Here is a 55947-nt window from a genome sequence, read left to right as displayed (position 1 = left end):
CGGCGTCGATGGTGTTGTTCCAGATGTCGACCTCGCCGCTGTTCATGATCTTGGCGCCGAGGACATTTCTCGAGAGATGGTTGTCGGCGATGATCGCGTTCTCGCTCAGCTCGATCTGAACGCCGGTGGTCGTGTTGTCGGAGACCGTGTTGCCTGTCACACGGATGTCGCGTGAGTTGACGTCGAACCAGACACCCGAGCCGATGTTGTCGGAGACGATGTTGCCATCCACCCGGACCCCGTCCGCTTCTGTGATCTTCACGCCACCCGCGGCAGGCGCCGGCTTGAAGCGCTGCGCGTTGTTGCGCGCGATGACCGAATCCGTCAGGGAGACATCCGCTGCCTTGTTGACGCCGAGTCCCATCAGTCCGTTGCCCGTCACTGTCAGACGACGGAAGTTCTTGACGTCGTTCCATGCGTAGACACCGATGGTCGCGTTGTCGCGCACCACCATGTTCTCGAGCGAGATGTCATCGACCTCTGCGGTCACCGCGCCCATCATGGAGACCGTCGTCGCATAGCGCTCGACACCGAATCCCCGAAGCGTCGTGTGCTTGCCCTGCACCTTGAACGCCCGGGCCAGGGTGCTGGCCTCCACGCGCCTGCCGTTCGGGTCGGAGCCGATCACCAGGCGTCGGCCGCCTTCGTCGACGAAGAAGGTGCCTGCGGTGACCGCGCTCGCCGAGCCGACCTGTCTCAGAGCCTGATCGTCGATCCACACCTGATCGGGGTACCCGGCGAGCGGATTGGTGTCGTCGACGAACCGCGAGGTGTCGTCCCGGCCCGCTGTGAACGACACGGAGTGATCGAATCGGTGCGTCCACCCCGTCTTCACCCACGTGTTGCCCGACCTCGCCCAGCCGGTCACCGGCGAACTGCCGTCGAACCAGACCGCCTCCCCCGGGTAGGCCTGGATCGTGAGCGCCTTGTTGAATCCGACGTAGACGTACTCCCGGTAGGTGCCGCCGCGGAGCACGATGGTCGAACCCGAAGGTGCCCTCGAGACGGCGTACGCGGCACTCCCGTACGGATCGTTCGCCGTTCCCGAGCCTGTCTGGGTGCCTCTCGGCGCGACGAAGATCGCGCGGGCAGGGACGGGGTAGCTGGTGCTGCCGACCGGCGCGCTCCCCACCGAACCGTTCGCCACAGGGGGCGTGGGGGGCGGAGTCGGGGTGGGCGTGGGGGACGCGGCATCCGAGATGTCGACGTCATCGATGCGCACGGTGTTCGAGCGGGAGCTCGACGACAGATAGGTCGAGATGGCGGGGTAGCCCACCCGTGCGATGCGCTGCGCGCTGGCGTCGTCGAAGGACGCCTGCCACTCCGGCTTGGCCGCGCCATCCGTCCAGATCCTCGCGCGGATCTTCACGGGAGACGTCCCCGTCAGCGAGAACTCGGCGCGAACGTGCGCGCCGGCGGGGAGCTCCTTGATCGGTTTGAGAGAGCGGAGCACGACTTCCCGGCCACTCGAACCGTCGAAGCGGCTGATCCAGAGGTTCACCCCGCTTCTGCCGAAGCCCACGCGCGCCTGGTACGAATACTTGCCGTCGGAGCGGAGTGCCAGCGAGATCGTCGATCCATTGCCCGTGGTGGTCGCCTTCTCGGGCCAGACGGTCGCACTGAGGATCGAGTCCGTGGCTGCGAGAGAACGGATCGACTGAACCGTCGCCGTTCCGGGCGCTTGCAGGACCGCGGCGGCCCCGTCGCGCACGCTCGTGACACGCGAAGAGGAGGTCGTCCACGCGGCCCCGGAAGTCGAGGTCCCCCAGCCGGTCGCGACAGTGCGGTTGAAGGAGTCGGTGACGCGCGTGGCTGCCGCTGCGCCCGTCGCGGTGAAGACGGAGCCGGCTGCGACGAGGCTGAGCGCGACGGCAGCAGCGGTCATCCGCAATCGGGAACGAGTGAGGGCTGGGGGGAGTGACATCTCGGCGTTCGCCTTCGGGTAGGGGGGCGCGGACGGAGACTCATCAGAACATGGGGCGTGCCCGAGGCCGTTCGCCATGAGACACTTTTCATCTGCGCAGGGATGCGTGGGGTACGCGGTTGGGGCTGCGTCGGTGATGGGGGTCATCGTGTTCGAATCAGTGTGGCGGCGCGAGTCGACGCTTCCGCAGGGTCGTGTCGACTGGGTCGACGCCGGCAAGGGGCTGGCGATCGCCCTCGTCGTCCTTTTCCACTCCGCACGATGGCTCGCCGGTGTGGCGGGTGATGTGTCGGGATGGATCTGGCTCAACGATGTCCTCGCCACGATGCGGATGCCGCTGTTCTTCACGCTGGCCGGTCTCTTCGCCGCCAAGTGGGCCTCGGTGCCGCTCGCTCAGTTGTGGAACTCGAAGCTCCGGCTGTTCGTCTGGGTCTTCCTGCTCTGGGAGCTGCTGGGGCTCGGACCGTACCTCCTCGGACAAACAGTTCACGGAGTCGAGATCAACCTGCGTCGAGAGGTCTTCGACACCGTGATCTCGCCCCTCATCCCGCGATTCGAACTCTGGTTCATCTGGGCATTGGCTCTGTTCTTCCTCCTCAACAGGGCGCTGCGCCGGGTCCCTGCGGCCCTCACGATCCCGGTCGCGGCAGCGGCGTCCATCGTCGCGTTCACCGACGTCCTGCCCTTTCCGTCGCCCAGCTGGACCGGCGCCTGCAAGTACTACGTGTTCTTCCTGATGGGCATGGTGGGAAGGCGGGCCCTGTTCTCCTACGCCGCGCGAAGCGGTTGGCTTCTTCGCGGCCTGGTCTTCACCGGCTGGGCGGCGGCTGCATGGGCTGTGACCGTCTTCGACCTCGGGCGCATCCCGGGGGTGTATCCGGCGCTCGCCTGTCTGGGGGTGCTCGCGGGCATCGCCATCAGCCAGGTGTTGCAGCGTTCCGCGCTTGTCGTGCGGCTCGGATCGCGTACCTTGCCGGTCTACCTCGCGCACACGCCGATCGTCATCCTCCTGACTGCAGGCGTCGCGCTCGGGGAGAACAGTGAGATCGTGCGGGCTGCCGCACTGTTCTTGCCGCCGGTCACCGCATGCGTGGCGATTGCGCTGTCTCTCGGCCTCCACCGACTATCGACTCGCCCGCCCCTCAGGTTCCTCTTTGATCCCCCGCGAGGTCTCCTGGTGGCGCATCCTGCCGACCCGACGAGCGCTGCGCGATGACGGCTGCTACGGGCACGGCCAGCACGACCAACGCCAAGGGAAGGGTTTTCATCGCCGAGACAGCCGGGCTGAACGCGAGATCCCAGAGGAGCCGCGTGGCGAGGTAGATCGCCAGCGCTGTGCACGCACCCTCGCGGAGGGCGCGCTCCAGGCCGAGCCCTGCGATGGCCGCGATCACTGCGCACGCCATGAGTCCGGGTAGTCCGAACCACAGCCAGAAGTCGCCGAGCATCGAATGGACTTCGATTCCCCCGCCGAACATGAATCTGTCGACGTAATTGTTGTGCGGGTCGTACCCGATGGCAGCCATCGAGGACTTTGCCGCTGTGATGTCGGCGCGCGAGGCGACGATTCCTGATCCCAAGCCGAGCGGGTGGAGCCGAATGAGGGCCTCGGATGCCGCGATCTCGGGGCGGCCGCCCAGGAGAAGCGATCCCGACTCATCGATCTGTGCCTGTGTGCGATCCTTCGTCGCTTCTCCGAAGAACCCCTCGAGGATGGCGGCCTGCGCGAGGAAGAAGACGGCCACTCCGAAGAGGATGACGCCCACGATGTTGCCGGCACGCCGTCGTGTGGTCCCCGTCGCCCGGCCGATTCGCTGCCAGATCAAGACGACTGCGGCCAGCATGAGCATGGCCGTGTTGGATCGCGCGTCGTTCACCGCACCGATCGCTGCGAGCAGGATGACCACGACGAGTTGAGGCACGAATCGATCTCGGCGGGCAGCCAAGGCCAGGAGCAGGATCGTCAGGGGGATCGAGAAGGTGAACCTCCAGCTGACGTTGCCGCCGAGGTCGCCCGCGATTCCGAGGGCCATCCCGGCCCCGTACGTGATGGCCACGGTCGACAGTCCCACGATCGTCCGCGCCCACAGGAGAGCTCCGACCGCCCCGAGCAGGCCGAGCGCGACGGCGCTGCGTTCGATGACCGCCGAAGGGAGGGAGACGCGTTCTGCCGCCATCCACCAGGTGAGAAGCATTCCTGCCGCGGCGGCTACGACCAGAAGGGCCGCCAGGGCGACGAAGAGACGAGCGCGGCGCAGTAGGGGGAGCCACAGCGGTATCAGAAGGAGTCCGAGGGCGCCGCCGACCGGAACGTTGAAAGGAAGAGTGAGTCTCAGCCCGATGACGACGCACACGAGCATCGCCACGACGGATTCAGCCGTCCACTTCTTCTGGAGGAAGGTGGTGCTGCTCGGAAGGACCGCGCGGGTGTTCACGCCCGCGCCTTCGTTCTCCCGCCTAGACGCTCGCTCTTGCGCCATCGTGATGGTTGCGACGTCGCGTAGGCATTGTCGTGGTACGGGCTCGAATCGACACGCTTGACGGCGTTGAGAACGATGCCGAGGATCCGCGTGCGCGTGGATTCGAGCTCGTCCAGGGTGCGTCGGAGCGCCTGGCGCTTCGTGAAGCGGTGTCTGGCGACCACGAGGATGCCGTCGACGACGGGTGCGAGCCAGAGCGGGTCGCTCACGGCGAGGACGGGCGGGCTGTCGATCACGACCACGTCGAAGCGTGCACGTGCATCCTTGACCAGCTCTCGCAGGTGGTCGGACGTCAGAAGTTGGCCAGGATTCGGCGGGATGGTTCCGCTCGCGAGAACGCTGAGATTGCTCGTTCCCCAGTGCTGGATAGCGTCGCCGAAGCCGATGTCGCCCACCAGGATGGTCGTCACGCCGACGCCGCCCTCGAGCCCGGTCATCCTCGCGATCGAACCACGTCGGAGGTCGGCGTCGATGAGCAGAACGCGTTGGCCCTGTTCAGCAAGGATCAGAGCCGTCGAGAGGGCCACGGAGGACTTGCCCTCGTTGGAGGTCGCGGAGGTGACGAGGATGACGCTCGTGTCGCCGTCGACGTTGGCGAAGCGGAGTCCGGCGGCGACGCCGCGGATGGACTCGGCAGCCAGCCCTGTCTCTGCTCTGCGAACGGCATCGGGCAGCGTCGAGCCGCGTGCGACGCCGGTGACCTCGCCGAGCACCGGCGTCTCCGTTACCCCGGCGATGTCCTCGCGGGATTGAAGGCGGGTTGCGAGGAGCCGGCGGAGCCAGGCGTACACCATGCCGGCGACCAGGCCCGCGAGGGCGCCCACGATGATGAGCAGTCTCGTGTTGGGCGCGATGGGAACGCGTGACTCCGCGGCCGGGCTGATCGTCTCGATCCGGACGGCCGGGCCGGATGTGTTCGTCTGCGGGGACAGCCCCTCGACGGCGTCAGCGAGCTCGGTGGCGATCGCGTTCGCGATCCTCGCAGTCCCCGAGGGCGACCCTCCGGTCACCGTGATGTTCAGGACGGCGGAGTCGAGGGGTGTTTCGACGGTGACCTGTCCGGCGAGGGCGCGTGGTGATATCGAGAGCCCGAGTCGATCGATCACCGGTTCGAGCACGACCGGAGACGTCGCCACCAGCGCGTAGGTGTTGACGAGGCTCTGAACGTAGCTCGACCCTTGAACGAGCTCGGCTGTGCTGTCGCCGCGCGCCGGAAGGACCAGGACGGATGACTGTGCGCGGTACACGTCGGTCTGCGTCTGCGCATAGCCGTATCCGATCGCGGCGCCCAGGAAAGCGAGTACGAGGATGGCCAGCCACTGCTTGCGCAGGGCGAGGAAGTAGTCGTTGAGGCTCACCGTGCAGTCCTCGAAGCACCCGAGCGCACGTTCCCCGCGCGGACGACGTCATCCACCATGGCAGATCCCCCCAAGCATCCCGTCCGCCCCAACGGCCCCAGCGGACGCTTTTCTTTTCCGCATTCTACGGGGTCGCCCCCTCGTGCGATGTCGGAAGTGTGTGAATCGTGACGACGAGCGGTATCGTCTGACCTGGGGAATACGCAGACTTGGGGAGTCGCATGCGCACGAGTGGGTTTGGGGTCAGGCGTCTGGGGCGTCGGTTGTCCGAGGCCGTGGACGAGGTGTTCGCACGAGGCGTCGGCGCGGTGCGAAAAGGGCCACCCCGCAGCGTCGGTGTGGTGGGCATCTATCGGAACGCGGAGCCCATCCGCGCGGCCGTCACGGAGCTGAGGGCATCGCGCCACGAGGTGAAGATCCGCCTCGGGGCCATGGGGGACGTTCCGGCGGGGATGCAGGCCGATACCGGCGCCGACCACCTCGTCGCCGGCAAGTTCCAGAATCTCAACGTCTTGGTGCGGGATCTGCCCGAGGTGGATTGGCTCGTGATCATCGACGACGACGTCGTCCTTCCCCACGGGTTCCTGGATCTCGCGATCGAAGTGTGCGAGCGGCTCGACCTCGCCCTCGCGCAGCCGGCGCAGACGCGGTTCAGCAACGCGAACTGGGCGGTTGCGAAGCGTCGTCTGCTGAGTGTCGCTCGAACCACAAGGTTCGTCGAGATCGGTCCGGTCACGCTGGTGCGCGCGGATGCCGCACGGCTGCTGCTGCCGTTCCCGGCGGACCTTCGCTGGGGGTGGGGGCTGGACTTCCAGTGGGCCCGTCTCATGGAGGACGCCGGCCTGGCCATGGGAGTGATCGACGCAGCCGCCGTCGTGCACGCGAGTCGCAAGGTCGCGAGCACGTACTCCTGGGATGCTGCACAGGAGGAGGGGCGGGAGTTCCTTCGCGGCGTCGATCATCTGCCGAACGATGTGGCCAAGGGCCGGGGGCTTCGCACTTACCGCGTTCTGCCGCGCCGTCGATCGGCCGCGACGCTGATGGATGAGGCGGAACGCACCGCTCGTTCGACGTGACGGCGAACGGTCGCGCGGTAGGACTCGGGGGAGTGTCGTCGGAGGGCTTCGGCCCGGCTCCCCTCGACATCCGCTGTCACCGCCACCCACGACTCCGAGAGTGCCCGGAGCTGGGCTGAGATGGCCTCCGGCTCGTCGACGGGCACCATGCGCGCCGTGGCGTACCTGTCGGCGGCCTCGCGCAGACCACTGGTGTCGGCGACGATGACCGGGCGTAGGCCGAGGACGGCCTCAACGGCCGTGTTGCCGAACGGCTCGTCGATCCGCGAAGGCACGACGATGACATCCGACGCTGCGACATAGCTCCACACATCGGGCTGGAAGCCCGCGAAGCGGACCGACATCCTCCTCGGCGCGCGTGACGCTTGCTGCCTCAGCTCCGCTCCGAACCACTCGTATCCGGGGAAGGTGTCGCCCACGAGCGTGACATCGACCGGAAGGCCTTCTCGGGCGAGCAGAGACGCCGCGGAGAGGACCAGATCAGGCCCTTTCCGAGGAGACAAGCGCCCCATGTACAGAACGCGGAGGGCCCCGTCGGTGTCGGCCCGAGGCGGCTCGGGCCGATCCGGGCCGACGACGCCGTTGAGGACGAGCTGCGCGCGGGAGGCGAGCTTCGGCAGCGCTTGTCGTATCGTCTCCTGGCTGAAACGACTGTTCACCAGCACTTCTTGAGCCAGCATGTGGGGCATGTACAGCATCCGGTTCACCAGGACACTCCCCGAGGCCTCGGCTTCGTGGACATGGCTGACGACCGGCACTCGGCGCAACCACGCGACCAGCGGCCACAGCGGGATGGTGATGGTGCTGACGTACACCGCGTCGGGTTTCACGCGGTGGACGAGCCGCCACGCCGAACCGAAACCGCGCAGGGCCTCTCTGACCAACCGCAACCACCCCGACGGTCGCAGGAGCGCCTTGCGGAGCACGAGGCCAGGAGCGATGACGACCTCAGCGCCGAGAGTGCGCAGCTCGTGGATCAGGGGACCGGCCGTAGGCACGACCACGACGACTCGTGCGCCGCCCTCGCGAAGCCCTGCAACGGACTCACGCAGCATCCGGTCGGAGCCGAACAACTCCGCCCCGGGGTGCGCCACGAGGACCGTTTGCAGCGTGGTCACAGCACGCCGGCCATCGTGAGGATCGACGTCATCGCTGTCGTTGCGGCTCGGGCATTGGGGGTCGGGTCATGCGACACGCGTTCGCCGCGTCGGGCGCGCACGGTCTCTGCCAGATCCTCGTCGCTGACGCCTTCGACGCGCGGGGGGACGGGGCACGCCGCGAAAGCCTCGGCGGTCTTCGCCACGCCGGGGGTGAGCACGGGGGTGCCGAACGAGCCCGCGACGATCGCTGCATGCATGCTCGTCGTGAAGACCACTCCCGCCGCGGCGAACACCGAGACGATCTCGTCCGCGTCGAGGCCGATGAGGGCGCCGACACCGGTTCGCTCGGCTGCCGCGGCCAGAGCGCGGTCCTCGCCGGAATAGGCGCCCAGTGAGAGGACAGCGACGGGGAGGCCGGCCAGAGACCGCAGGGCGGCTTCGATCCGGGCCTCAGGCCAGCCGTGGAACGCCGCGGCATGGAAGACGACGAGTGGCTCGTCGATGCCGAGTCGCCGACGGATGACCTGTCGGCCTCGGTCGGCTGAACCTTGGGGATCGGACAGTGCCGGGTGGGCGAAGACCATGTCGGGCGCCAGGACGATGCGCGAAGCGTCGACGCCCGCCGCCTGGAACTGCTGTGCGGCGTGTGACGTCCGCACCCATACGCCGCGCAGTCGAGTCACGACCGCTCGTGCTCGGGCATCGTGCGCCATCCGACGGGCTCCCACGGAGACCAGGACCGTCGGCGCGCCGCGGACCCAGTCGTCCTCCGGGAGCCACACTCCGGGGCCGGCGAGGAAGTGCCTGCGAGCGAACCACGCCGCTCGCAGTCGGAGGAGGCGCCCATGCCGTTCCGCCTCCGGTATGGCCATGTGGTCGAGAGCGACGGTGGTCGTATCGAAGCGCACGAGGTCCCCGCCGCCGACCAGCACAGCAGTGGCATCCGACCGCCGTATCTCGTGCAGTGGGCGGATCGGCTCGCCGGCCAGGGTGGTTCCCGCAAGAGGAGCGAAATGCGTGATCTCGGAGAGGAGCCCGATGCGGCGGAGCAGGTCAGCGGTCACACCCGGGTAGAGCTGATCGCCCCAGTTGGACACGGAGTAGTCGCCGACTTGTGCGAGCCTCACGGGCGAAGTGCGAACGGGCGCCTCTTCTGACAACACGTCACTGATGGCGGACTCCTGTCTCTCGTGTCTCGTCGACGAGCGCGGCGCGACGCGCGCGCTGCCGGACGAGGATCATGTTGGGCGCCAGCTGGCAGATGACGACGGCGACGATGGAGCCGATGAGCGGCCCGGGTGCACCGAGGCTCGGTGTGAGGGAGATCGTCAACCCCAGGTTCACGGGAAGGAGCACGAGCGCGCAGACCGCCTGGAAGGCGAGACCTCTCGGATCGGTGAGCGCCATACCGTACGGCTGCTTGACCGCTTGGACGACGATGAAGATGGCCCCCGCCACGAGGATCGGCCAGCCGAGATGGATGCGCCCACCCGAGGCGAGTTCGGCGAGCCACCCTGAGAGCGCGACGATGAGCGTTCCGCCGATGAGCGCGAGCGCCGCGAACATCCCGGCCATCGCGTGCGGCGAGAAGGGTGTGGCGGTTCCCGTGGCGCGAGCCCGGGCGAAGACCGGCCACAGGGACATTCCCGCCGTGGTGAGAACCCCGAGTGCCGGGCCGAACATCTGCATCGTCAAGCTGTACTCGGTCAGGTCATCGAGCGAGCCGAGATGGCTGAGCACCAGACGGTCCGAGGACATCGCGATAGGAAGGGCGATCATCTGCACGAGCATCGGCCACGCCACGTTGAGCACGCGCTCTCCGCGCACGCGGGGGCTGAAGCTCTGACGGATCGCGATGCCGATCGTGGGCGAGGTCCGGCGAACGGCGACGACGAAGGCGATGACGCTGACCAGGAAGGTGCCTGCGTACGACGCCACGGCGATGTAGCCGCCGCCCGCACCGGCCGAGATCGTCAGCCAGAGCACGAGGAGGACGATCGGCGTCTGCAGGGCTCCCAGCAGGACGACGAGGGTGTTCAGGCCCAACGCGATCAGGATGCGCTGCCCGAAGGAGACGAGCAGATTGAGGGCGAGGATGGCGAGGCAGAGCGTCGCGGCGAGGGCCCCCGAATCCAGGCTCAACCCGTCGCCGAGCAGAGCGTCCCAATACCCGAAGGCGTAGATGCCCACGGCGACCGTCAGAAGTACCAGCGCGCAACACGCCAGAAGGCGGATGCACGAGACGAGGACACCCCGGAAGTTCAGGTCTGTGCGGGGGTTTCCGGCTGCGGATGCGGCATTCAGGATCGCGGCGGACAGTCCCAGGTCTGCGAAGGGCAGAAGTGCCGCGATGCCGACCAGGAGCGTGTACTGGGCGTACGTCGCTTCACCGTAATTGTCGAGGATGAGTCGTGTGACGACGATGCCCAGGAGCGCGCTGAGCGGCATCACCGTCAGGCGAGCGATCGCGCTGCCGCCGACGGACGCGAGCATTCCTCGTCGCGTTCCGAGCCGGCGTGCGACGTCGACGTCGATGTCAGGCGACTCTTCGCTCGCGGCGTCGCTGCGGGCACGGATGGTTTCGGCGGCCGTCATGCGGCACCGCCGACGGTCCGGGGGCGAGCGGTGATGAGAGTTCTCCCTTGGGGAAGGCTCGGTGCGCGGAACAGCCAGGAGACACTCCAGTGGCGATTCGCCAGCGCCAGGGGGACGCCGCCGAGAAGTGCGGTGGCGCAGCAGACTCCGACGATCCACAGTCCGAGCGCATCGGCGGTCTGTCGGGCGATCACGCACGCAATGATCATCAGCGGGAAGTGCGTCAGGTAGAAGACCACGGAATTGCGACCGATCCACGCGATCCCGCGCCGGAGGGGGCTTTTCGATGCCCGACGACCGAGCGTGTGTGCGACGCGGATGCTGAGCGCGATGAGCGCGAGCACGAAGACGATCGACGCGGGTGCGAACTCGAAGAAATGCGCTCCGGTCACCGCGGACAGCGTCACCGATGCCGCGGTGAAGGCCGCAGCGACGAGGCCGACGGCGCCGACGAGCGTGCGAGGTGCATTGAGGACGAACGGGATCAGCGTGCGGGCGTAGTGGCCGGCGAAGAAGAACACCGCGAAGAAGCAGATCTTCTGGGGCGACGGATGCGGGATGAGGATCGCGCCGACGGTGAATGCCGGGAGTGCGATCCACCACGGCGCGCGGACGACCAGCGGGGCCACCAGGTAGTAGGCGAAGAGATAGAGGATGAACCACAGGTACCCCGCGCCGAACCACGACATCGGGTCGCTGATCGCCTCACCGGATCCGGGGAAGAGCGACAAGTAGACAGCGGCCCACAAGGCGTAGGGCCAGAGCAGGTTCCTCACCTTGCCGACGATGTAGACGGACGCGGGCTTGCGGAGCGAGCCCGCCAAAAGCAGCCCTGACAAGAACATCAGAGTCGGCATCCGCCAGGGCAGGAACGCTTCGTTCACAAGGAACAGCCAGGTCGGCATATCGAACCCGAATCGCACCGGGATGGACGATGCGTGCCAGAGGATGAGGAGGAGTATGGCGGTGCCTCGAAGGGTGTCCATCCACTCGACGCGTCCCGTCGTCCGTGACGTCGGCGCCCAGCCTGCCGTATGGCGTCCCGGCACATCATGACCCGGCGCGATGAGTGCGTTCCTCGCCTTCATCCGGTGCCCCTCAGGCTGTGCGCTCGGCTGTCGCGGCGAGCCCGGCGGCCTCGATCGTGCATGGACTCCCCCTGGGCGAGACGCCTCGCCAGGTCTTCGTAATCACTGGTCACGTCGTCCCACCGGAAGGCTGCGGCAGCGCGCTCGCGGGCGTGCAGACCGAGTGCGGCGACCCTGACGGGATCGCTCTCGAGGGTGCTGAAGTGTCGGGTGGCCTCGGCGGCATCCGCGAAGAACAGGCCGTGCTCGTCGAGGGTTTCGTGGTTGAAGCCGACGTCGTAGGCGAGCACGGCAGTGCCCGCACCCATGGCGCGCAGGAGCGAGGGGTTCGTCCCGCCGACCGAGTGCCCGTGCACGTACGACGTCGCGTGGAAGTACAGCGCGTCGAGCAGGTCCTGGTCGTACACGCCGCCCAGGAATCGGATGCGGGGGTCGTCGCCGGCCGCGGCGCGGATGCGCTGCGTGTACTCGGCGGCGTACGGCGCCGAGCCGACCACGACGAGGGGAGTGGTCGCGGAGCTGGCCCGATAGCCGGCCACGATCTCGAGCACATGGTTCTCGGGCTCGAACCGCGCGACGACCAGGTGGTACCCGCCGGGGGTGAGATCGAGGGCGCGGATGCCGTCGGTCGGTGCATCGTCCAGGATGGGCGCTCCGTAGCGGATCAGCTCCGTCGGGACCCCGAACTCGCGGTCGTAGTACTCGCCGATGCCGGGGGCGTCCGCGATGAGGGCGTCGGCCGTCCGCACGCCGAACTCCTCGGCCCAGCGGTAGTAGGCCTTGCCGCGCCGGCCCCACTTCGAGCGCTTCCATTCGAGACCGTCCATGTGGAGGGCGGTCGGGATGCCGCGGGCACGCAGGACCGGGAGGAACGGCGAGTTCGCGGCGTTGAACACGAAGGCCGCATCCGTCCGCCGGCCGAACACGGCGTGCACGGCGGAGAGCCCGGTGTGGCTGAGTGTCTCGAGCTGCTTCACGGAGACGGCCGGAAGGTGGACGACCCTCATGCCGAGGTACTCCGAGGTCCGGGTACTCGCGCCCCGTGAGTAGACCGTGATCTCGTGGCCGCGTTCGACGAGGCGACGACCGATCTCCTCGACCGCCGTCTCGAAGCCGCCGTAGCAGGCCGGCACCCCCCGGGTGCCGATCATCGCGATGTGCAGCGTCCGCGTCTCGAGCGTCCGCGTCCGGTGCCGACCGCGGTCGGCGTCGGTGTCGACCGGGCGCGGGATTTCGATGACCATCAGTACGCTCCCTCACGTGTGACCATGACTTTGGCGGTTCGCCACATCAGGACGAGATCGGTCATGACGGTCCAGTTCTCGACATAGCGGAGGTCGAGGCGGACGCTCTCCTCCCAGGAGAGGTCGCTTCGTCCGCCGACCTGCCACGGTCCGGTGATGCCGGGCTTGATGTAGAGACGGCGGAAGACGGTGCCGTCGTAGGCGGTGACCTCGGCGGGCAGCGGCGGGCGCGGCCCGACGACGCTCATGTCGCCGCGTAGGACGTTCCAGAACTGCGGCACCTCGTCGAGCGAGAACCTCCGGAGGATCTGGCCGACGCGGGTGACCCGGGGGTCCTGCTTCAGTTTGAAGAGCGGGCCCGAGCCCTCGTTGCGGGCGAGCAGCGCGGCGAGCTCGGACTCGGCATCCACCCGCATCGTCCGGAACTTCAGCATCGCGAACTCGCGCCCGTCTCGGCCGACGCGCGCCTGGCGGAAGAAGACCGGGCCGCCGTCGTTCGTCTTGATGGCCAGAGCGATGACCGCGGCCACCGGAGCGAAGGCGAGGAGGGCGGTGGTCGACACCAGGATGTCCAGCGCCCGCTTGACGTAGAAGGAAGCCCCCTCGAAGGTCGGGATCTTCACGTGGATGAGCGGCATCCCCTCGACCGGCCGGAGCGACATCCGCGGTCCTGCGACGTCGGCGAGCCGGCTCGAGATCACGAGCTCGGCAGCGGTGCCTTCCAGTGACCAGGAGAGGCGCTTCACATACGTGGGATCGCCCGCCGGCTGGCTCGCGACGACGATCGTGTCGCTTTCGTAGATCTCCGCCGCACGGAGGACGGCGTCCTCGCCGTGCATCACCGGGTAGTCGACCCCGTCGACGCTCACGCGCTCGCCGGCGCCTTCGAGGAGCGCGACCCCGACGACGAGGTAGCCGAGCTGGCCCGCGGGCCCGAGGGTGCGGATCGCGTACTCGACGTCATCCCGCGACCCGACGACGACGGTGCGCGAGGCGAACCTGCCCTCGGCGCGCTGCGCGACGAGCCACCGCCGCCATCCCCATCGCGAGAACAGGAGCGCGAGTGTCCCGAGGGGGAGAGCGGTGAACAGCTGCGCGCGGATCCCGCCCCACTCGAAGACGACGAACATGATCGCGAGAAGCCCGAACGCGAGCCCGGTCGCGTGAGCGACGCGGGCGTACTCCACCGAGCCCGAGCCGACGACGCTCGCCGACCGGGTGTTGAAGAGCATCAGCGCGACGAGCCAGAGCGTGCCGGTCGCGAGCGCGATCGCGACCGCGCTGTACGGGACCGGGGCGACGGCGCCCGATGCCGTCACGCGGACGGTCGCGAACGCGCAGGCCACGGCGACGATCGCCGTGTCGCTGGTTCGCAGCCGCACGCGGAAGCGGCGCTCCCACTGCTGACGGCTGACCAGCGCGGCGGATGCCCGCGGCGCTTCGCCGGCCCACGTGCGCACGGTCGTCAGCGGGCTCAGCCCTGACAGCGACAGGCCGGGCGAGATGCCCTCGACCGCGCTCATCGTGCGTCCCCACACACATCGGACGGTGTCCGCATCATGCCCCCAAGCAATGTGCGATCACTGCACCCGCCCCCAAGGCGGATGCATAGTTCCCCAATGAGCTTCGCGGTCCCCCAAGAACCTCCGCACGACCCCCCGGCCGCGCGATCCACTCGATGGCAACTGTAGCGTGCGACGAACGGTCGTGCGAGCGCGCGGCGTTAACTCGATGTAAACCGACGCGTCATGTCGTCAGAGCCCCCGGCCCGCGATCCCCGGCTGCGCCGCCGGGCGCCGAGCTCAGGCGCCGAAGGCGCGGGCGAGCGTCACGACGAGCGGGCCGATGCGGCCGTCGATCCGGAACCGGGCGAAGCCCTCCGACACCGCGCGTCCCGTGCGCGAGGTCACGAACCACGGCGGCTTCGGCAGCATCGAGAAGCGTCCACGGCCGAGGGAGCGGGGGAAGGGGCGGAACGGTCCGCGGACGACGCTCCGCTCGACCTGGTCCAACAGGAGTGCGTTGTGGACGATCCCGATGCCGCTCGGCGCGTCGTCGACGGTGCCGCCCGGGAACGCGCCCCACGTCGCCGTGGGCGTGAGGAACCCGAACGCCGTCCACGCGTTGATGGCCACCGTGCCGTAGCGCAGGCGAGCCATCGCCTCGTCGAACGGGGAGCCGAGGCGGTGCTGTGTGACGGGGTCGACGAGGACGTTCGCGCCGAGGGTTCCGGTGAGTCGCTCGTTCGCGTGCGCGACGGCGGCATCGACGAACGCGGCGCCGGTGCCGGGCAGGTCGACGATCCCGAGCACGGGGGCGAAGTACTCGGTCGTCTCGATCTCACCGTCACCCACCGCGATCGCCCGCGTGCCGTCGGCGAACCACTCGGCATCGGGGTAGACCTCGCGCACGTGCCCGAGCCGCGCCGCCGCGTTCGGATACCAGACGGGCCGCTTCGGCGTCCGCGCGAAGGCGCGGCGCAGCTCGCGCTCGAAGTCCTCGCGCTGATCCCAGTCGCGGCTGAGGAGCACGACCTGACCGGCGATGCAGTTGTGCCCGCTGTTGTGCAGCCGCATCGTGGCGACGTGCTCGGCCTGGAACCGCAGGTCGGCCGCCGTCCAGCGCCCCGGCACGACGATGATCGGCGACACGCCGCCGAGCTCGGCCGTGATCGGCACGCGCAGGCGGTCGTCGCCGGAGCCGACGATGGCACGGAAGGTCGTCTCCGACCCGGTGATGTGGACGTGGTCGATCTCGGGATGCCGCGTCAGGTAGGCCCCGACGTCACCGCCTCCGCTCACGACTGCGGCGAACCCGGCCTCGACGAGCGGCGCGAACGCCCGCTCGAACACGGGCACGAGCGCATCCTGCGTCGGATTCACCTTCAGCAGTGCGACGCGCCCTTCGGCGAGCAGCTCGTACAGCACGTCGAGGAAGGGGATCGAGGTCACGTTCCCCGCGCCCAGGATCAGGCCGACCCCGCCGCTGCGGAGCGGATGCCGCGAGGCGAGGCCCGCGGCATCCCTCGCCTCGTGCGTGGTGACGCCCGGCTGCAACCAGACCTCGGTCGTGTAGCCCGAGAGGAGGATCCGGTCGGCGGCGTTCAGCGGCGAGGTGTGGACGACGGTGCGACCGCCGGGCGCGGTGCCGGTGCGGACGCCGGCGAGCGGACTGCGCCCGCGGGCGAGCGCGTCGAGCGTTCCGATGTACGCGTCGAGCGCGACGATGGCGGCGTATGGGCCGGCGAGCCACTCTTCTCCGGCGAGCGGATGCCGCGGCTCGAGCCCTTTGCTCGCGGCGGCGATGCGCGCCCAATCATCGGCGGCGCCGGCGACGGCGGAGCGGATGCGCCGGAGCAGATCACGACGCCCGGCAGCGGTGAGTGCGGTCCACTCGCTCGAACCGGCGCGCAGCCGGGTGAGGGCGGAGTCGAGATCGGTGCGGGCCTCGGGGGAGTGCTCGTGCGGCGTGGCCGGTGACGTCGTCGTCATCGTCGCTGTGCCGGTGGACTCAGATGAGCGACAGTTCGCGGAGCTTGGCCGCGACGTCGTCGTTGCTGGGCTCGACGTGATGCGTGGCGTCGGGGTACACGACGACCGGGATGTTGGTGCGTCCGGAGATCTCGCGGGCGATGTCGGCGGCGTCGGGCTCGGCCTCGAGGTCGACGTACCGGTAATCGACTCCGAGGGTGTCGAGCTGCGCCTTCGTGCGGCGGCAGTCGCGGCACCATTCGGCGCCGAACATCGTGATCTGAGTGGACGTGTCGGTCATCACTCCAGGGTACGCCCGCCCGCTGCTGCGGGCTCGGATTCCTGGGCCGCGACGGCACGTATCGGCCGGCGCGGTGCGTAGACGACGAGTGCGTGGAAGACGAAGCGCAGGACGAAGGCGGCGACGAGCGTGAGAGCCGCGGCCAGCACGGCGGGGATGTGGGTGGCCTCGACGATGATCGACAGGACCGGGATGCGGATGATCGCTTCGAGGCCGTTGAAGGAGAACGACTTGAGGAACCGGGTGAGCATCCGCCCCGACTCGGACCTCATGTCGGCGAAGACGAGGTACTCGAGCAGCAGGAAGTTCGTGATGATCGTGATGACGCTCGCGACGATGGCCGCCGGCACGTAGTCCATCCCCAGTCGGATCAGACCCCACATGATGACGAGGTTCGCGATGGCGCCGAACCCGCCGACGAGGGCGAACGCCGACATCCGACCGAAGCGCAGCATGGCGAGCTGGGTCAGGAAGCGGACGCCCTGCGTGAAGGTCGCCTTCGAGGTGCCGGCGTGGCGGGAGGCGAAGTCGAAGGGGACCTCGTCGACCCGCAGCTGACGTCGCGCGAGGACTTCGAGCAGGATCTTGAAGCCTCGAGGGCGGAGCGCGCCGACGTCGACGGCGTGGGTGTCGAGCAGGAAGAACCCGGTCATCGGGTCGGAGCAGTTCGCGAGCTTCCGCGGGAACATCGCCTTGGTCAGCGCGGTCGAGGCGCGCGAGACGGCGGTGCGGGTCGCATCGGCGAGGCCCTTCGACGTGCCCCCGGACGCATAGCGCGAAGCGACGACGACGTCGACGTCGCCTCGGTCGGCCCGCTCGATCAGTCGGGGGATGTCTTCGGGTGGATGCTGCAGGTCGCCGTCCATGACGAGGCACCAGCGCGAGGTGGCCGCCTGGAATCCCGCGACGACCGCGCCGCCGAGGCCGGCATCGGCGTTCTCCCGGTGGATGAGGCGCACGGGGAACGGGGCGCCCTTCGCCGCGGCCGCGATGACCTGCGGGGTGTCGTCCGTCGAGTCATCGACGAAGACGACCTCGAACACGCGCCCCTCGAGGCTCTCCCCGATGCGACGCAACAGCTCGTCGATGTTCGGACCCTCGTTGAAGGTCGGGACGATGATCGACAGATCCATGGCGGGGCTCGCGATGCTCGGCGGGCACGGGGACGTCTCAGCCTAGCCGGGACCGGGCGCACCGGACTGAGGATGTCCCCGGCGAACGACAGGGATCCGCTGACGGGGTCCCGGGCCGTCTGATAGACAGATCAGATGATCTGGGGGGATGCCGCTGCGCCGCGCACGCGTCGAGGCGCGAAGGCGGCCGTGATCGCGGCCGCGGTGGTGATGCTGTCGGCGGGATGCGTGTCGACGGTCGTGGAGCCCGCGGGAGAAGCCCGACCGACGGTGGAGGCGCCGGTGGTCGCACCCGCGCCGACGTCACCGACGGCCGAGCCGGCCCCGGCGTCGCCGACGGTGATCGCGACGCAGGCGTTCTCGGGCACCGGGCCCGGCCCCGTCGCCCTCGACGTGCCGGCCGGCACCCAGTCGGTGCTCGTCCAGCTGACGTGCGACCCCGCGGAGCGATTCACGGCGGAGCTCGGCGACTCGATGATGCTCGGGCAGGCGCCGCAGTCCGGATCCTGCGATCCCGATCGCGTCCTCGCCTGGCCGTGGGAGGCCCGGTCGGCGCCGGAGCTCACGCTCGGCCTGGCCCCGGAGGCCGAGTGGGCGGCATCCGTCTCGTATTCATCGGCCCCATTCCCGCAGGACGCCGCGCTCGCCGAGGAGTGCGAGCTGTTCTCGGGCGTCTACAGCCAGGTCACGAACGCCGACGAGGGCTACGGCTTCTACGCGGCCTTCGGTGCCGATGAATGGAACCGACGGGTGGATGCCGCGGCGGATGCGGCGGACATGCTCGCCGCGTCGTCGACGACCACTCTCGCGCCGTACCTGCGGTCGATCCACACGGTTCTCGCGGAGCGCTCGCCGATTCCCGGTGGGATGACCGAGGTGCAGGAGTTCTGGGACGCACAGAATCCGATCGCCGAGATCTGCGCGGTGAACCACAGCGAGGTGTACGTCCTCGCCGAATTCGGCGGCTGAGCGCTCAGCCCACGGAGTCGCGCCATGAGTGCTGCGGCCGGTAACCGAGCACCCGCTGCGCCTTCGTGGTCGAGAACAGCGAGTCGTTGACTCCGAGGTCGCCGCGGAGCTCGACGCCGGGGAACACCTCGGCGACCAGCTCGGCGTTGGGGCGACTCATGACGGTGTCGGCCGCCGCGATGAGGAAGTGGTCGAAGCCGGGGCCGGCGACCTCGAGCGCGCGTTCGATGGCCTGCGATCCGTCGCGGGCGTCGATGTAGCTCCACAGGTTCCACTTGCGCTGCCGCGCGTCGGCGTCGAACGAGGGGAACTCCGCGTAGTCCTCGGGCCACATGACGTTCGAGAAACGGAGGGCGGTGATGGATGCCTCGGGGTACCACCGCGTCAGCTCGATCGCCATCTGCTCCTCGAGGTGCTTCACGAGCGAGTAGACCGATTCGGGACGCGCCGGGTAGTCCTCGTCGACCGGGATGTAGGGCGGCGGCACGTCGAACGGCAGTCCCTGAACCGTCTCGCTCGAGGCGTAGACGATCTTCGTGATCCCGAGGCGGAGCGCCGCCCAGAACACGTTGAACGTGGTCGTGATGTTGTTGTGGAAGGTCGCGACATCGGGCCGGATGCCAGGGGCCGGGATCGCGGCGAGGTGGACGAGGGCGTCGATGCCGTTGTGCTGATCGCCGACGCCCGTCAGCGCGTCGACGACCTGTCCGTGGTCGGTGAGGTCGATCTGCACGAAGCCGGGGCCGCGGGTGCCGTGCTGGTCGAAGCCGATCACCTCGTGGCCGGCGGCGGTGAGTTCGCGGACGACGACGGACCCGAGTTTTCCGGACGAACCGGTGACGGCGATGCGCATCCCGTCAGCATGGCACGCGCGTCGGATAGCGAGGGCCGTCACCACCCGTGGGTGTTGAGCCATTCGCGACGACGGGATGCCTCGGCATCCGTCTCGTCCTCGTCCGAGCTCACGTGCTCCTCGAGCAGGCCGTCCACGAGGGGGACGAAGCGGTGGCAGACGGGGCACAGGGCGCGGCCGTGCGGCCACCCGTCCGCGAGCGCGGCGGCGGGGGAGCTCGGCTTGCTGGACCCGGGGCAGCGGGACGGGTCGGCCGCGGCATCCGTCCACATGATCGTGCGGTGGCGGTGGAGGCCCGGGTGGTCGAGCGGGCGCGTGCAGCGGCGACCGGCGTTGCGACTGCGGCAGAAGCGGACGACGTCGCTCATCAGTTGATGATCTCGCCGCCGGACTCCTCGATCGCGGCGATGCGGCGCTTCCAGTCCGCGAGCGCCTCGGGGCTGAGGCGCGGCCAGCCCGCCTCCTCGCCGACGACGCGGAGCGGATCGGTGCTGCGATACGAGCGCGTGGGGTTGCCGGGGAACTTCTTGTCGGTCACGTTCGGGTCGTCGTCGAACGGGCCGGTCGGCTCGACGCGGTAGACCCGCGGCTCACCGTCGCCCGCCGCGAGCTCGGCGGCGAGGCCGGCGCCGTCGCGCTGCGCGGTGAAGTAGATGTGGTTCATCACGATCGACGGCCGGTAGTTCGAGCGTCGCCCCGCCGTGAGCAGATCGCCGACGTCGAGGTCGGCTTTCGTGCCGTGGAAGAAGGGACCGGTCTCGTCGGCTGCGCTCACCGCGCCAGGGTAGCGCGGCGGATCAGGCGTCGGAACGGAGCATCGGCGCGAGGCGCGTGAGCTGCGTGACGTGCCGCGGCTCGAGCTCGGCGATCGAGGCGACGCCGAGCAGCTTCATGGTGCGCTCGATCTCGCTGCGGAGGATCTCGATCGTCTTGTCGACGCCCGCCCGCCCGCCGGCCATGAGGCCGTAGAGATAGGCGCGGCCGATGAGGGTGAACTTCGCCCCGAGCGCCATCGCGGCGACGATGTCGGCGCCGTTCATGATGCCGGTGTCGACCATGATCGTCGCGTCCTTGCCGACCTCGCGCACCACGGTGGGCAGCAGGTGGAAGGGGATCGGCGCGCGGTCGAGCTGGCGCCCACCGTGGTTCGACAGGATGATGCCGTCGACGCCGTGGTCGATGAGGCGCTTCGCGTCGGCGACGTTCTGCACGCCCTTGATGACGATCTTGCCGGGCCAGATGCCGCGGATGATCTCGAGGTCCTCGTAGCTGATCGTGGGGTCCATGGCCGCGTTCAGCAGGTCGCCGACGGTGCCGCCGGTGGCTGAGAGCGACGCGAACTCGAGCTTCGGGGTGGTGAGGAAGTCGATCCACCACCACGGCCGCGGGATCGCGTTGACGATCGTGCCGAGCGTCAGCTGCGGCGGGATCGAGAACCCGTTGCGCTTGTCGCGCAGGCGTGCGCCGGCGACGGGGGTGTCAACGGTGAACTGCAGGGTGTCGAACCCGGCCTCGGCGGCGCGCTTCGCGAGGCCGTAGGAGATTTCGCGCTCGCGCATCACGTACAGCTGGAACCAGTTGCGTCCGTGCGGGTTCGCCGCCTTCACGCCCTCAATCGAGGTCGTGCCGAGGGTCGACAGGGTGAACGGGATGCCGGCGGCCCCCGCCGCACCCGCGCCGGCGACCTCGCCCTCGGTCTGCATCAGCCGGGTGAAGCCGGTCGGTGCGATGCCGAACGGCAGCGCCGACGGTCCGCCGAGGATCTCGACGGACGTGTCGACGTTCTCGGCAGGCCGGAGGACGTCGGGGTGGAACTCGACGTCTTCGAACGCCTGGCGGGCGCGGGCGAGCGAGGTCTCGCCCTCCGCAGCGCCGTCGGTGTAGTCGAACGCGGCCTTGGGGGTGCGTCGCTTCGCGATCGTGCGGAGGTCCGCGATCGTGAACGCGGCATCCAGCCGTCGCTTCGTGCCGTTCAGCTCGGGCTTCTTGAACTGCATGAGCTCGAGCAGCTCGACCGGCTTCGGGAATTGACGCTGCACCATGGCAACCATCCTCCTCTGGAGTGATCCGACGCGGGCCGGGATTAACGCAGGAACGCGGCGGCGACGCCGGAGTCGACGGGGATGTGGAGCCCGGTCGTGCGTGAGAGTTCCGGTCCGGTCAGCACGTAGACGGCGTCGGCGACGTTCTCGGGGACGACCTCGCGCTTGAGGATCGTGCGGTTCGCGTAGAACTGGCCGAGGTCCTTCTCCTCGACGCCGTACGTGGCGGCGCGGTTGGCGCCCCAGCCGGCGGCGAAGATGCCCGACCCGCGGACGACGCCGTCGGGGTTGATGCCGTTGACGCGCACGCCGTGCTCGCCGAGCTCGACGGCCAGCAGACGCACCTGGTGGGCCTGGTCGGCCTTCGTCGCCGAGTAGGCGATGTTGTTCGGGCCGGCGAAGACGGAGTTCTTCGACGAGATGTAGATCACGTCGCCGCCCATCTTCTGCTCGATGAGCGCCTTCGCGGCGGCCTTCGCGACGAGGAACGAGCCCTTCGCCATGACATCGTGCTGCAGGTCCCAGTCCTTCTCGGTGGTCTCGGGCAGCGGCTTCGACAGCGACAGGCCCGCGTTGTTGACGACGAGGTCGACACCGCCGAAGGCGAGGACGGTCGCATCGATCGCGGCCTGCACACCCGCGGCATCCGCCACGTTCGCGGCGACGCCGATGGCGACGTCGGTCCCGCCGAGCTCGGCGGCTGCGGCCTGTGCCTTCTCGAGGTCGAGGTCGGCGACGACGACGCACGCGCCTTCGGCGGCGAGTCGCGTGGCGATGGCCTTGCCGATGCCGGATGCCGCGCCCGTGACGAACGCGATGCGCCCCTGATGCGTCCTGGGCTTCGGCATCCGCTGCAGCTTCGCCTCTTCGAGCGCCCAGTACTCGATGCGGAACTTCTCGGCGTCGGAGATGGGGGCGTAGGCCGAGAGGGCCTCGGCGCCGCGCATGACGTTGATCGCGTTGACGTAGAACTCGCCGGCGACGCGAGCGGTCTGCTTGTTCGCTCCGTAGCTGAACATGCCGACGCCGGGGACGAGGACGATGAGCGGGTCGGCGCCGCGGATCGCGGGGGAGTCCGCCGTTGCGTGCGCGTCGTAATAGGCCTGGTAGTCGGCGCGATAGGCCGCGTGCAGTTCCCGAAGGCGCGCGATCGAGTCCTCGACGGACGCGGATGCCGGCAGGTCGAGGATGAGCGGCTTGACCTTCGTGCGCAGGAAGTGGTCAGGGCAGCTCGTGCCGAGTTCCGCGAGCGCGGGAGCCTTCTCGGAGGCGAGGAAGTCGAGGACGACGTCGCTGTCGGTGTAGTGGCCGACCATCGGCTTGTCCGTCGACGCGAGCCCGCGGATCGTCGGGGCGAGCGCCGCGGCCTTCGCGTGACGCTCTTCCTCCGACAGCGCCTCGAAGCCGGAGCGGATGCCGCCGAAGGGCTGCGGCGCACCGTGGGCGTCGATGTGGGCCTGGGCGGTCTCGATGATCCAGAGGCTGTTGCGCTCCGCCTCTTCTGACGTGTCACCCCAGGCGGTGATGCCGTGTCCGCCGAGGATGCAGCCGATCGCGTCGGGGTTCTCGGACTTGATGGCGGCGATGTCGAGGCCGAGCTGGAAGCCGGGGCGGCGCCACGGGACCCAGGCGACCTTCTCGCCGAAGATCTCGGCGGTGAGCTTCTCGCCGTCGGCGGAGGTGGCGATGGCGATGCCGGCATCGGGATGCAGGTGGTCGACGTGGGCGGCATCCACCAGTCCGTGCATGGCGGTGTCGATCGAGGGGGCCGCCCCGCCCTTGCCGTGCAGGCAGTAGTCGAAGGCGGCGACCATCTCGTCCTCGCGCTCGACGCCGGGGTAGACGTCGACGAGGGCGCGCATGCGGTCGAGGCGGAGGACGGCGAGCCCTTCGGGCTTCAGGGTGCCGAGGTCGCCGCCGGAGCCCTTGACCCACAGGAGCTCGACGGGCTCGCCGGTGACGGGGTCCGTGTCGGTGCCCTTGGCGGACGTGTTTCCGCCCGCGTAGTTGGTGACCCTGGGGTCGGATCCGAGGCGATTGCTGCGCGCGATGAGTTCGGCGGCGGCCGTGGGCGTGGGGGACATCGACTCTCCTGCGAGGCTCAGACGTGAAAGATCTTGTGAAACCTTTCACAATCTAACAGGCTCAGCGGATGTCGACCAGCCCCCGGAAGGCGGAGAGCCGCTCGTCGGCGGGGTCGAGCTCGGTCACGAGCAGGTCGACGTCGGTCCAGGCAAGGGCCCGAGCGACGGCGAGCCGCTCGAGCTTCGACGAGTCCGCGAGCACGACGGTCTCGTCGGCGTGGGTCGAGAGGACGCGCTTGACCTCGGCTTCTTCGAGGGTCGTCTCGCTCGTACCGAACGCCGGGTCGAGGGCGGCGGCGCTCGTGAAGAAGCGGTCGTAGTGGAAGCGGCTCGCGCTCTCGCACGCCTGCGCGCCGACGAAGCTGCCGGTGCGGGGTTCGAGGCGGCCGCCGAGGAGGATCGCGTCGACGCCGGGTCGCCCCTGGGCTGCGCGGAGGTTGTCGTACGAGTTCGTGACGACGAGGAGCTCGCCGCTGTCGTCGAGGGTCGAGATGAGTGCGCCGACGGTGGAGGAGGCATCCATCGCCGCGGCACCGCCGTGGGGGAGCAGGTCGTGCGCTTTGCGGGCGATCTCGGCCTTCGCGCCGCCGCGCGCGGCGATCCGGGCGGTGAAGTCCTGCGGGACGATGGCGGCGACCGCGCCGCCGCGGACCCGCCGCGCGAGCCCTTCGCGGACGAGGTCGTCGAGGTCGCGCCGGACGGTCATCGCCGAGACGCCGAGCGCCTCGGCGGCCGGCTCGAGTCGGACGCTGCCGGACTCGGCGAGCATCTCGAGGAGGAGCGACCGCCGTTCGGCGCTGAGCAACTGCGGCATGCGATCAGGGTAACCGGGTGCCGCGGCGACCTTAGGCTCGAATGGTGAGCGAGCGTCCGGGGGTCATGTGCCCCACCTGCGGGGATCCGCTGCGGTTCGAGATCCTCGACGACGAGCGGTTCACGGTCGCGTGGTCGTGCCTCAACTGCGGGCTCGTGCGCGTGACAGAGCCGCGCTGAGATCAGGGGCGGCGCTCGGCGATGATCGCCGCGACGGGTCGCGCTCCGCGCTCGGCGCGGCGGTGGACGGCAACGACGTCGAACCCTGCACTCTCGAGAATGTGCTGCAGGTCGTCTGCGTTCCATCGGAACGCGAGAAGGACGGCGTGGTCGAACGCCTCCGTCTCGTCCGCGTCGAAACAGCCGAGCAGCAGCGATCCACCCGGACGCAGCACGCGCGCGAATTCGATAAGCGGAACCGCGATCGTCGACGGCTCGTGGTGGATCGTCGAGAACCAGGCGAGGATGCCGCCGAGCGCGGCATCCGCCTCGTCGATCGATTCGATGCTCTCGACGTCGAACCGGATGCCCGGGTGGGCCGCGCGGGCGTGGTCGATGAACTCCGGCACGAGATCGATCCCGCGGATGTCGGAGCCCCGCTCCGCGAGGTGCTGCGTCCAGTGCCCCGGCCCGCAGCCCGCGTCGATGAGGCGGCCGGATGCCGCGGCTCCCCACGTCTCGATGAGGTGGCGATCCGCGTGGTGCATCGCGCTCACCGATCCCAGCGCGTCCACGTACTCCGTCGCCCGGCGGGAGTACGCGGCGGTCGTGCGAGTCATCCTGCGAGGCTATCGAGGCCGCCCACGTGAGACGATCCCGGGGTGAAGATCACCCAGGTCCGCAACGCCACCATGCTGCTCGAGGTCGGGGGCATCCGCATCCTCGTCGATCCCATGCTGGGTGCGCGGGGCTCGCAGCCCGGCTTCGCCAGTGAGCGCCGCAATCCGCTGGTCGACCTCGTCGTCCCGCTTGCGGACCTTCTCGAGCCCGACATCGTGGTGGTGACGCACACGCATTCCGATCATTGGGATGCCGCGGCCGCCGCGCTCCTGCCGCGTGAGGTTCCCGTTCTCGTTCAGCACGCCGAGGACGCCGCGGTGATCGGTGATGCCGGCTTCACTCAGGTGATCGTCCTCGACGAGCAGACGACGCTGGGCGGCGTGACCTTCACGCGCACGGGCGGGCAGCACGGCTCCGACGCGACGCTCGCCGCGGCCCCGCGACTCGGCGAGGTCATGGGGGTGGTCATCGCGCATTCCGCGGAACCGACCCTCTACGTCGCCGGCGACACCGTCTACCACCCGGCCGTCGAGGCGGCGCTCGCCGCCCACCGGCCGGACGTCGTCGTCCTGAACACGGGCGAAGCCGTGCTCCCGGGCCTGGACCCGATCCTCATGGGTGCCGAGGACGTCGTGCGGGTGCACGGCCTCGCCCCGGACGCCCGCATCGTCGCCGTCCACATGGAGGCGCTCGACCACTGCACCGTGACCCGCGCCGATGTGCGCGCGACGGCAGAGGCGCAGGGAATCACCGCGGCCGTCCACGTTCCGGAGGACGGCGACACGCTGACTGTCTGATCAGCGGGGCCGCCCGAACGTCGGGATACGGTCGAGGACGACGGGCTGTTCCAGCCCCGTCCCGGCGACACCAGACCGTCCCGCCGGACGACGCTCCGGCTTCTGCCGCTGCCGCGGATCCGTGGCCAGTTCGCTCAGTACTCGCGCGCCCTTCGTGCGGTCTTCCCTCGCTCGAAGGAGCACCACCATGCCCTCGCTGACCCCGCCCCGTGCGGCCTCGGACACCACGATCGTGAAGACGGGGCGTCACAGGAAGCTTTGGTGGATCGCTCTCGCACTGGTCCTGGTGATCGCGATCATCGTCCTCTCGCCGATTATCTGCACCCTCGCCGTCGCCGTCGCGATCACCGCGGGAGTCTCACTCGGCAAGAAGACCCCGACGTTCCTGCGGTTCAGGACGCCGACCACCGCCGCACGTGCGCTGATCATCTCCGTCGTCGTCGCGCTGCTGTCAGCCGGTATGGCGAACCTCGTCCTGTCGCGGGCGCACACGACGGTGGACGAGGCGCCCGTCGCCTTCGCGCCGGCATCCCCGGCGGCCGACGAGGCGGTCGCGGTCGGTGAAGATCAGCCGGAGTCCCCGGCTCCGGCCGACACCGTCACGCCCGAGCCGGGTACGGCTCTGGCGGCTCTCGAGACCCTCGAGGTGAAGGGGCGTGCCCCCAAGACGGGCTACGACCGCGACGAGTTCGGGCAGCGCTGGAAGGACATCGACCACAACGGATGCGGGCAGCGCGACGACGTCCTCGCCCGCGACCTCGCGGGCGCGCAGAAGGACGGGCGATGCGTCGTGACCTCCGGCATCCTCGACGATCCGTTCACGGGCGAGCGCGTCGCGTTCGAGCGCGGCGAGGACACCTCGTCGCTCGTGCAGATCGACCACGTCGTTCCCTTGTCGGATGCCTGGCAGAAAGGTGCGCAGCAGCTCACCGCGCACCAGCGCGAGACCCTGGGGAACGACCCGCTCAACCTTCTCGCCGTCGACGGTGCCGCGAACGCGCAGAAGAGCGACAGCGACGCCGCGACCTGGCTTCCGAAGAACACGCAGTTCCGCTGCTCGTACGTCGCGAGGCAGGTCTCGGTGAAGGTCGCCTACGAGCTGTGGATCACGCAGGCGGAACGCGACGCGATCGAGCGCATCCTGACGGGGTGCCCGACGGAACAGCTGCTGGCGTCGGACTACGCCGCGGGCGCCATGGCGATCGAGGCCGAGCCTGCAGCGAAGCCCAGTCCGAGCGTCGCAACGACGCCGAAGCCTCAGCCGACGCAGGAGCCGAAGCCCGCGCCTGCGCCCGCGAAGCCTGCGCCGCCGGCGGACGTGTACTACAAGAACTGCACCGCGGCCCGCGAAGCCGGGGCCGCCCCCGTGCGCCGAGGCGACCCTGGGTACGCGAAGCACCTCGACCGGGACGGCGACGGCGTCGGCTGCGAGTAGCGACGGTCGACAGACGAGTCGGTGGCGACCACACTGGTCGCATGGATCCCCTGACGAGCGCCGTGCTCTTCGTGACCGTGTTCGCCGCCGGCTCGTACGTCCTCTACTGGGTGATCCGCAAGGCCGTCGCGCACGGCATCCAGGAAGCGCGTCGCGCCACGGAGGGTCAGCGGGTCGACGCGGGCTGAGCGGCCGGGGCTCGTCGCCCGGAAAAGGCGAAACCCCCGCGAATAGAAGCTTCGCGAGGGTTCCTAGAACCGTTGTAACGACGGTTCGTGTGGCTCCGACGGGCGTCGATCCCGTGACCTCACGATTTTCAGTCGTGCGCTCTACCAACTGAGCTACAGAGCCGCATGGCATCAGAAGTGCCATGTCCTAGACGAAAGGCCCGTGAATTCAACAGAAGCTGAAGACAAGGGCCTGTCGCTCGGAGCGACCCTGACGGGACTTGAACCCGCGACCTCCGCCGTGACAGGGCGGCACGCTAACCAACTGCGCTACAGGGCCATGCTTATTAAATTGTGGGAGTGACCCCAACGGGATTCGAACCCGTGCTACCGCCGTGAAAGGGCGGCGTCCTAGGCCGCTAAACGATGGGGCCGAGCGACCCCGGGGGGATCACGCTTACCGAGGGTCAAGCATATGCGATCCCTCGCGAATGTGCGAATCGAGGGCGCGCCCACCGTTCGGACGGGGGAATCGGGGGCAGGATGGCGGTGCCCCTCTCGGTCTCGACCTGTGACGAATGTGAACAGTGTTGCTACTGTGATGGGCGGATCAGCACGCCATCTGGCCGAGGGAAGGGTGTGTGCAGTGACCGACCTGCCCGAAGCGACCGGAGCCGACTGCGGCTGCGCGCCCACCGCCGAAGAGACGCGGTCGTTTTCGTCGCGCATCAGCAGGCGGAACGCCCTGGGCCTCGGCGTCCTCGGTGTGGCCGCGGCATCCACCGGTCTCGGCTTCGCCCTCCCGGCCTTCGCCGCCACGTCCTACCCCAGCTGGGATGACGTCCAGAAGGCGCGTCAGAACGAGGCGTCCAAGGGCACCGAGATCACCCGCATCCAGAACCTCATCTCGTCTCTCGAAAACGACGTCACCGTCAAGCAGGCCGAGGCCGAGCGCTTGGGCGCCGAATATCAGGACGCCCTGATCGCGTACGAAGACGCTGCAGCGCTTGCGGATCAGCGTCAGGCGCAGGCCGACGCCGAGGAGAAGCGCGCCAAGGCCGCCGCCGGCAAGCTCGGTGTGCTCGCCGCCGAGCAGTACCGCTCCGGCAAGGGTGATGCCACCCTCGAGCTCTTCTTCTCGGATTCCTCCGCGAGCGCCGACGACCTCCTCGGCCGCCTCGGCACGATGGATCGCCTCGTCGATGCCAACCGCGATGTGTATGCCGAAGCCGTCGGCGCGCGCGACAGCGCGAAGAGCCTCGCTGCGCAGGCGCAGGTCGCCCGCGACGAGCGTGACAAGCGCAAGGTCGAGGCCGAGCAGAAGATGCAGGCCGCGCAGGATGCCGCGCAGGCCGCACAGGCTGCCCTGGCTGCGCAGAACGAGCACCGCGAAGTGCTCGAGGCGCAGCTGCAGGCCCTGCAGGACACCACCGCGAAGACCGTCACCGCGTACAAAGCCGGCGTCGAGGCCGAGCGCAAGCGCCGTGAAGAAGCCGCCCGCAAGGCCCGCGAGGAGGCCGCTCGCCGAGCCCGCGAGGAGGAAGCGCGTCGTCTTGCGGAAGAGAAGCGTCGCCGCGAAGAAGAAGCCAAGAACAACAACAACGGCGGCGGATCCAGCGGTGGCGGATCGTCGTCGGGCGGTTCCTCCGGCGGCGGAAGCAGCAGCGGCGGCAGCGGTGGAGTCGTGCAGCCATCCGGCTGGGTGCGCCCCGCCCACGGCTACATCAGCTCCTGGTTCGGCGTCCGCGGCAGCATCTGCACGCCCAGCGGCTGCACGGCCAGCGGCCACCGCGGCATCGACTTCGCCAGCTCGTGCGGGTCGCCCATCTACGCGGCTGCCTCCGGCACCGTCGTCTTCGCCGGCTACAGCGGCGGCTGGGGAAACTTCATCAAGGTGCGCCACAGCGACGGCACCATCACCGGCTACGCGCACATCATCGACGGCGGCTACGCAGTCGGATACGGCGACTACGTCCGTGCCGGCCAGACGATCGCCTACATCGGCAGCACCGGCGCTTCCACGGGCTGCCACCTGCACTTCGAGGTCTACCGCGGCGGCATCCGCGTCGACCCGGCACCCTTCCTGCGCGCCCGCGGCATCAGCGTCTGACGCTCAGCGTCCCGAAACGACGAAGGTCGGATGCCGCGCGGCATCCGACCTTCTCGTTGTGAGCCTCAGAGGCTGTTGGGCGCTTCGCCCTCACCCTGGGTGCGGGTCTCGCCCTCGTGCTCGTCGAAGCGCGTGAAGGCCTCGGACACGAGGCGCTCGGCCTCGGCCGCACCGGCCCACTCGTCGACCTTGACCCATTTGCCGGGCTCGAGGTCCTTGTAGCGCTCGAAGAAGTGGCCGATCTCACCCTTGGTCCACTCGTCGATGTCGTCGACATCCTGGATGTGCGCCCAACGCGGGTCCTTCGCGAGGACCGCGACGACCTTGTCGTCGCCGCCGGCCTCGTCGCTCATCTTGAGGACGGCGACGGGACGGACCTTGGCGAGCACGCCGGGGTAGATCTCGCGGTCGAGGAGGACGAGCACGTCGAGCGGGTCGCCGTCCTCGCCGAGCGTGTTCTCGAAGAAGCCGTAGTTCGCGGGGTACCCCATGGGGGTGAACAGAACGCGGTCGAGGAAGACGCGGCCCGTGCCGTGGTCGACCTCGTACTTCACGCGGCTGCCGCGCGGGATCTCGATGACGGCGTCGTACGCGCCCATACCTGTGCTCCTTTGAAAGTCCGGTGGGATGCGGGCACAAGCCTACTTGCGCGGGTGCGTGTGCCCAACGCAGGGTGAAACGCTCGGGGACGCCGGTCCCCGGCCCGTCAGGGTGCGATTTCTCCTGCACTCGGCACGCCCGGTGGCGGAGGAGCGCTCGGTACGGTGGAGCGGTGCCGTCCCTGCATCCCGCCGTCGCCGAGGTCCGCCGTGCCGTCCGCTCCGCACTGACCGGCCTCCCGGAGGGCGCCGTCGTCATCGTGGGGCTCTCGGGCGGCGCCGATTCGCTCGCGCTCGCCGCGGCGGTCGGCTTCGAGGCGCCGAAGCTCGGGCTGCGCGCGGCATCCGTCACCGTCGACCACGGCCTGCAGCCGGACTCCGCCGAGGTCGCCTCGGCCGCTGCGCGTGCCGCCGCGACGCTCGGCCTCGATCCGCTCATCGTGCGGGTGGAGGTCGGCACCGAGGGCGGTCCCGAAGCGGCGGCGCGCGATGCGCGATACGGCGTGCTGCGGGATGCCGCGCGCGACGTGCGTGCTGCGGCTGTGCTCCTCGGGCACACGCTGGACGACCAGGCCGAGACGGTGCTCCTGGGCTTGGCCCGCGGATCCGGTGCGGGCAGCCTGCAGGGAATGGCGGCGGCATCCGATCTCGACGGCATCCCTCTGCTGCGACCCCTGCTCGAGGTGCGCCGCGCGACCACCCGGGACGCCTGCGCGGCGCAGGGACTCGAGCCGTGGGACGACCCGCACAACCGCGACCCGAAGTACGCGCGGGTGCGCGTCCGCGAGACGGTGCTGCCGATGCTCGAGGCCGAACTCGGACCCGGCATCGCCGAGGCACTGGTGCGCACGGCGGCGCAGCTGCGCGAGGACGCCGAGGCCTTCGACGAGATGATCGACGAGACGATCGAGGACATCGTGGAACCCGCCGAGGCCGGCATCGCGGTCTCGGTCGCCGCGCTCGCCGCCAACCCGCCCGCACTCCGTCACCGCATCATCCGGCACGTGGTCGCCAGCGAGTTCCACGTCTCGCTCACCCGCACGCAGACGCTCGAGGTGGCGCGACTGGTCACCGAGTGGGCGGGGCAGGGGCCGATCGACCTGCCCGGATGCCGCGCCCGCCGCGCCGGCGCCCTGATCGAGTTCACGGGGGCCGGATCCGGTCTTTAGACTTCTGCAATGCGCGCAGCCGAGATCGCCGACCAGCTCACCGATGTCCTCGTCACCGAGGAGGAGATCCAGGCGAAGCTCGAAGAGCTCGCCCGTCGGGTGGAGGCGGACTACGAGGGCAAGGACCTGCTGCTCGTCGGTGTGCTGAAGGGCGCGGTCATGGTGATGGCCGACTTCGCCCGTTCGCTGAAGCGCCCCATGGAGATGGACTGGATGGCCGTGTCGTCCTACGGCGCCGGCACGAAGTCGAGCGGCGTCGTGCAGATCCGGAAGGACCTCGACACCGACATCTCGGGCAAGCACGTCCTGATCGTCGAGGACATCATCGACTCCGGCCTGACGCTGAGCTGGCTGCTCGAGAACTTCGCCTCACGCGGCGCGGCATCGATCGAGGTCCTCGCATTGCTCCGCAAGCCCGAGGCCGCGAAGGTCGAGATCGACTGCCGCTACGTCGGTTTCGACATCCCGGTCGAGTTCGTCGTCGGGTACGGATTGGACTTCGCGGAGAAGTACCGCAACCTGCGCGACGTGGCGGTCCTCGCGCCCCACGTCTACTCCTGAATTCGCGCGGTACGCCCAAAACGAACGCACAGACCCCGCATAGCGCCGCGGGGGTAGCCTGAACGCACAATGAACGTCAAGAAGCTCTCCCGCAACCCGTTCCTCTACGTGGTGCTCATCGGCGTGCTCTTGATCATCGGCATGACGCTGATCTCGAACCTCACCGGCGCCAAGAGCATCACCACGCAGGAGGGCTTGAAGCTCCTCGATGGGTCGACGGTCTCGCAGGCCACGATCACCGACGGGGACAACCGCGTCGACCTCACGCTGGACAAGGCGTTCGAGGGTTCGACGAACGTGCAGTTCTACTACGTCACCGAACGTGCGGACGCGGTGGTGCAGGCCGTCGACTCGGCCGCCCCCAAGGACGGTTACAACGACGTCGTGCCGCAGACCAGCTGGTTCGGCAGCCTGATCTCGATCCTCCTGCCCATCCTCATCCTCGGTCTGCTCTTCTGGTGGCTGCTCTCGAGCGCCCAGGGCGGCGGCAGCAAGGTCATGCAGTTCGGCAAGTCGCGCGCCAAGCTCGTGACCAAGGAGACCCCGACGGTCACCTTCGCCGACGTGGCCGGCTCCGACGAGGCCATCGAGGAGATGCAGGAGATCAAGGACTTCCTGAAGGACCCGGCGAAGTTCCAGGCCGTCGGCGCCCGCATCCCGAAGGGCGTGCTGCTGTACGGCCCTCCCGGAACCGGTAAGACCCTGCTCGCGCGCGCCGTCGCCGGCGAGGCGGGCGTTCCGTTCTACTCGATCTCGGGTTCCGACTTCGTCGAGATGTTCGTGGGTGTCGGCGCGAGCCGCGTGCGCGACCTCTTCAAGGAGGCCAAGGAGAACGCTCCGGCCATCATCTTCATCGACGAGATCGACGCCGTCGGTCGCCACCGCGGCGCCGGAATGGGCGGCGGTCACGACGAGCGCGAGCAGACGCTCAACCAGATGCTCGTCGAGATGGACGGCTTCGACCCGAAGGTCTCGGTGCTCGTGATCGCGGCGACGAACCGCCCCGACATCCTCGACCCCGCGCTTCTCCGCCCGGGCCGCTTCGACCGCCAGATCGGCGTCGACGCGCCCGACCTGAAGGGTCGCCAGCGCATCCTCGAGGTGCACGGCCGCGGCAAGCCGCTCTCGCCCTCGGTCGACCTCGCCGTCATCGCGCGCAAGACGCCCGGCTTCACCGGCGCCGACCTGGCCAACGTCCTGAACGAGGCCGCGCTCCTGACCGCCCGCTCGAATGCCCAGCTCATCGACATGCGCGCCCTCGACGAAGCGATCGACCGCGTCATCGCCGGTCCGCAGCGTCGCACGCGCGTCATGAAGGACAAGGAGAAGCTGATCACGGCGTACCACGAGGGCGGCCACGCCCTCGCCGCCGCAGCGATGAACCACACCGACCCCGTCACGAAGGTCACGATCCTTCCCCGTGGCAAGGCGCTCGGGTACACGATGGTGCTGCCGCTCGACGACAAGTACTCCATCACCCGCAACGAGCTGCAGGACCAGCTGACGTATGCGATGGGCGGCCGCGTCGCCGAGGAGATCGTCTTCCACGACCCCACCACGGGTGCCTCGAACGACATCGAGAAGGCGACCGGCATCGCCCGCAAGATGGTCACCGAGTACGGCATGACCACCGACGTCGGGCCCGTGAAGCTCGGCTCGTCGTCGGGTGAGGTCTTCATGGGACGCGACATGGGTCACGGCCGCGACTTCAGCGAGCGCATCGCCGAGCGCGTCGACGCCCAGGTGCGCGGACTCATCGAGCAGGCGCACAACGAGGCGTACGAGGTGCTGAACGCGAACCGCGAGGTCCTCGACCGGCTCGCCCTGGCGCTGCTTGAGAAGGAGACGCTCGATCACCTCGAGCTCGCCGAGATCTTCAAGGACATCAAGCGCCTGCCGCCCCGGCCGCAGTGGCTCTCGAGCAGCGAGCGTCCCGTGTCGACGCTTCCGCCCGTCGAGGTGCCCCGTCGCGCCGAGGCTCCGGTCGCGGCGAACACCGAGGCCGAGCAGCCGGCCCCCGAGACCTCGCCGGCGCGCCACGCGACCGGGCAGGCTCGACCCGCGACGGCCTGAGGCGGCGCGCATGGCGGTCGACCGCGAGCGCGTCTCCGAACTGGTGCGGGAACTGCTCGTCGCCATCGGTGAAGACCCGGAACGTCCCGGCCTGAAGCTGACTCCGCAGCGCGTTGCCGACGCGTACGCGGAGTTCTTCTCGGGTGTGGGTGAGGATGCCGCAGCCCCGCTCGCGCATACGATTTCGGTCACGCGCGGTCCGGCGCCCGACACGCTCCCCTCCGGTGCGGTCATGCTCCGTGACATCCGGTTCCGCTCCGTCTGCGAGCACCACCTGCTGCCGTTCGCCGGGCATGCGCACGTCGCCTACCTTCCCGGCGAGCAGGTCGTGGGACTCGGCGCTCTGCCGAAGGTGATCGACATCCTCGCGGCGCGCCCGCAGGTGCAGGAGCGCCTGGGCGAGCAGGTCGCCGACACGATCGCCGGCTCGATCGACACCCGCGGTGTGCTCGTCGTGCTCGACGCGGTGCACGAGTGCGTGACGATGCGCGGGGGACGGCAGCCCGCGGCATCCACTGTCACCATCGCCGCCCGCGGCGTGTTCACCGACCCCGTGGCGCGCGCCGAGGCGATCGCCCTGCTGACCGGCGGCCGGACATGACCCTCGTCATGGGCATCGTGAACGTCACGCCGGACTCGTTCAGCGATGGCGGACGGTACGCGACGCACGAGGCGGCGATCGCGCACGGCCGCGCCCTCCTCGCCGACGGGGCTGACCTGCTCGACATCGGCGGGGAGTCCACTCGTCCCGGCGCGACGCGGGTCGCGCAGGGCGACGAGCAGGCGCGCATCCTGCCGGTCATCGAGACGCTCGCCGCCGAGGGGGCGGTCATCAGCGTCGACACGATGAACGCGGGCACCGCCGCTGCCGCGGTCGCAGCCGGTGCCCGGATCGTCAACGACGTCTCGGGCGGCCTCGCCGACCCCGACATGCTCGCCGTCGTCGCCCGCACCGACGCGGACGTCGTCGTGCAGCACTGGCGCGGGCACTCCGACGACATGTACGGCACCGCCGTCTACGACGACATCGTCGCGGAGGTGGTCGGCGAACTCGCTGAGCGCGTCGCCGCGGCTCGGGCGGCCGGCATCCCGGATCAGCGCATCATCGTCGACCCGGGCTTCGGCTTCGGCAAGACGCCAGAGCAGAACTGGCAGGTCGTCCGCGGCCTGGGCGAGCTCGTCGGCGGTGGTCATCGCGTGCTCCTCGGCACGAGCCGTAAGCGGATGCTGGCGGTCGCCGCGTCCGGTGCAGGTATCGAGCTCAGCGGTGAGGCCGATCTCGATCTCGCCACGGCCGTCACGAGTGTCCTCGCCGCGCAGGCCGGCGCCTGGGCGGTGCGCGTGCACGACGTCGCCGCGACGCGTCTCGCCCTCGCCGTGCGGACCGCGTGGGAGGGTGAAGGATGACGACCGACGAGATCGCGATCACCGGCATCCGTGCCACCGGATTCCACGGCGTCTACGAGCACGAGCGCCGCGACGGGCAGGAGTTCGTCGCCGACCTGGTGCTGTCGCTGTCGTTGGCCCGCGCCGCGGCGACCGACGACGTCACCGACACCGTCCACTACGGGGAGGTCGCCGAGCGCGTCGCCGCGATCCTCGCGGGCGACCCCGTCGACCTCATCGAGACCGTCGCCGAGCGCATCGCGACCGCCGTCCTCACGGGCTGGTCGCTCGTCGACGCGGTCGCCGTCACCGTGCACAAACCCGCCGCGCCGATCCCGGTGCCGTTCGACGATGTCGCCGTCACGGTGAGGCGGTCCCGCGCATGAGCCGCCGCCTCGCCGAAGGGATGCCGCAGAAGGAGCCGCGCGCGCACGGCCCCGCCCACCGCGCCGTCGTCGCCCTCGGCGCGAATCTGGGTCAGCGCGCCGACACCATCGCCGAGGCGATCGCCGACCTCGGCCGCCTGCCGATGACCGTGCTGGTCGCCGCGGCCGAGCCGATCGAGTCGGTCGCGATCACCCTCGGCGGGCCGGATGCCGACGCCCCCCGCTACCTGAACACGGTCGCGCTCATCGACACGCGTCTCGCCCCGTCGCTGCTCCTCGGTTATCTGCACGCGATCGAGGGCCGGCACGGCCGTGAGCGGCGCGAGCGGTGGGGGAGCCGCACCCTCGACCTCGACCTCATCACCTACGGCGACGTGCGTTCCGACGACCCGGCTCTCGTGCTGCCGCATCCCCGTGCCGCGGAACGCGACTTCGTGCTCGACCCGTGGCTGAGCATCGACCCCGACGCGGTGCTCCCCGGCGTGGGCGCGGTCGCCGACCTGCGCGCCGCGTTGCCCGGAGGTGCGGGATGAGGCGTACGAACCCGCTCCTCCTCGTCGCGGTCGCCGTCGTTGCCGGCATCGCGGGGTTCTTCGTCGACCAGGTCCTCACGGGGATGGGGCAGCCGACCTTCACCCCGTCGCCGCTGTTACCGATCCTGCTCGTCGCGCTCGGTGCCGCCGTCGTCCTCGCTGCCATCCCGGTCCGCCGGGCGACAGCCGGAACCGCAGCACCCGTCGACCCCTTCCGAGCGCTCCGCATCGCGATGCTGGCCAAGGCGTCGAGCATCGTCGGAGCGCTCGTCGCCGGATTCGGCGGAGGGCTTCTCGCCTTCGTGCTCACACGACCCGTGTCGCCCTCGTTAGGCTCAACGGGTGCGGTGATCGCCGCGGTGGGGGGCGGGTTGCTCCTCGTCGCCGGTGCACTCGTCGCCGAACACCTGTGCACCATCCGGAAGGACGATGATGACGACCAGCCCGGACCCGACGAACCCGGCTACGGGCTCTCCCACTCCGACTGACGAGACGTTCACGAAGATCCTCGAACCGCGGGGTGCCTCGCGGCTCCCGCTGGGGGATGGCGCCTGGCGCCAGCTGTCGCGCAAGTACGTGATCGGGCAGGTCATCGGCTACGTCGTCGTGCTCCTGCTGATCGCGGCCGCGGTACTGACGCTCTGGCTCATGTTCGAAGCGACGTGGCCGTTCATCCCCGGCGGCATCCTTTTCGCGATCTTCCTCGTGACGCTCGTCGTCACACCGAGGCAGGCGCGGTCGATCGGCTATCAGCTGCGCGAGGACGACCTCGTCTTCCGACGCGGCATCCTGTGGCAGCGGATGGTGTCGGTCCCGTACGGCCGCCTCCAGCTCGTCGACATCACGCACGGCCCGCTCGATCGGATGCTGGGCATCGCCCAGTTGAAGCTCGTCACCGCGGCGGCATCCACCGGTGTGACGATCCCCGGCCTGCCGCAGCGCGACGCCGAACAGCTGCGCGACACGCTCATCGAGGTGGCTGAGACCCGGCGGACCGGTCTGTGAGCGATCTCGACCCCCAGCCCGCGCCGCTCGAGCAGGCGTCCGCTCCGCCGCCCGCCGCGGTCCGCTCCGAGATGAGCGACGGCGAATGGCACCGGATGCATCCGCTGTCGCCGCTGCTGCGCGGCGGGCTGACGCTCATCGTGATCATCGGCATCCTGGTCGCGAACCTCCGCGACCGACTGATCTCGTTCTTCCTGCCCGAGAACTTCCGCTACGGCGAGGAGGACCCGGTCGACTTCGTCTTGCAGAACGGCATCGCGGTGCAGGCCATCGTCGCCGTGGCGGTCGGCCTCGTCATCCTGCTCGCCCTCTTCTGGACGGCCTGGCGCTTCCACACCTTCCGCATCACGGGCGACGAGGTCGAGGTGCGCAGCGGCGTGCTGTTCCGCACGCACCGTCGCGCACCGCTCGACCGCGTGCAGGGCGTCAACCTCACGCGCCCCGCTCTCGCCCGTCTCGTCGGGCTCGCCAAGCTCGAGGTCGTCGGCGCCGGGCTCGACGCGAACGTCAAGCTCGAGTACCTGTCGACCCGCAACGCCGAGACGGTCCGCGGCGACATCCTGCGCCTCGCGTCGGGACATCGGACGAAGGATGCCGCTGGCCGCCCGGCATCCGCAGGCGGGCCGCTGACCTCTCGCGTGACCGCCGGGATCAGCGAGATCATCGACGGTGTCGACGACGACGGTGCCGAACCCGAATCCATCGTGCGCGTGCCGATATCGCGCCTCATCCTCGCGGGGTTGCTGTCGGGCTCGACCATCTGGTTCGTGCTGGTCGTGGTGGCGGCGATCGTCGGGCTCGTGCTGCAACCGATCTGGATCATCCCCGCTCTCGGTGCGTCCATCCCCGCGGCGATCGGTTTCGGCGCGTACGCGGTGCGGCAGTTCATCAAGACGGTCCGCTACTCGATCGCGCCGTCGTCGGCGGGGGTGCGCGTCACCTTCGGTCTGCTCACGACGGTCACCGAGACGCTGCCCCCGGGTCGCGTGCACGCCGTCGACATCCGGCAGCCGCTGCTGTGGCGGTGGGGTGGCTGGTACCGGATCCGGGTGAACAAGCTCTCGGGCCGCTCGGCAAGCGACGCATCGGCAGCCCAGATGGGCGACGTGCTGCCCATCGGTACGCAGGCCGACGTCGAGCGGGTCCTGCGACTGCTGCTGCCGTCCCTCTCCGTCGACGCCGCGATGCTCGACGCGGGTCTCCGCGGTCCCCGCGAGGGTGACGGGTACGTCACGTCGCCTGCCCGGGCGCGGGTGATCGACCCGCTCACGTGGCGACGCAACGGCATCCTCGTCCTGCCGCAGGCGGTGCTGATGCGGACCGGCCGGCTGTGGCCGAAGCTCACGATCCTGCCGCTGGCCCGCATGCAGTCCGTGCGTCTCTCGCAGGGCCCGCTCGCGCGTCGCCTCGGGCTGGCCGCCATCACGGGACACACGGTCATGGGACCCGTGAACGGCACCATCGAGTCGATCGACCACGCTCGTGCCTACGAGCTGTGGCGGGCGATCACGGATGCCGCGGTGGCCGCGGCATCCGCCGAGAGCGCTCAGCCGACCGACGGGAACGCGGTCGAGGTGGAGTGGCCGGAAGCGGCTTCGGTCGCGCCGCCGCTCGCGCCCCCTGCGCCGGTGCCGCCCTTGTGGGTGCCGCCCGCCCCGCCGACGTCGCCGACGGAGGAGCGATGAACCGCGAGGGGCGCCTCGGTGTCGGCGTGATCGGCGCCGGGCGGGTCGGGCCCGTCATCGCCGCCGCTCTCGCGGGGGCCGGGCACGCGCTCACCGGGATCACGTCGGGATCGGACGATGACCGGGTCGAGGCGATCCTCCCCGAGGTGCCGAGGGTCAGCGCCGAAGAGGTCGTCCGACGCAGCGAACTCGTGGTCCTCGCCGTGCCGCACGACGAGCTGCCGGGGCTCGTGTCGGGCCTCGCCGAACTCGGTGCGTGGCAGGTGGGCCAGATCCTGATGCACACGGATGCCGCGCACGGCATACAAGTGCTCGCTCCCGCCGCGGCGCGGGGTGCCATACCCGTCGCCATCCATCCCGCCATCGCCTTCACGGGCACGTCGACGGACCTTCGCGCCCTCAAAGACGCGTACGCCGCCGTGACAGCGCCCGCCGCGGTCCTGCCGATCGCGCAGGCGCTCGCGGTCGAGATGGGGTGCGAACCGGTCGTGGTCGCCGACGCCGACCGCGCGGCGTACGGCGAAGCGATCTCGACCGCGACGGCCTTCTCGTCGTTGATCGTGCAACAGGCGGCCGGTTTGCTTCGCGGCGCCGGGGTCGAGGATCCCTCGCGGTACCTCTCGGCGCTCGTCCACACGACGATCGACCGCGCGTTGAGCGACGCCGCGCCTGCGGTCGGTGACGGGCCGCCCCTCCCGTGAGCGACGTGGAGCTCGCCCGCATCCCCGCGGGCAGCGTCGACCTGCACGACGCTCGACGCCGGCGGCGGTGGACCGTCGCGCTCGAGCCCTTCGAGATCGGCGTCTACCCCGTCACGCAGGAGCAGCTGTCGGAGGTGATCGGGGTGGCGGCATCCGACCCCCGCCGTCCCGCCGTCGAGGTCAGTTGGCTGCGCGCCGTGCGGTTCTGCAACGCGCTGTCGGAGTGGGAGGGGCTCGACCCGGCCTATGCCGTCGACGGCGAAGAGGTGCGGTGGCACGTCGACAGCGACGGCTTCCGGCTGCCGACGGAGGCCGAGTGGGAGTACGCGTGCCGCGCCGGCTCGACCGGCCCGCACTACGGTCCACTCCCCGAGGTGGCGTGGACCGCCGGTGACGGCGTGACCTCGCCGCAGCCGGTCGGCGGCAAGCTCCCGAACTTGAACGGGCTGTTCGACACGCTCGGCAACGTGTGGGAATGGTGCTGGGACTTCCTCGACACCGAGCGCTACGACGACTACCGGGTGTTCCGCGGTGGCGGCTTCGCTGACGACGCTTGGAACGTCCGCGCCGGCACCCGCCGCGGCGGCGGACCCCGCATGACGCACGACGACGTCGGGCTCCGCGTAGCGCGGGGCGGCTTCGATGCGGTCGACGCCGCACAGGGCTGGTCGGCCGCGTTCGACGCCGAGCGTGCGGCCGGCGGCGATCCCCGCCCGCCCGGCTGGACCCCGCGCCGCTGAGGCTTGGCGGTCGGGGTGTTCGCGGATGCAAGGGATCGTGCGCGACACCCCGGGGTGGGATGCCGCGGCGCGGCGTGTCGGGGCGGATCTCTTGCATCCGCGCACACCTGGCGCACACCCGGCGCACACACCCCGCGCCCGCGCCGCCCGCGCCGAAACCGCCCGCAGCCCGTCGATAGACTGAAGGGTCGAATCCCCGAGGAGCCCCCGAACATGACCGACGCGTCCGCGCCCACGCCCGCCGAGACGACCGAAGAGGACGTCATCGAGCAGAAGGCGGTCCGTCTCGCGAAGCGGGAACGGCTGTTGAGCGAACGAGCGGATGCCGCGGGTGGCGCCTACCCCGTGACCGTGCCCGTCACCGACACGATCTCGGCACTGCGCGAGCGGTTCGCATCGCTCGAGGCGGGCGATGAGACCGGCGAGACCGCGTCGGTCGCCGGCCGGATCGTGTTCAGCCGCAACACCGGCAAGCTCTGCTTCGCAGCACTCCAGTCCGGCGACGGAAGCCGCATCCAGGCGATGGTCTCCCTCGCCGAGGTGGGCGACGAGTCGCTGCAGGCGTGGAAGGAGCTCGTCGACCTCGGCGACCACGTCTCGGTCACCGGTCAGGTCATCTCCAGTCGCCGCGGCGAGCTGTCGATCATGGTCACCGACTGGACGATCGCCGCGAAGGCGCTGCTGCCGCTCCCGAACCTGCACTCCGAGCTGAGCGAGGAGAGCCGCGTGCGGTCGCGCTTCCTCGACCTGATCGTCCGCGACACCGCCCGCGAGACCGTCGTCGCCCGCGCCAAGGTGAACGCGTCGCTGCGGCGCACGTTCGACGCGCACGGCTTCCTCGAGGTCGAGACGCCGATGCTGCAGGTGCAGCACGGCGGCGCCGCGGCCCGCCCGTTCATCACGCACTCCAACGCGTTCGACACCGAGCTGTACCTCCGCATCGCGCCGGAGCTCTTCCTCAAGCGCGCCGTCGTCGGCGGCATCGACCGGGTCTACGAGATCAACCGCAACTTCCGCAACGAGGGCGCCGACTCCACCCACAGCCCCGAGTTCGCGATGCTCGAGGCCTACCAGTCCTACAGCGACTACAACGGCATCGCCGACCTGACGCAGGAGCTCATCCAGAACGCCGCGATCGCCGTCGCCGGCTCCACCACCGTCACGTGGGCCGACGGCACCGAGTACGACCTCGGCGGCCAATGGGACCGCATCTCGATGTACGAGTCGCTGTCGGATGCCGCCGGTCGCCGCATCACGCCCGAGACCTCGTTCGAGGAGCTCCAGACCTTCGCGGCCGAGTCGGGCGTCGAGGTGCCGGAGAAGATCGCCACCCACGGAAAGCTCGTCGAGGAGCTGTGGGAGCACTTCGTGAAGGGCGGCCTCGAGCGCCCGACATTCGTCATGGACTTCCCGCTCGACACCTCGCCCCTCGTGCGCGAGCACCGCACCATTCCCGGTGTCGTCGAGAAGTGGGACCTCTACGTCCGCGGCTTCGAGCTCGCGACCGGCTACTCCGAGCTCGTCGACCCCGTCATCCAGCGCGAGCGTTTCGTCGAGCAGGCGAAGCTCGCCGCGCGCGGCGACGACGAGGCGATGCGTGTCGACGAGGAGTTCCTGCGCGCGCTCGAGCACGGCATGCCGCCCACCGGTGGCATGGGCATGGGCATCGACCGCCTGCTGATGGCGATCACCGGCCTCGGCATCCGCGAGACGATCCTCTTCCCGCTCGTCAAGTGAGCGCGGGCGCGGGCGCACGACGATGCGTCCTCGCCAGCGGAACCGTCTCGGCGATCCGAGCCGACAGCGCGTCGACCTCCGCGGGGCGGAACCGGAGTGCCCGGAAGGTGCGCGGCATCCCTGCGTAGAAGCACACGTCGGCGACGAGCGGATGCCCCGCGAGCCGGCTCGTGCCCACGATGTGCACGGCCGCGGCGGACAGCACCGTCTGCCGTTGCACGACGTGACTGACGAGGAGGACGACCCGGTTGGAACCTGCGTCGACCCGCAGTCGTGAACAGAGGACGACCGTGACGGGCCAGGCGATCGCGAAGACGATCGCACCGGCCGCGAGGACGAGCAGCGGCGGCCACCCCAGTCCCGCGGCGACCCAGCCGGCGAGGACGGCGGCAGCGATCAGCCCGGCGAGCAGAACGACACCCGTACCGGTGGCTCGGGCACCCCGATCGCCGGTGAGCAGGCGCGTCGACGGGTCCTCGTCGAACGCCTCGTGCAGCAGGCGTTCCACGACCCGGCGGGGGAGCGACGGGAGCAGGAGGTTCGTGCCGAGCTGCGCGGCCGAGTCCGTCGTCAGAAGCGACAGTCGGACGCGTCCGAGCAGCGTCTCGACGAGGTTGCGTTGCAGCACGACGCCGATCGTCGTCGCCCGCGAGACGCTCCGGGTGTGGGTGGAGAACAGGCCGTAGGAGATCACGATCCGGTCGCCCGGCATCCGTCGCACCTCGAACGAGGCGTAGCGCACCACCGTCAGCACGAGGCCGAGCGCGACGATGCCGACGGCGATCGCCACCGCCCAGACGACCGGGGGGAGCGGCAGCCACCGGGTGAGCGCCGCGTCGGCGCCGAACATGCCCAGCGTCTCGGACACCCCCAACGCCGCGCCACCGCCGATGAGGGCGAACTGGCCGTAGACGACGCTCGCGAGCAGCAGGTGCGTCAGCCGCACCCGGTAGAGCAGGATGCCGGGCGCCGGCCGCGCCTGCTCGGCAGGCTGCTCGGCGGTCACCTCCGCCTCAGTCGTCCCGAGCGCGTGCCCGGCGCGCGCCGTCACCTCGCGATGGAGGTCCTCGTCGACCGCCCACAGGTGGACCTTGGTCCGCTCGTCGCCGGCCTGAGACAGCGTGAGGACCCGCAGGTCCCACCGGGCGAAAGCCCAGGACTGCCTGCTGTCGACCGTTCCGATGTCGCCCCAGGCGAGGGACTGCTGGCGTCGCGTGAACGCACCGGTCGTCACCACCAGGTGCTCCGGGGTGAGCGCCACCCGGGTGAAGGTCCACCGCCAGATCGGTTCGCACAGGAGAACGGCGATCAGGGGGCCGAGCGCCAGCCACGCCCAGGCGCCCGGCCACACGGCCGGTCCGAAGAGATAGACGGCGCCGGCGATGAAACTGCCGACGAGTTTGGGAGAGGACTCCAGGTACGACGCCGGAAGGTAGCGCAGCGGAAGACGCCGGGGGACCTCGTCGGAGGGGACGGTCACCGCGCCGGCTCCGCCTGCGCGTGGAGCACGGTCGTGCGGATGCGCTCCGCCGCGCGCGGTTCGAGCGGGCCGAGGCCCTCGACCTCGGAGATGCACGTGAATCGCACGCTCACGGCGTCGAACGCGCGCAGCAGCGGCCCCTGCACGACCTCGACGTTCAGGATCTGGGCCGTCGCGATGACGGTGGTCCGCCGCCAGAGCCAGCCGCGCGTGATGTAGACGTAGTCGGCGGTCGCGGTGTAGCTCGTGTTCTCGACCTGCTTGCGGTTGAGCCAGGGCAGTTCGATCAGCAGGGAGACGACGGCGAGGATGCCGACGATCACCCAGAGCGCCGTGCGCCACCCTGGATCGGGGAGGAAGGCGATGGCGACGGCGAGTGCCGTGGTGACGAGGACCGTCGTCACGCCCTCGCGGACGTTGAGGTAGGTCAGGGCGCGGGGTGCCAGCACCGAGTCACCGCGGGTGCCGTGCGCCGGCGGGTATCCCGAGGACGGGGTGCTCGCGTGGACGGTCATGATCCCGATACTCCCGCACCGGCGGCGTCGGCGGGCATCCGTCCGGCGTGGATTCTCGGGAGATCGAAACCTCGGTGCGCGTAAACTGATCCCGCTTCATCTCGATCCGATTCGAAGCACCCCTGGCTGGCGTCTTGACCGAGACGCCAGCCAGACCCCTTTCCAGAGGGGGCGCCGGTCATTGCACGTCGGCCCGCTGATTGCGGGCGAATCCGATGGCGAGCGGGACGACCAGCCACAGCAGTCCGGCCGTCAGAGCCGGGCCGAGCTCGCCCGTGCCGCTGCCGGCCTCGGTGATGGCGGTCAGCCGGAACCACGAGCCGATGCCGTGCGGGATGAGCATGAGCAGCGGGTCGATCACGAATCCCTGCACGAGCGAGAACACGATGGCGATCGCGACGCGCTGCGTCGCCGCGCCGTACGCGATGCCCGACACGGTGCCGACGGCGGCGCTCCAGAGCAGGACCGCGATGCTCTCCGCATCCGCGTTCCACACGATGGTCGCCCCGGCCGCGAGCGCGAGGCCGGCGGTGAACACGACGGCCAGGACGGCGGCGATGGCGACGAGGACGGTGCACACGATGAGCGCCGTCAGCGCCTTGGCGAGGAAGACGATGTGCCGGCGCGGTTCGAGGGCGAACGTCGTCAGCACGTCTCGCGACTGCCAGTCGGCGGCCATGATGAAAATCGCCAGGATGGGGACGAACACGGTGACGGCCGCTCCCATGCCGAGGAGCGCGCCGGAGATGCTCACCGATTCCGCGTCGACGAGCAGCGCGATCGCGGCGACACCGGCGCCGACGACGACCCAGAGCGCGGCGGTGAGGCCCAGCGCCCACCGCGTCCCCCGTGTCGTGCGGACGTTCCGCAGTTCGGCCCGCAGGCTGCGGCCGAAGCGGCCGGCCGTCTGCGGGGGGCTGTCAGCGAGGATCAAAGACGTCACCTTCCACTCGGTACTGGCCGCGCGTCAGGCGACGGTAGAGGTCGCTGATCGACTCGCGGTCCTCGGCGAGCTCGTCGAGCAGGATGCGGTCGGCGATGCAGATCTCGCTGAGGGAGCGGGGGTCGATGCCCACCGAGAAGCGCCCGTCCTCGGGACGCACACTGAACGGGATGCCGCGGGTCGTGAGCGCGCGTCGCAGCAGGTCGGTGTCCGCAGCGATCGCCGTCGCGTTCTTTTCGGCGGTGAGGTCGCCGACCTCGCCGGAGTAGCGGATGGCGCCCTCGCTGAGGACGACGATGCGATCGGCGAAGGTCTGGAGTTCCTGGAGGAGATGCGTCGAGACGAGGACGCAGCCGCCCGTCGTGTGCGCGTGATGGACCAGAGTCGATCGCAGCCAGTCGCCGGTCTCGATGTCGAGACCGTTCATGGGCTCGTCGAGGATGAGGTGTCGAGGCCGACCGACGAGCGCGACGGCGAGGGCGACCCGCTGCTTCATCCCGAGGGAGAGCGCGCCGAATCGGCGACGTGCGGCAGAGGCCAGGCCGAGCGTGGCGATGAGTTCGCCGACCCGCTCGCGCGGTGAGCCGGTCAGGATGGCGGCCGTCGCGAGGGTGTCCTCGACACTGCGCCCGGGGTGGTGGGCGCCCGGGTCGAGAAGGGCTCCGACGGTACGGCCCGGCTGCGCGAGATCGCGGAAGAGGACGCCGTCGAACGTGGTCGATCCGGCGTCGGCGATCGTCAACCCGAGCATCGTGCGCATCGCGGTCGACTTGCCGGAGCCGTTGGGACCCAGCAGGCCCGTGACGGTGCCCGCGGGGATGTCGAAGGAGACGTCGTCGAGGACGCGCTTGACGCCGTACGTCTTCGAGACGCCCCTCACGCGGATGCCGGTGTCCGGTGTCTGCGGCATGGGTCGTCTCTCCTTCTCTCTCAGGTGGTCGCGGTGTCCCGATGGGACGGCACGCACGTGGTGCCGTCCCATCGGGACAGATCTCAGCCGATGCCGAGGATCCGCAGGATGTAGTCGACGATCGTCGCGAACGAGATGCCCGCGTTGATCCACTCGAGCACGCGACGCCAGTTGTTGCGTGCCCACGCGGTGATGCGTCCGACCTGGCCGGCGACGGCACGGCCCCAGCGGCCGATGTTCGCGATGACCCACGCGATGAACCTCAGAACTGCCCCCATGATGTTTCCTCTCGATCCGTTGGTGTTTGTCAGTGACGCTGCGTTCGTGACCGCGATCGCAGCGCCGGAAGTGACGCTACCGACGGCTCGGGCCGCCGCTCTTGAGTCGAAAGGCCCCAGCGCTCGTGCGGGGGACGCAATCCGCATCCGCCTTTAGACGCAACGGGACCGCCCGGGGTGCCGCCCCCGGATGGAATGCGCTCTCGCGCCGTATCGAGGTGCGCAGGCCGCGGCTAGGCTCCGAGGCGTTCCCACCCACATCGACGCGCGGCAGACACACGGTGCCCGTTCGTCCGCGACGTAAGGAATCCCATGGCTGACAAGAAGCGGACCGCCGCGGACGGCGCGGCATTCGCCGCACTCTTCATCGTCGCGCTGACGGTCAACATCTGCCTGGCCGTCTTCACCGACGTCGAGGTGATCCTGCGCTGGGGGATCACCGCCGTGGCCGGCATCGCCGCCGCGGCGACGGCCTACGCGATCGTGTCGCGCCGGAGCCGTTCGCGCAGCTGAGGGACGCCGCCCCGCTCAGGGGAGTCGGATGACGCCGGTGGTCGCGGCGTAGAGGAGGACCTGCACCCGATCGCGCACGCCCCACTTCGTCATGATCCGGCGCAGGTGCGACTTGACCGTCGCCTCGGACAGGAAGAGGTCCCGCCCGATCTCGGCGTTCGACATCCCCTTGGCGAGCAGCTCGAGGACGTCGAGCTCACGACGGGAGACCTGTTCTGCGGGGCTCAGTGTGACGGTGGGCTGACCCGCCTGCGCGCCGATCCGCCGGACGAGATCTCGGCCGGCGACCGACGACAGGACGAAGCCGCCGTGGTGCGCGCTGCGGACGGCCGCCGTGATGTGCTCCGGTTCGGAATCCTTCACGAGGAAGCCGACGGCGCCGACCCGGAGGGCGCCGGCCACCGTCTCGTCGGATCCATAGGTCGTGATCGCGATGGTCCGTGCGGACGGCAGGTCGACCGACAACTGCTCGATCGCGCGGATGCCGTCGCCTCCCGGCATCCGGATGTCCATCAGGATCACGTCGGGCTTCAGTTCGAGGCTCAGGCGGACAGCGCTCGGTCCGTCGCTCGCCTCTCCTACGACCGTCATCCCCGGTTCTGCGTTCAAGAACACCTGGAGAGCCCGTCGGACGAGAGCCTCATCGTCGGCGATGAGAACTCGGATGGGGTCCATGCGATCAGCATAGGTGCCGGTTTTGCGTCTTGCGGTGACGGGATTGCGTCTTGAGCAGGAGCGTCCCCCGGCGCTCCTCGCGTCAGGATGGGCGCAGGGCGTGCCGGGAGCTCCTTCCGGCACGAAATCGAGATGGGGAGAGAAAGAATGTTCCGATGGATCCCGTTCGCGAGTCAGCCGACAAATCTGTGGACGCACCTGTGCCGGGTGCTGCGCATCTGCAACTAACCCGCGGCATGCACGGCGCGGGCGGAGCAGCCCGTGCCGTGCAGCGCGAGCTGTGGGACTACGTCCTCCCCCCGAAGGTCGCCCGCGCAATCCTGGCTCTGCTGCCCCTGCTCGCGGCGGTCGACGTCGTGTGGGCGCAGCTGACATCGGGGCCGTCGATCTCGTGGCCGACGATCGCCGCCTCCGTGCTCACCAACGGCTCGATCATCGCGATGGCCTGGCGGCCCACGTGGGGAGCCATCGTCCTCGTGCTCTCCGGATTCGTCGCCGTCGTCGCGGGCCAGAGCGGTGAGTATCTGACCGCGGTCGCCATGAGCATCGGGGTCGTCTTCTACTGCTGCAGCGCCGTGTTCTCGACCGCGTACGGGGTCGCGGCCGTCGCCTGGGTGGCGGCGATCGCCACGGTGCCGCCGGGTCTCGACGTCGGCGGAGTGGTGGCCGTCTTCGTCGTCGGGCTCCTGTCGGCGACGGTCGGACGGGGCCTGCGTCGCGTCGTCCGCCGGAACGTCGTCCTCGCCTCGCAGGTCGACGCGCACGAGGCGCAGCTCGACGCGGCGCTGCTGGCGGAGCGCACCCGTATCGCCGACGAGCTCCACGACGTCATCGCGCACGAGATCTCCATCACCGTCATGCACGCCCGCGTCCTGGAGCGCACGGACGACCCCGAGATCCGCTCCAGCTCGCAGCGCGCGATCGTCGCGGCATCCGCTCAGGCGCTGACCGACACGCGTCGCGTGCTGCAGCTCATCCACGGCAGGACGGGGACGGACGGCGTGACGGATGCCGGTGCCCCCGGCATCCGCCGAGAGATCGACTCCCTCGCCCAGAAGCTCCGCGACCTCGGGCACACGGTGAGGACGGAGGTCACCGGTGACGCGGCGCTCGCCGGCATCATCGAGACGACCCTCACCCGCGCCGCGCGGGAGGCGGTCACGAACATCGTGAAGCACGGCGCGCCGGCGATGACGATCGAGCTGTCGCTCGTGGTGACATCGCACACCGTCGTGCTGTCGGTGATCAACGATCCGCATCGCCCCGTGTCGGGTCAGCGCCCCGGCCCCGCATTCGGACTCGCCCGGCTTAGAGAGCGCGTCGAGGTGCTGAGCGGCACGTTCGCCGCAGGCCCCGACGAGGGTCGATGGCGCGTCCGCGTGGAGCTGCCCACGCGCTGATCAGCGTTTACGCCCGCGCCGACGCGCGTGTCAAGGTCTTGCTTTTTCGTCGCCTGAACCGGTTTAGTAGATCAGGTCCGCCACGAAGGAGTGACCGATGCCCCCCGAGACCCGCCCCACGATCGCGGATGTCGCGCGCGCGGCGGGCGTCAGCAAGGGCCTCGTCTCCTTCGCGCTGAACGGCCGTCCCGGCGTCGCCGCCGAGACGCGGCAGCGCATCATGGACACCGCCGCCGAACTCGGCTGGACGCCGAGCCTGAGCGCCCGGTCCCTCAGCGTCGGGCGCGCCTTCGCCTGCGGACTGGTGATCGGGCGGAGCCCCGACGTCATCGCGGCCGACCCCTTCTTCCCCTCGTTCATCGCCGGGCTCGAAGACGAGTTCTCCGTCACCGGTCAGGCCCTCGTCCTCGCCGTCGCGAACCCGGGCCGTCAGGAGGAGGCCACCTACCGGGCGCTCGCCTCGGACCGGCGCGTGGACGGCGTCATCCTCACCGACATCCGCGTCGCGGACGCGCGCATCGCGCTCCTCGCCGAAGTCGGGATCCCCGCCGTCACCCTCGGCGTCCCCGACGTCGCCTCGCCGTTCGCCTCGGTCTCGACGGACGACGGAGCCGGCATCCGTCTCGCCGTCGAGCACCTCGCCGGCCTCGGCCACCGCCGCGTCGGGCACGTCGCAGGACCCTCCGGCATGCTCCACGCCCAACGCCGCCGCGACGCCTTCCTCGATGCCGCGGATGCCGCCGGCCTCGACGTCGCCGTCGTGGAGACCGACTTCAGCGCCGCCGACGGCGCGCGCGCCACGGCATCCCTCCTCGACGAGGGGACCCCGCCGACAGCCATCATCTACGCGAACGACAGCATGGCGGTCGCCGGCATGGGGATCGCCCACCAGCGCGGGCTGAGCGTGCCCGACGACCTCTCGATCACCGGATTCGACGACACCGAGATCGGCCGCTGGGTGCACCCCGCTCTCACGAGCGTCGCGACCGACGCCCGCGGCTGGGGCGTGGCCGCCGCACGCACGCTGCTCGCCGCGATCGCCGGTGACGCGCCCACTCGCCTCGACCTCCCCGATCCCACCCTCGCCGTCCGGGGTTCGACGGCACCTCCACGGGCGCGTGACGCGCGACCGACGACAGCAAGAGAGCACGAGTAACCGAACGAAGGAGCAGGACATGCAACGACGCATCCTCATCACGGCAGCCGGCGCAGCCGGTGTGCTGGCCCTCACCGCGTGCGGCGGCGGAGGCGGAGGTGGTGGCGGCGACCTCGAGAGCCGAGGCGACATCACCATCTGGTACTCCAACAACGAAGCCGAGATCGGCTGGGGCAAGAAGATGGTCGAGGCATGGAACGCCGACCACCCCGACGAGCAGGTCAAAGCGCAGGAGATCCCCGCCGGCGCCTCGAGCGAAGAGGTCATCGGGGCCGCGATCACCGCGGGCAACGCCCCGTGCCTCGTCTTCAACACCTCGCCCGCGGCGGTGCCGGGCTTCCAGCGCCAGGGGGGCCTCGTCGACCTGTCGACCTTCGAGGACGGCGACGACTACATCACGGCCCGCAGCGGCGACCTGGCCGACCAGTACCGCTCCGAGGACGGCGATTTCTACCAGCTGCCGTGGAAGTCGAACCCGGTGATGATCTTCTACAACAAGGCCCTCTTCGAGAAGGCCGGACTCGACCCCGAGAACCCGAAGCTGTCCACCTACGACGAGTTCCTCGAGACCGCGCGGACGCTCAAGGAGAAGGGCGTGTCCGAGTACGCGATCAACCCCGCCCCCACGAGCGAGTTCTTCCAGTCCTGGTTCGACTTCTACCCGCTCTACGCGGCGCAGACCGGCGGGACGCAGCTGCTCGAGGACGGCAAGGCGACGTTCGACGACGACAACGGCAAGGCCGTCGCCGACTTCTGGCGGACCCTCTACGAGGAGAAGCTCGCCGGCAACGAGCAGTACCAGGGCGACGCGTTCGCCGACGGGTACGCCGCCATGGCGATCGTGGGGCCGTGGGCGATCAGCGTGTACGGCGACTCGATCGAGTGGGGAGCCGTGCCGGTGCCGACGAAGGACGGCACCTCGGCGGGTGACACCTGGACGTTCAGCGACGCGAAGAACGTCGGCATGTTCACCGCGTGCAAGAGCAAGGGCACGGCCTGGGACGTCCTCAAGTTCGCCACCAGTGAGGAGCAGGACGGCGAGTGGCTGAAGGCCACCGGCCAGATGCCGCTGCGTCAGGACCTGACGGGTACCTATCCGGACTACTTCGCCGACAACCCTGCCTACGAGCAGTTCGGCGATCAGGCCGCGCGCACCGTCGAGGTGCCCAACGTCGTCGGATCGGTGGAGATCTGGCAGGCCTTCCGTGACGGCTACTCGAAGTCGGTCATCTTCGGTGAGACGCCGGTCGATCAGTTCCTCTCCGACACCGCGGCAGAGGTCGACAAGCTGGCGGCGGGCTGAGATGACCGCCGTCGTCCCGGGTCGCGCCGGGTCCGATCCCGGCGCGACCCGCGGTGCCACCCCCGGGAAGGACGGGAAGGATGCCGCGCCTCGCCGCGGCATCCTCCACCGCCTCCTCGGCGCGCAGCCGCACGGGCTCCTCTTCTCGGCGCCCTACATCGTCTTCGTCCTGGTCGTCTTCGCCTACCCGGTGGTGTTCGCCGTCTGGATGTCGTTCCAGGACTACTTCTTCGCCGCCCCGGGGGCCGTGGTCGACCGGCCGTTCGTCGGCTTCGACAACTACGTCACGGCGCTCAGCGACCCCGAGGTCTGGCGGTCGTTCGGCAACGTCGGGATCTTCCTGATCATCAACGTGCCGCTGACGGTCGTGCTGTCGATCCTGCTGGCGACAGCGCTCGACCGCGTCACGAAGGCGCGGACCTTCTTCCGGGTGAGCTACTACGTGCCGTACGTCACGGCATCCGTCGCCGTCGTCGCGGTCTGGCTCTTCCTCTTCGCCCGCGGCGGACTCGTCAACAACGTGCTCGGGCCGCTTGCGCCCGACCCGTCGTGGCTCGTGAACTCGGCGCTCGCGATGCCGACCATCGCGATCTTCGTGACGTGGAAGGGGCTCGGGTTCTACATCCTGCTCTACCTCGCCGCCCTTCAGAACGTGCCGCGCGAGCTGTACGAATCGGTGTCGATGGACGGCGGCGGGAAGATGCGGCAGTTCTTCTCGGTGACGGTGCCGAGCGTTCGGCCGGCGACGCTGCTCGTCGTCCTGCTCGCCACGATCACCGGGGCGAACCTCTTCACCGAGCCGTATCTGCTGACCGGTGGCGGCGGTCCCAACGGAGCCTCGACGTCGCCCGTGCTGCTCATGTACCAGCGCGGCATCGAGCAGCAGAACCCCGACGTCGCCGCCGCGATCGGCGTCGTGCTGATCGTGTTCGTCCTGGCCATCGCTGCCCTGCAGCGCAAGCTCGTGGGAGGTGAGGAGCGATGAAGCGCGCACTCGGGTCGAAGATCGCGATGTACACGGCGCTGTCGATCGGTGCGCTCGCGTTCCTGTTCCCGTTCTTCTACATGATCGTCGGCTCGCTGCAGACGAACGTCGATCCGACGCCGGCGGGGGCGTTCCCCAACCCGGCGAATCTGACGCTCGACAACTACGCCGCCATCAACGGGCGCATCGACCTGCTGCAGGGGCTCGCCAACTCGGGCATCTTCACCGGCGGGGTGATCCTCGGCACGGTCGTCTTCGGCGTCCTGGCCGGATACGCCCTGGCGATCCTCCGCTGGCGGGGGCGCGGGGCGACGTTCGCCCTCGCCCTCCTGGTGCAGGTCGTGCCGTTCCAGCTGCTGATGATCCCGCTCTACGTCATGATCGCCCGGGATTACGGCCTGGCCGACAGCTACCTCGGCATGATCCTGCCGTTCTTCATCAACTCGACGGCGGTGGTGATCTTCCGGCAGTACTTCCTGCAGCTGCCCAAGGAGCTCTTCGACGCCGCGAGGATCGACGGCTCGAACGAGTTCCGTCTGCTGTGGAGCGTGGCGCTGCCCCTCGTGCGACCGGCGCTGCTGACGGTCGTGCTGCTGACGTTCATCGGGCCGTGGAACGAGTTCCTGTGGCCGTTCCTCATCACGAAGGATGCCGAGATGCAGCCGCTCGCGGTGTCTCTCGCGAACTTCATCTCGAACATCGCGGCATCCACCGCGAACCCGTTCGGGGCGATGATGGCCGGTGCCGTGGTGCTGGCCGGCCCCGCCGTCGTGCTGTTCCTCGTGTTCCAGCGCTACTTCACGTCCAACGACCTCGGATCCGGAGTGAAAGGTTGACCATGACCACCGAGACCCACGTGCCCTACCGACTCACCCGCATGGGGGTCGTGATGACCCCGGCCGCGGGCGATCCGAACGAGGTCGAGGGGGTGTTGAACCCCGGCTCCGGCCGCGGCCCCGACGGGGAGCTCTACCTGCTGCCCCGACTCGTGGCCGACGGCAACGTATCGCGCGTGGGCCTGGCCCGCGTCGTCGTGGAGGACGGGGTGCCGACCCGCGTCGAACGCGAGGGCGTCGTCCTCGAACCCGACCGGGGGTGGGAGCGCGGGGTCGGCAACGCCGGCGTCGAGGACCCCCGGGTCACCTGGATCGAGACGCTCGGACTGCACGTCATGACCTACGTCGCCTACGGGCCCCTCGGCCCGCGCACGGCGATCGCGGTGTCGAGCGACCTGCGCGAGTGGCGCCGACTCGGGCCGGCGCTGTTCCGGTACCAGGACGACCTCGACATGGACCTGAACCTGTTCCACAACAAGGACACGGTGTTCTTCCCCGAGCCGGTCACCGCGCCCGACGGGCGGGAGGCGCTCGCCGTCCTCCACCGCCCCATGTGGGACCTCGGCGAGACGAAGCCCGGCCAGGGCGTCCGCGTCCCGGCGGGCGTCGAGGACGAACGGCAGTCGATCTGGATCAGCTACATCCCCCTCGCCGACGTCCGCGACGACCTCGCGGCGCTGACCCTGTGGGAGCAGCACCGCTTCGTCGCCGGCCCGGAGTTCCCGTTCGAGGCGCTGAAGATCGGCGGGGGACCGCCGCCGCGCCGCATCCCGGAAGGCTGGCTCGTCCTGCACCACGGTGTGACGGGCGTGCTCGAGAGCGCCTTCGCGCAGCAGCAGAAGGTCAACTACGCCGCCGGGGCGCTCATCCTCGACGCCGACGACCCCTCGACGGTCGTCGCCCGCACTCCGGAGCCGCTGCTGGCACCGGAGACAGACGACGAGCGGAGCGGCATCGTGCCGAACGTCGTCTTCCCGACCGCGATCGAAGAGGTCGACGGTCGCCTGTTCGTGTTCTACGGCATGGCCGACTCGAAGATCGGCGTCGCCCTGCTCGAACGCACCGACTGATCGCGTGCCGAGTGCAGGTCCCGTCGGCCAGCGGGCGCCCTGAAGCGCTCCGATCCGACTCTGGACCTGCACTCGGCACCGCAACGAAAGGAATCCCCCCCGTGAACACCTCCGCACACCGTCGTGCGAGGACCGTCGGCCTCACCGCGCTCGCCGCGCTCGCCCTGACCGTCCCGCTCGGCGTCACCGCCGCTGCCGCGGCGCCCGCCGACCCTCCCGTCACGAACCTCGCGCACCTCGACTTCCTGCTCGACGCAGCGACGCCGCCCGCCGACGTCGACGGGCACAGCACCTACCGACAGGCCGAGGAGCCCGCGCTCGTCATGCCCTGGACCTATGCCGATGCCCGGGACGGCGGAACGTTCGAGCGGGTAGGCGGCGGCCCCCTCGACCCCGAGACCGGCTACTGGGGCCAGGGGGCCTACAACGCCGACGACATCACCCGTGCCGCCGTGGTCTACATCCGCCACTGGGAGCTCACCGGCGACGACGACAGTCGCGACACCGCGTACGAACTGCTCCGCTCGGTCGCGTACTTCCAGACGACCGATGGTCCGGATGCCGGCAACGTCGTCCTCTGGATGCAGCCCGACGGCACCTTCAATCCCTCTCCCGAGCCCGTCGAGCTCCCCGACCCGTCCGACAGCGGGCCGAGCTACTGGCTCGCCCGCACCCTGTGGGCGCTCGGCGAGGGCTACGCCGCGTTCAAGGACGAGGACCCTGCCTTCGCCGCCTTCCTCGACGATCGCTTCGACCTCTCTCTCGGCGCGCTGAACCGCCAGGTCCTGTCCAGGTACGGCACCTGGACGGTCTCGGACGGCAAGCGTGTGCCGGCCTGGCTCATCACGAACGGGGCGGATGCCTCGGCTGAGGCCGTGCTCGGGTTGGCGGCGCGTGTCGCCGCGAGTCCCGACCGGGCCTCGGCGACGGCGCTCCGCCAGCTCGCGAAGGGCATCGCCGCGATGTCGGACGGGTCGACGCGGGAGTGGCCGTACCGAGCCGTGCTGCCGTGGGCGGAGTCTCCGGCGATCTGGCACGCGTGGGGCTCGCAGATGCCGGCGGCGCTGGCCGCGGCATCCATTGTCCTGAAGGACCGTGCGCTCGCTCGTCCCGCCGTCGCGGATGCGACGAGCTTCACGACCACCCTGCTCACGGCGGGTGGACCCGACAACGGGTGGAACCCGAGCCCGGTCGACCGGGTGCAGATCGCCTACGGCGCCGACTCGCGGGTGCAGTCGCTCCTGGGGGTCGCCGACGCGACCGGGTCGGAGGGGTTCGAGGACCTCGCAGCGATGCAGGCCGCCTGGTTCTTCGGCGCCAACCACGCCGGTCAGCGCATGTACGACCCGGCGACCGGCGTCACCTACGACGGTCTGCAGCCGGACGGCACCGTCAACCGCAACAGTGGTGCGGAGTCCACGATCCACGGGTTGCTCACCGCGCTCGCGCTCGACGCCCACCCGGACGTCCGGCGTCAGGCCCTCTCGCT

General features: G+C 69.8%; 55 protein-coding genes and 3 tRNA genes (2 of these 58 cut by a window edge). 29 read left to right on the top strand and 29 right to left on the bottom strand.

The annotated features are described in order from the left end of the window. Positions 1–1885 carry the 5' portion of a right-handed parallel beta-helix repeat-containing protein gene (locus tag BLR68_RS14500; protein WP_018185792.1) on the bottom strand. It extends 503 nt beyond the left edge of the window, so the window shows 1885 of its 2388 coding nt (coding positions 1–1885); its start codon is at positions 1883–1885; its stop codon lies beyond the left edge, outside the window. Positions 1886–2072: 187 nt separating this feature from the next. Between BLR68_RS14500 and BLR68_RS14495 the strand changes: the two genes are divergently transcribed. After that, positions 2073–3140, top strand: coding sequence for an acyltransferase family protein (locus BLR68_RS14495; RefSeq protein WP_176770689.1), 1068 nt, complete (start codon positions 2073–2075; stop codon positions 3138–3140). Here the strand turns inward: BLR68_RS14495 and BLR68_RS14490 are convergent. Continuing rightward, positions 3067–4359, bottom strand: coding sequence for a hypothetical protein (locus BLR68_RS14490; protein ID WP_018185790.1), 1293 nt, complete (start codon positions 4357–4359; stop codon positions 3067–3069). The genes BLR68_RS14495 and BLR68_RS14490 overlap by 74 nt on opposite strands. Further along, the gene (locus tag BLR68_RS14485) at positions 4356–5762 is read right to left on the bottom strand and encodes a tyrosine-protein kinase domain-containing protein (RefSeq protein WP_018185789.1); all 1407 of its coding nucleotides are present in this window, start codon (positions 5760–5762) and stop codon (positions 4356–4358) included. Before BLR68_RS14485 ends, BLR68_RS14490 begins: the two co-directional genes overlap by 4 nt. Positions 5763–6103: 341 nt before the next feature. Between BLR68_RS14485 and BLR68_RS14480 the strand changes: the two genes are divergently transcribed. Further along, positions 6104–6838, top strand: coding sequence for a hypothetical protein (locus BLR68_RS14480; protein WP_143015768.1), 735 nt, complete (start codon positions 6104–6106; stop codon positions 6836–6838). Here the strand turns inward: BLR68_RS14480 and BLR68_RS14475 are convergent. The 9 genes from BLR68_RS14475 to BLR68_RS14435 form a co-directional block, all read right to left on the bottom strand. Beyond that, the gene (locus tag BLR68_RS14475; protein WP_018185787.1) at positions 6763–7956 is read right to left on the bottom strand and encodes a glycosyltransferase; all 1194 of its coding nucleotides are present in this window, start codon (positions 7954–7956) and stop codon (positions 6763–6765) included. The two genes, BLR68_RS14480 and BLR68_RS14475, sit on opposite strands and share 76 nt — an antisense overlap. Beyond that, positions 7953–9065, bottom strand: coding sequence for a polysaccharide pyruvyl transferase family protein (locus tag BLR68_RS14470; RefSeq protein WP_018185786.1), 1113 nt, complete (start codon positions 9063–9065; stop codon positions 7953–7955). Before BLR68_RS14470 ends, BLR68_RS14475 begins: the two co-directional genes overlap by 4 nt. A 37-nt stretch (positions 9066–9102) precedes the next feature. Beyond that, complete coding sequence (locus tag BLR68_RS14465; RefSeq protein ID WP_018185785.1) at positions 9103–10533, bottom strand: lipopolysaccharide biosynthesis protein; 1431 nt, start codon at positions 10531–10533, stop codon at positions 9103–9105. Continuing rightward, positions 10530–11519 carry an acyltransferase family protein gene (locus BLR68_RS14460; protein ID WP_018185784.1) on the bottom strand — a complete coding sequence of 330 codons (990 nt, stop codon included), beginning with the start codon at positions 11517–11519 and terminating at the stop codon, positions 10530–10532. The genes BLR68_RS14465 and BLR68_RS14460 overlap by 4 nt, the downstream gene beginning before the upstream one ends. Positions 11520–11617: 98 nt before the next feature. Then, complete coding sequence (locus BLR68_RS14455; protein ID WP_018185783.1) at positions 11618–12865, bottom strand: DUF1972 domain-containing protein; 1248 nt, start codon at positions 12863–12865, stop codon at positions 11618–11620. Continuing rightward, entirely contained in the window at positions 12865–14388 is a 1524-nt protein-coding gene (locus BLR68_RS14450; protein WP_018185782.1) for a sugar transferase, read from the bottom strand. Before BLR68_RS14450 ends, BLR68_RS14455 begins: the two co-directional genes overlap by 1 nt. Positions 14389–14667: 279 nt before the next feature. Continuing rightward, positions 14668–16356: an aldehyde dehydrogenase family protein gene (locus tag BLR68_RS14445; protein WP_018185781.1), complete on the bottom strand. Its 1689-nt coding sequence runs from the start codon at positions 16354–16356 to the stop codon at positions 14668–14670. Positions 16357–16375: 19 nt separating this feature from the next. Then, a complete protein-coding gene (locus BLR68_RS14440; RefSeq protein WP_018185780.1) occupies positions 16376–16636 on the bottom strand; it encodes a glutaredoxin family protein in 261 nt (86 codons plus the stop codon). Beyond that, positions 16636–17769, bottom strand: a complete 1134-nt coding sequence (locus tag BLR68_RS14435; RefSeq protein ID WP_018185779.1) for a glycosyltransferase — start codon at positions 17767–17769, stop codon at positions 16636–16638. Before BLR68_RS14435 ends, BLR68_RS14440 begins: the two co-directional genes overlap by 1 nt. Before the next feature lie 135 nt (positions 17770–17904). Between BLR68_RS14435 and BLR68_RS14425 the strand changes: the two genes are divergently transcribed. Next, entirely contained in the window at positions 17905–18738 is an 834-nt protein-coding gene (locus BLR68_RS14425; protein ID WP_256335405.1) for a hypothetical protein, read from the top strand. A gap of 4 nt (positions 18739–18742) precedes the next feature. On the opposite strand, the gene BLR68_RS14420 is transcribed toward BLR68_RS14425, so the two are convergent. The 6 genes from BLR68_RS14420 to BLR68_RS14395 form a co-directional block, all read right to left on the bottom strand. Further along, a complete protein-coding gene (locus BLR68_RS14420; RefSeq protein WP_018185776.1) occupies positions 18743–19591 on the bottom strand; it encodes an NAD-dependent epimerase/dehydratase family protein in 849 nt (282 codons plus the stop codon). A gap of 38 nt (positions 19592–19629) precedes the next feature. Further along, on the bottom strand, positions 19630–19959 hold the full coding sequence (locus tag BLR68_RS14415; protein ID WP_018185775.1) for a hypothetical protein: 330 nt from the start codon (positions 19957–19959) through the stop codon (positions 19630–19632). Further along, entirely contained in the window at positions 19959–20366 is a 408-nt protein-coding gene (arr, locus tag BLR68_RS14410) for an NAD(+)--rifampin ADP-ribosyltransferase (RefSeq protein WP_018185774.1), read from the bottom strand. The genes BLR68_RS14415 and arr overlap by 1 nt, the downstream gene beginning before the upstream one ends. Positions 20367–20388: 22 nt before the next feature. Next, positions 20389–21633 carry an alpha-hydroxy acid oxidase gene (locus BLR68_RS14405; protein WP_018185773.1) on the bottom strand — a complete coding sequence of 415 codons (1245 nt, stop codon included), beginning with the start codon at positions 21631–21633 and terminating at the stop codon, positions 20389–20391. Between the two features lie 41 nt (positions 21634–21674). Beyond that, on the bottom strand, positions 21675–23717 hold the full coding sequence (locus BLR68_RS14400) for a bifunctional aldolase/short-chain dehydrogenase (protein ID WP_091362309.1): 2043 nt from the start codon (positions 23715–23717) through the stop codon (positions 21675–21677). Positions 23718–23778: 61 nt separating this feature from the next. After that, positions 23779–24531, bottom strand: a complete 753-nt coding sequence (locus BLR68_RS14395) for a DeoR/GlpR family DNA-binding transcription regulator (protein WP_018185771.1) — start codon at positions 24529–24531, stop codon at positions 23779–23781. A 44-nt stretch (positions 24532–24575) separates the two neighbouring features. Here BLR68_RS14395 and BLR68_RS18225 point away from each other — a divergent pair, with 44 nt between their 5' ends. Beyond that, positions 24576–24710 (top strand): hypothetical protein, encoded by a 135-nt coding sequence (locus tag BLR68_RS18225; RefSeq protein ID WP_256335408.1) that lies wholly within the window; start codon positions 24576–24578, stop codon positions 24708–24710. Positions 24711–24712: 2 nt separating this feature from the next. Here BLR68_RS18225 and BLR68_RS14390 read toward each other — a convergent pair whose 3' ends face one another. Continuing rightward, the gene (locus tag BLR68_RS14390) at positions 24713–25309 is read right to left on the bottom strand and encodes a class I SAM-dependent methyltransferase (RefSeq protein ID WP_018185769.1); all 597 of its coding nucleotides are present in this window, start codon (positions 25307–25309) and stop codon (positions 24713–24715) included. 42 nt (positions 25310–25351) lie between these two features. Between BLR68_RS14390 and BLR68_RS14385 the strand changes: the two genes are divergently transcribed. The 3 genes from BLR68_RS14385 to BLR68_RS18015 all read left to right on the top strand — a co-directional run bounded on the left by BLR68_RS14385 (position 25352) and on the right by BLR68_RS18015 (position 27730). Further along, on the top strand, positions 25352–26107 hold the full coding sequence (locus BLR68_RS14385) for an MBL fold metallo-hydrolase (RefSeq protein WP_018185768.1): 756 nt from the start codon (positions 25352–25354) through the stop codon (positions 26105–26107). A 187-nt stretch (positions 26108–26294) separates the two neighbouring features. Continuing rightward, entirely contained in the window at positions 26295–27542 is a 1248-nt protein-coding gene (locus tag BLR68_RS14380) for a GmrSD restriction endonuclease domain-containing protein (RefSeq protein ID WP_018185767.1), read from the top strand. A gap of 41 nt (positions 27543–27583) precedes the next feature. Further along, positions 27584–27730 (top strand): hypothetical protein, encoded by a 147-nt coding sequence (locus tag BLR68_RS18015; protein WP_018185766.1) that lies wholly within the window; start codon positions 27584–27586, stop codon positions 27728–27730. 90 nt (positions 27731–27820) lie between these two features. Here BLR68_RS18015 and BLR68_RS14375 read toward each other — a convergent pair. From BLR68_RS14375 to BLR68_RS14365, 3 genes are all read right to left on the bottom strand, one after another. Beyond that, positions 27821–27893, bottom strand: a tRNA-Phe gene (locus BLR68_RS14375). An 82-nt stretch (positions 27894–27975) separates the two neighbouring features. Beyond that, positions 27976–28049, bottom strand: a tRNA-Asp gene (locus tag BLR68_RS14370). Between the two features lie 21 nt (positions 28050–28070). Further along, positions 28071–28143 (bottom strand) — tRNA-Glu (locus tag BLR68_RS14365). Positions 28144–28355: 212 nt separating this feature from the next. Between BLR68_RS14365 and BLR68_RS14360 the strand changes: the two genes are divergently transcribed. Next, positions 28356–29819 carry a M23 family metallopeptidase gene (locus BLR68_RS14360; RefSeq protein ID WP_018185765.1) on the top strand — a complete coding sequence of 488 codons (1464 nt, stop codon included), beginning with the start codon at positions 28356–28358 and terminating at the stop codon, positions 29817–29819. 65 nt (positions 29820–29884) lie between these two features. Here BLR68_RS14360 and BLR68_RS14355 read toward each other — a convergent pair whose 3' ends face one another. Next, positions 29885–30418 carry an inorganic diphosphatase gene (locus BLR68_RS14355; RefSeq protein ID WP_018185764.1) on the bottom strand — a complete coding sequence of 178 codons (534 nt, stop codon included), beginning with the start codon at positions 30416–30418 and terminating at the stop codon, positions 29885–29887. 173 nt (positions 30419–30591) lie between these two features. Here BLR68_RS14355 and tilS point away from each other — a divergent pair, with 173 nt between their 5' ends. The 13 genes from tilS (at position 30592) to lysS (ending at position 42394) form a co-directional block, all read left to right on the top strand. Then, on the top strand, positions 30592–31587 hold the full coding sequence (gene tilS / locus BLR68_RS14350; RefSeq protein ID WP_018185763.1) for a tRNA lysidine(34) synthetase TilS: 996 nt from the start codon (positions 30592–30594) through the stop codon (positions 31585–31587). A 9-nt stretch (positions 31588–31596) separates the two neighbouring features. Next, the gene (hpt, locus tag BLR68_RS14345; RefSeq protein WP_018185762.1) at positions 31597–32148 is read left to right on the top strand and encodes a hypoxanthine phosphoribosyltransferase; all 552 of its coding nucleotides are present in this window, start codon (positions 31597–31599) and stop codon (positions 32146–32148) included. A 69-nt stretch (positions 32149–32217) separates the two neighbouring features. Then, the gene (gene ftsH / locus BLR68_RS14340; RefSeq protein ID WP_018185761.1) at positions 32218–34221 is read left to right on the top strand and encodes an ATP-dependent zinc metalloprotease FtsH; all 2004 of its coding nucleotides are present in this window, start codon (positions 32218–32220) and stop codon (positions 34219–34221) included. 10 nt (positions 34222–34231) lie between these two features. Beyond that, complete coding sequence (gene folE, locus BLR68_RS14335) at positions 34232–34822, top strand: GTP cyclohydrolase I (RefSeq protein WP_018185760.1); 591 nt, start codon at positions 34232–34234, stop codon at positions 34820–34822. After that, on the top strand, positions 34819–35628 hold the full coding sequence (gene folP / locus BLR68_RS14330) for a dihydropteroate synthase (protein WP_018185759.1): 810 nt from the start codon (positions 34819–34821) through the stop codon (positions 35626–35628). Before folE ends, folP begins: the two co-directional genes overlap by 4 nt. After that, the gene (folB, locus tag BLR68_RS14325) at positions 35625–35993 is read left to right on the top strand and encodes a dihydroneopterin aldolase (RefSeq protein ID WP_018185758.1); all 369 of its coding nucleotides are present in this window, start codon (positions 35625–35627) and stop codon (positions 35991–35993) included. Before folP ends, folB begins: the two co-directional genes overlap by 4 nt. Continuing rightward, positions 35990–36526 (top strand): 2-amino-4-hydroxy-6-hydroxymethyldihydropteridine diphosphokinase, encoded by a 537-nt coding sequence (gene folK / locus BLR68_RS14320; protein ID WP_018185757.1) that lies wholly within the window; start codon positions 35990–35992, stop codon positions 36524–36526. The genes folB and folK overlap by 4 nt, the downstream gene beginning before the upstream one ends. Continuing rightward, a complete protein-coding gene (locus BLR68_RS14315; RefSeq protein ID WP_018185756.1) occupies positions 36523–37014 on the top strand; it encodes a DUF3180 domain-containing protein in 492 nt (163 codons plus the stop codon). The genes folK and BLR68_RS14315 overlap by 4 nt, the downstream gene beginning before the upstream one ends. Next, entirely contained in the window at positions 36959–37531 is a 573-nt protein-coding gene (locus BLR68_RS14310) for a PH domain-containing protein (RefSeq protein WP_018185755.1), read from the top strand. The genes BLR68_RS14315 and BLR68_RS14310 overlap by 56 nt, the downstream gene beginning before the upstream one ends. Further along, the gene (locus tag BLR68_RS14305) at positions 37528–39216 is read left to right on the top strand and encodes a PH domain-containing protein (protein WP_018185754.1); all 1689 of its coding nucleotides are present in this window, start codon (positions 37528–37530) and stop codon (positions 39214–39216) included. Before BLR68_RS14310 ends, BLR68_RS14305 begins: the two co-directional genes overlap by 4 nt. Further along, a complete protein-coding gene (locus tag BLR68_RS14300) occupies positions 39213–39917 on the top strand; it encodes a DUF2520 domain-containing protein (protein ID WP_026302769.1) in 705 nt (234 codons plus the stop codon). Before BLR68_RS14305 ends, BLR68_RS14300 begins: the two co-directional genes overlap by 4 nt. Beyond that, a complete protein-coding gene (locus BLR68_RS14295) occupies positions 39914–40657 on the top strand; it encodes a formylglycine-generating enzyme family protein (RefSeq protein WP_018185752.1) in 744 nt (247 codons plus the stop codon). The genes BLR68_RS14300 and BLR68_RS14295 overlap by 4 nt, the downstream gene beginning before the upstream one ends. Positions 40658–40870: 213 nt before the next feature. Beyond that, a complete protein-coding gene (lysS, locus tag BLR68_RS14290) occupies positions 40871–42394 on the top strand; it encodes a lysine--tRNA ligase (RefSeq protein WP_018185751.1) in 1524 nt (507 codons plus the stop codon). Here lysS and BLR68_RS14285 read toward each other — a convergent pair. The 5 genes from BLR68_RS14285 to BLR68_RS14265 all read right to left on the bottom strand — a co-directional run bounded on the left by BLR68_RS14285 (position 42387) and on the right by BLR68_RS14265 (position 46520). Continuing rightward, positions 42387–43874, bottom strand: a complete 1488-nt coding sequence (locus tag BLR68_RS14285) for a YdbT family protein (protein WP_026302768.1) — start codon at positions 43872–43874, stop codon at positions 42387–42389. The genes lysS and BLR68_RS14285 overlap by 8 nt on opposite strands. Then, positions 43871–44389, bottom strand: coding sequence for a PH domain-containing protein (locus BLR68_RS14280; RefSeq protein WP_018185750.1), 519 nt, complete (start codon positions 44387–44389; stop codon positions 43871–43873). Before BLR68_RS14280 ends, BLR68_RS14285 begins: the two co-directional genes overlap by 4 nt. A 178-nt stretch (positions 44390–44567) precedes the next feature. Next, complete coding sequence (locus tag BLR68_RS14275) at positions 44568–45332, bottom strand: ABC transporter permease (protein ID WP_256335404.1); 765 nt, start codon at positions 45330–45332, stop codon at positions 44568–44570. After that, positions 45310–46242: an ATP-binding cassette domain-containing protein gene (locus BLR68_RS14270; protein ID WP_018185748.1), complete on the bottom strand. Its 933-nt coding sequence runs from the start codon at positions 46240–46242 to the stop codon at positions 45310–45312. Before BLR68_RS14270 ends, BLR68_RS14275 begins: the two co-directional genes overlap by 23 nt. Positions 46243–46325: 83 nt before the next feature. Continuing rightward, a complete protein-coding gene (locus BLR68_RS14265) occupies positions 46326–46520 on the bottom strand; it encodes an aureocin A53 family class IId bacteriocin (protein WP_018185747.1) in 195 nt (64 codons plus the stop codon). A 312-nt stretch (positions 46521–46832) separates the two neighbouring features. Here BLR68_RS14265 and BLR68_RS14260 point away from each other — a divergent pair, with 312 nt between their 5' ends. Beyond that, complete coding sequence (locus tag BLR68_RS14260; protein WP_018185746.1) at positions 46833–47033, top strand: hypothetical protein; 201 nt, start codon at positions 46833–46835, stop codon at positions 47031–47033. Positions 47034–47048: 15 nt separating this feature from the next. Here BLR68_RS14260 and BLR68_RS14255 read toward each other — a convergent pair whose 3' ends face one another. Further along, positions 47049–47708 carry a response regulator gene (locus tag BLR68_RS14255; RefSeq protein WP_018185745.1) on the bottom strand — a complete coding sequence of 220 codons (660 nt, stop codon included), beginning with the start codon at positions 47706–47708 and terminating at the stop codon, positions 47049–47051. A gap of 155 nt (positions 47709–47863) precedes the next feature. On the opposite strand from BLR68_RS14255, the gene BLR68_RS14250 reads away from it, so the two are divergent. From BLR68_RS14250 to BLR68_RS14220, 7 genes are all read left to right on the top strand, one after another. After that, the gene (locus tag BLR68_RS14250; RefSeq protein WP_256335402.1) at positions 47864–49108 is read left to right on the top strand and encodes a sensor histidine kinase; all 1245 of its coding nucleotides are present in this window, start codon (positions 47864–47866) and stop codon (positions 49106–49108) included. Positions 49109–49205: 97 nt separating this feature from the next. Continuing rightward, positions 49206–50264, top strand: coding sequence for a LacI family DNA-binding transcriptional regulator (locus BLR68_RS14245; RefSeq protein WP_018185743.1), 1059 nt, complete (start codon positions 49206–49208; stop codon positions 50262–50264). 19 nt (positions 50265–50283) lie between these two features. Beyond that, the gene (locus tag BLR68_RS14240) at positions 50284–51567 is read left to right on the top strand and encodes an extracellular solute-binding protein (protein ID WP_018185742.1); all 1284 of its coding nucleotides are present in this window, start codon (positions 50284–50286) and stop codon (positions 51565–51567) included. A 1-nt stretch (position 51568) separates the two neighbouring features. Next, positions 51569–52552, top strand: coding sequence for a carbohydrate ABC transporter permease (locus BLR68_RS14235; protein ID WP_018185741.1), 984 nt, complete (start codon positions 51569–51571; stop codon positions 52550–52552). Next, the gene (locus BLR68_RS14230) at positions 52549–53388 is read left to right on the top strand and encodes a carbohydrate ABC transporter permease (RefSeq protein ID WP_018185740.1); all 840 of its coding nucleotides are present in this window, start codon (positions 52549–52551) and stop codon (positions 53386–53388) included. The genes BLR68_RS14235 and BLR68_RS14230 overlap by 4 nt, the downstream gene beginning before the upstream one ends. Positions 53389–53390: 2 nt before the next feature. Beyond that, positions 53391–54458 (top strand): glycoside hydrolase family 130 protein, encoded by a 1068-nt coding sequence (locus BLR68_RS14225; protein WP_018185739.1) that lies wholly within the window; start codon positions 53391–53393, stop codon positions 54456–54458. Between the two features lie 101 nt (positions 54459–54559). Then, positions 54560–55947, top strand: the 5' portion of a protein-coding gene (locus tag BLR68_RS14220; protein WP_018185738.1) for a hypothetical protein. The gene runs 619 nt beyond the window's last position; only the first 1388 of its 2007 coding nucleotides appear in the window; its start codon is at positions 54560–54562; its stop codon lies off the right edge, out of view.

It is taken from the genome of Microbacterium sp. 77mftsu3.1, from assembly GCF_900100525.1.
Taxonomy (GTDB): domain Bacteria; phylum Actinomycetota; class Actinomycetes; order Actinomycetales; family Microbacteriaceae; genus Microbacterium; species Microbacterium aquilitoris.
This window is presented reverse-complemented; position numbering and strand designations above follow the sequence as displayed.

What these genes read in the sequence shown, in the direction of transcription:
- BLR68_RS14465 (WP_018185785.1), bottom strand. Translation starts at nt 10,533, where the DNA reads ATGACGGCCGCCGAAACCATCCGTGCCCGCAGCGACGCCGCGAGCGAA.
- BLR68_RS14460 (WP_018185784.1), bottom strand. Translation starts at nt 11,519, where the DNA reads ATGGACACCCTTCGAGGCACCGCCATACTCCTCCTCATCCTCTGGCAC.
- BLR68_RS14455 (WP_018185783.1), bottom strand. Translation starts at nt 12,865, where the DNA reads ATGGTCATCGAAATCCCGCGCCCGGTCGACACCGACGCCGACCGCGGT.
- BLR68_RS14450 (WP_018185782.1), bottom strand. Translation starts at nt 14,388, where the DNA reads ATGAGCGCGGTCGAGGGCATCTCGCCCGGCCTGTCGCTGTCAGGGCTG.
- BLR68_RS14445 (WP_018185781.1), bottom strand. Translation starts at nt 16,356, where the DNA reads ATGACGACGACGTCACCGGCCACGCCGCACGAGCACTCCCCCGAGGCC.
- BLR68_RS14440 (WP_018185780.1), bottom strand. Translation starts at nt 16,636, where the DNA reads ATGACCGACACGTCCACTCAGATCACGATGTTCGGCGCCGAATGGTGC.
- BLR68_RS14435 (WP_018185779.1), bottom strand. Translation starts at nt 17,769, where the DNA reads ATGGATCTGTCGATCATCGTCCCGACCTTCAACGAGGGTCCGAACATC.
- BLR68_RS14425 (WP_256335405.1), top strand. Translation starts at nt 17,905, where the DNA reads ATGATCTGGGGGGATGCCGCTGCGCCGCGCACGCGTCGAGGCGCGAAG.
- BLR68_RS14420 (WP_018185776.1), bottom strand. Translation starts at nt 19,591, where the DNA reads ATGCGCATCGCCGTCACCGGTTCGTCCGGAAAACTCGGGTCCGTCGTC.
- BLR68_RS14415 (WP_018185775.1), bottom strand. Translation starts at nt 19,959, where the DNA reads ATGAGCGACGTCGTCCGCTTCTGCCGCAGTCGCAACGCCGGTCGCCGC.
- BLR68_RS14405 (WP_018185773.1), bottom strand. Translation starts at nt 21,633, where the DNA reads ATGGTGCAGCGTCAATTCCCGAAGCCGGTCGAGCTGCTCGAGCTCATG.
- BLR68_RS14400 (WP_091362309.1), bottom strand. Translation starts at nt 23,717, where the DNA reads ATGTCCCCCACGCCCACGGCCGCCGCCGAACTCATCGCGCGCAGCAAT.
- BLR68_RS14395 (WP_018185771.1), bottom strand. Translation starts at nt 24,531, where the DNA reads ATGCCGCAGTTGCTCAGCGCCGAACGGCGGTCGCTCCTCCTCGAGATG.
- BLR68_RS14390 (WP_018185769.1), bottom strand. Translation starts at nt 25,309, where the DNA reads ATGACTCGCACGACCGCCGCGTACTCCCGCCGGGCGACGGAGTACGTG.
- BLR68_RS14380 (WP_018185767.1), top strand. Translation starts at nt 26,295, where the DNA reads ATGCCCTCGCTGACCCCGCCCCGTGCGGCCTCGGACACCACGATCGTG.
- BLR68_RS18015 (WP_018185766.1), top strand. Translation starts at nt 27,584, where the DNA reads ATGGATCCCCTGACGAGCGCCGTGCTCTTCGTGACCGTGTTCGCCGCC.
- BLR68_RS14355 (WP_018185764.1), bottom strand. Translation starts at nt 30,418, where the DNA reads ATGGGCGCGTACGACGCCGTCATCGAGATCCCGCGCGGCAGCCGCGTG.
- hpt (WP_018185762.1), top strand. Translation starts at nt 31,597, where the DNA reads ATGCGCGCAGCCGAGATCGCCGACCAGCTCACCGATGTCCTCGTCACC.
- ftsH (WP_018185761.1), top strand. Translation starts at nt 32,218, where the DNA reads ATGAACGTCAAGAAGCTCTCCCGCAACCCGTTCCTCTACGTGGTGCTC.
- folE (WP_018185760.1), top strand. Translation starts at nt 34,232, where the DNA reads ATGGCGGTCGACCGCGAGCGCGTCTCCGAACTGGTGCGGGAACTGCTC.
- folP (WP_018185759.1), top strand. Translation starts at nt 34,819, where the DNA reads ATGACCCTCGTCATGGGCATCGTGAACGTCACGCCGGACTCGTTCAGC.
- folB (WP_018185758.1), top strand. Translation starts at nt 35,625, where the DNA reads ATGACGACCGACGAGATCGCGATCACCGGCATCCGTGCCACCGGATTC.
- folK (WP_018185757.1), top strand. Translation starts at nt 35,990, where the DNA reads ATGAGCCGCCGCCTCGCCGAAGGGATGCCGCAGAAGGAGCCGCGCGCG.
- BLR68_RS14315 (WP_018185756.1), top strand. Translation starts at nt 36,523, where the DNA reads ATGAGGCGTACGAACCCGCTCCTCCTCGTCGCGGTCGCCGTCGTTGCC.
- BLR68_RS14310 (WP_018185755.1), top strand. Translation starts at nt 36,959, where the DNA reads ATGACGACCAGCCCGGACCCGACGAACCCGGCTACGGGCTCTCCCACT.
- BLR68_RS14300 (WP_026302769.1), top strand. Translation starts at nt 39,213, where the DNA reads ATGAACCGCGAGGGGCGCCTCGGTGTCGGCGTGATCGGCGCCGGGCGG.
- lysS (WP_018185751.1), top strand. Translation starts at nt 40,871, where the DNA reads ATGACCGACGCGTCCGCGCCCACGCCCGCCGAGACGACCGAAGAGGAC.
- BLR68_RS14280 (WP_018185750.1), bottom strand. Translation starts at nt 44,389, where the DNA reads ATGACCGTCCACGCGAGCACCCCGTCCTCGGGATACCCGCCGGCGCAC.
- BLR68_RS14270 (WP_018185748.1), bottom strand. Translation starts at nt 46,242, where the DNA reads ATGCCGCAGACACCGGACACCGGCATCCGCGTGAGGGGCGTCTCGAAG.
- BLR68_RS14265 (WP_018185747.1), bottom strand. Translation starts at nt 46,520, where the DNA reads ATGGGGGCAGTTCTGAGGTTCATCGCGTGGGTCATCGCGAACATCGGC.
- BLR68_RS14260 (WP_018185746.1), top strand. Translation starts at nt 46,833, where the DNA reads ATGGCTGACAAGAAGCGGACCGCCGCGGACGGCGCGGCATTCGCCGCA.
- BLR68_RS14255 (WP_018185745.1), bottom strand. Translation starts at nt 47,708, where the DNA reads ATGGACCCCATCCGAGTTCTCATCGCCGACGATGAGGCTCTCGTCCGA.
- BLR68_RS14250 (WP_256335402.1), top strand. Translation starts at nt 47,864, where the DNA reads ATGGATCCCGTTCGCGAGTCAGCCGACAAATCTGTGGACGCACCTGTG.
- BLR68_RS14245 (WP_018185743.1), top strand. Translation starts at nt 49,206, where the DNA reads ATGCCCCCCGAGACCCGCCCCACGATCGCGGATGTCGCGCGCGCGGCG.
- BLR68_RS14240 (WP_018185742.1), top strand. Translation starts at nt 50,284, where the DNA reads ATGCAACGACGCATCCTCATCACGGCAGCCGGCGCAGCCGGTGTGCTG.
- BLR68_RS14235 (WP_018185741.1), top strand. Translation starts at nt 51,569, where the DNA reads ATGACCGCCGTCGTCCCGGGTCGCGCCGGGTCCGATCCCGGCGCGACC.
- BLR68_RS14230 (WP_018185740.1), top strand. Translation starts at nt 52,549, where the DNA reads ATGAAGCGCGCACTCGGGTCGAAGATCGCGATGTACACGGCGCTGTCG.
- BLR68_RS14225 (WP_018185739.1), top strand. Translation starts at nt 53,391, where the DNA reads ATGACCACCGAGACCCACGTGCCCTACCGACTCACCCGCATGGGGGTC.